51 protein-coding genes and 1 tRNA gene (1 of these 52 running past the window's edge) are annotated in these 57,671 nt (G+C 40.9%); 31 read left to right on the top strand and 21 right to left on the bottom strand.

Annotation, left to right across the window (positions count from 1 at the left end; all coding sequences use genetic code 11):
* Positions 1–97 precede the first annotated feature (97 nt).
* The gene (gene arsC / locus R2S08_RS21405) at positions 98–451 is read left to right on the top strand and encodes an arsenate reductase (glutaredoxin) (protein WP_316837057.1); all 354 of its coding nucleotides are present in this window, start codon (positions 98–100) and stop codon (positions 449–451) included.
* Positions 452–764: 313 nt separating this feature from the next.
* Here arsC and R2S08_RS21410 read toward each other — a convergent pair whose 3' ends face one another.
* Both R2S08_RS21410 and R2S08_RS21415 read right to left on the bottom strand, forming a co-directional pair.
* The gene (locus R2S08_RS21410; RefSeq protein WP_199077861.1) at positions 765–1,472 is read right to left on the bottom strand and encodes a TIGR00730 family Rossman fold protein; all 708 of its coding nucleotides are present in this window, start codon (positions 1,470–1,472) and stop codon (positions 765–767) included.
* Positions 1,473–1,490: 18 nt separating this feature from the next.
* The gene (locus tag R2S08_RS21415; RefSeq protein ID WP_316837058.1) at positions 1,491–2,996 is read right to left on the bottom strand and encodes a sodium:solute symporter; all 1,506 of its coding nucleotides are present in this window, start codon (positions 2,994–2,996) and stop codon (positions 1,491–1,493) included.
* A 187-nt stretch (positions 2,997–3,183) separates the two neighbouring features.
* Here R2S08_RS21415 and recR point away from each other — a divergent pair, with 187 nt between their 5' ends.
* Positions 3,184–3,798: a recombination mediator RecR gene (recR, locus tag R2S08_RS21420; RefSeq protein ID WP_316837059.1), complete on the top strand. Its 615-nt coding sequence runs from the start codon at positions 3,184–3,186 to the stop codon at positions 3,796–3,798.
* 21 nt (positions 3,799–3,819) lie between these two features.
* On the top strand, positions 3,820–4,635 hold the full coding sequence (locus tag R2S08_RS21425) for an SDR family oxidoreductase (RefSeq protein WP_316837060.1): 816 nt from the start codon (positions 3,820–3,822) through the stop codon (positions 4,633–4,635).
* A gap of 9 nt (positions 4,636–4,644) precedes the next feature.
* Here R2S08_RS21425 and R2S08_RS21430 read toward each other — a convergent pair whose 3' ends face one another.
* The gene (locus R2S08_RS21430; protein ID WP_316837061.1) at positions 4,645–5,595 is read right to left on the bottom strand and encodes an ion channel; all 951 of its coding nucleotides are present in this window, start codon (positions 5,593–5,595) and stop codon (positions 4,645–4,647) included.
* A 198-nt stretch (positions 5,596–5,793) separates the two neighbouring features.
* Between R2S08_RS21430 and trpD the strand changes: the two genes are divergently transcribed.
* Genes trpD through trpA form a run of 4 tightly spaced genes read left to right on the top strand, consistent with a single transcriptional unit; the run spans position 5,794 to position 9,408 of the window.
* Positions 5,794–6,783: an anthranilate phosphoribosyltransferase gene (gene trpD / locus R2S08_RS21435; protein ID WP_316837062.1), complete on the top strand. Its 990-nt coding sequence runs from the start codon at positions 5,794–5,796 to the stop codon at positions 6,781–6,783.
* Entirely contained in the window at positions 6,780–7,415 is a 636-nt protein-coding gene (locus tag R2S08_RS21440) for a phosphoribosylanthranilate isomerase (RefSeq protein ID WP_316837063.1), read from the top strand. Before trpD ends, R2S08_RS21440 begins: the two co-directional genes overlap by 4 nt.
* A gap of 29 nt (positions 7,416–7,444) precedes the next feature.
* Positions 7,445–8,626, top strand: coding sequence for a tryptophan synthase subunit beta (gene trpB, locus R2S08_RS21445; protein WP_316837064.1), 1,182 nt, complete (start codon positions 7,445–7,447; stop codon positions 8,624–8,626).
* 11 nt (positions 8,627–8,637) lie between these two features.
* Entirely contained in the window at positions 8,638–9,408 is a 771-nt protein-coding gene (gene trpA, locus R2S08_RS21450) for a tryptophan synthase subunit alpha (protein WP_316837065.1), read from the top strand.
* Positions 9,409–9,426: 18 nt separating this feature from the next.
* Here trpA and R2S08_RS21455 read toward each other — a convergent pair whose 3' ends face one another.
* Positions 9,427–10,047, bottom strand: a complete 621-nt coding sequence (locus R2S08_RS21455) for an L-threonylcarbamoyladenylate synthase (RefSeq protein ID WP_316837066.1) — start codon at positions 10,045–10,047, stop codon at positions 9,427–9,429.
* Between the two features lie 77 nt (positions 10,048–10,124).
* Here R2S08_RS21455 and R2S08_RS21460 point away from each other — a divergent pair, with 77 nt between their 5' ends.
* Complete coding sequence (locus R2S08_RS21460; RefSeq protein WP_316837067.1) at positions 10,125–11,783, top strand: FMN-binding glutamate synthase family protein; 1,659 nt, start codon at positions 10,125–10,127, stop codon at positions 11,781–11,783.
* Positions 11,784–11,849: 66 nt separating this feature from the next.
* Here the strand turns inward: R2S08_RS21460 and asnS are convergent, their stop codons facing one another.
* Together asnS and sucC are read right to left on the bottom strand one after the other, a co-directional pair.
* Positions 11,850–13,298, bottom strand: a complete 1,449-nt coding sequence (gene asnS / locus R2S08_RS21465; protein ID WP_108550772.1) for an asparagine--tRNA ligase — start codon at positions 13,296–13,298, stop codon at positions 11,850–11,852.
* Between the two features lie 540 nt (positions 13,299–13,838).
* Positions 13,839–15,029, bottom strand: coding sequence for an ADP-forming succinate--CoA ligase subunit beta (gene sucC, locus R2S08_RS21470; protein ID WP_316837068.1), 1,191 nt, complete (start codon positions 15,027–15,029; stop codon positions 13,839–13,841).
* Positions 15,030–15,094: 65 nt separating this feature from the next.
* Here sucC and R2S08_RS21475 point away from each other — a divergent pair, with 65 nt between their 5' ends.
* From R2S08_RS21475 to R2S08_RS21490, 4 genes are read left to right on the top strand one after another with little or no spacing between them, the layout of a single operon-like run.
* Positions 15,095–15,745 carry an ABC transporter ATP-binding protein gene (locus tag R2S08_RS21475; protein ID WP_316837069.1) on the top strand — a complete coding sequence of 217 codons (651 nt, stop codon included), beginning with the start codon at positions 15,095–15,097 and terminating at the stop codon, positions 15,743–15,745.
* A 5-nt stretch (positions 15,746–15,750) separates the two neighbouring features.
* Positions 15,751–16,254 carry a hypothetical protein gene (locus R2S08_RS21480; protein WP_316837070.1) on the top strand — a complete coding sequence of 168 codons (504 nt, stop codon included), beginning with the start codon at positions 15,751–15,753 and terminating at the stop codon, positions 16,252–16,254.
* The gene (locus R2S08_RS21485) at positions 16,254–16,868 is read left to right on the top strand and encodes a haloacid dehalogenase (RefSeq protein ID WP_316837071.1); all 615 of its coding nucleotides are present in this window, start codon (positions 16,254–16,256) and stop codon (positions 16,866–16,868) included. Before R2S08_RS21480 ends, R2S08_RS21485 begins: the two co-directional genes overlap by 1 nt.
* 38 nt (positions 16,869–16,906) lie before the next feature.
* Positions 16,907–18,553: a S41 family peptidase gene (locus R2S08_RS21490; protein WP_316837072.1), complete on the top strand. Its 1,647-nt coding sequence runs from the start codon at positions 16,907–16,909 to the stop codon at positions 18,551–18,553.
* Positions 18,554–18,562: 9 nt separating this feature from the next.
* On the opposite strand, the gene R2S08_RS21495 is transcribed toward R2S08_RS21490, so the two are convergent.
* On the bottom strand, positions 18,563–19,504 hold the full coding sequence (locus R2S08_RS21495) for a M28 family peptidase (protein ID WP_316837073.1): 942 nt from the start codon (positions 19,502–19,504) through the stop codon (positions 18,563–18,565).
* 169 nt (positions 19,505–19,673) lie between these two features.
* Here R2S08_RS21495 and R2S08_RS21500 point away from each other — a divergent pair, with 169 nt between their 5' ends.
* The gene (locus R2S08_RS21500; protein ID WP_316837074.1) at positions 19,674–20,657 is read left to right on the top strand and encodes an aldo/keto reductase; all 984 of its coding nucleotides are present in this window, start codon (positions 19,674–19,676) and stop codon (positions 20,655–20,657) included.
* A 46-nt stretch (positions 20,658–20,703) separates the two neighbouring features.
* Here the strand turns inward: R2S08_RS21500 and R2S08_RS21505 are convergent, their stop codons facing one another.
* Positions 20,704–22,152 carry a glyceraldehyde-3-phosphate dehydrogenase gene (locus R2S08_RS21505; protein ID WP_316837075.1) on the bottom strand — a complete coding sequence of 483 codons (1,449 nt, stop codon included), beginning with the start codon at positions 22,150–22,152 and terminating at the stop codon, positions 20,704–20,706.
* 98 nt (positions 22,153–22,250) lie between these two features.
* A complete protein-coding gene (locus tag R2S08_RS21510) occupies positions 22,251–23,111 on the bottom strand; it encodes an RNA polymerase sigma factor RpoD/SigA (protein WP_008242129.1) in 861 nt (286 codons plus the stop codon).
* Between the two features lie 387 nt (positions 23,112–23,498).
* On the opposite strand from R2S08_RS21510, the gene R2S08_RS21515 reads away from it, so the two are divergent.
* A complete protein-coding gene (locus tag R2S08_RS21515; protein WP_316837076.1) occupies positions 23,499–23,702 on the top strand; it encodes a helix-turn-helix transcriptional regulator in 204 nt (67 codons plus the stop codon).
* Here the strand turns inward: R2S08_RS21515 and R2S08_RS21520 are convergent.
* The 3 genes from R2S08_RS21520 to lpdA form a co-directional block, all read right to left on the bottom strand.
* Positions 23,699–24,028 (bottom strand): YegP family protein, encoded by a 330-nt coding sequence (locus R2S08_RS21520; RefSeq protein WP_316837077.1) that lies wholly within the window; start codon positions 24,026–24,028, stop codon positions 23,699–23,701. The genes R2S08_RS21515 and R2S08_RS21520 overlap by 4 nt on opposite strands.
* 103 nt (positions 24,029–24,131) lie before the next feature.
* A complete protein-coding gene (locus R2S08_RS21525) occupies positions 24,132–24,971 on the bottom strand; it encodes an MBL fold metallo-hydrolase (protein ID WP_316837078.1) in 840 nt (279 codons plus the stop codon).
* A 92-nt stretch (positions 24,972–25,063) separates the two neighbouring features.
* On the bottom strand, positions 25,064–26,452 hold the full coding sequence (lpdA, locus tag R2S08_RS21530) for a dihydrolipoyl dehydrogenase (RefSeq protein WP_199082531.1): 1,389 nt from the start codon (positions 26,450–26,452) through the stop codon (positions 25,064–25,066).
* A gap of 332 nt (positions 26,453–26,784) precedes the next feature.
* Here lpdA and R2S08_RS21535 point away from each other — a divergent pair, with 332 nt between their 5' ends.
* Positions 26,785–30,069 (top strand): carboxypeptidase regulatory-like domain-containing protein, encoded by a 3,285-nt coding sequence (locus tag R2S08_RS21535; protein ID WP_316837079.1) that lies wholly within the window; start codon positions 26,785–26,787, stop codon positions 30,067–30,069.
* 82 nt (positions 30,070–30,151) lie between these two features.
* On the opposite strand, the gene R2S08_RS21540 is transcribed toward R2S08_RS21535, so the two are convergent.
* Together R2S08_RS21540 and R2S08_RS21545 are read right to left on the bottom strand one after the other, a co-directional pair.
* A complete protein-coding gene (locus R2S08_RS21540; protein WP_316837080.1) occupies positions 30,152–30,664 on the bottom strand; it encodes a hypothetical protein in 513 nt (170 codons plus the stop codon).
* 32 nt (positions 30,665–30,696) lie between these two features.
* A complete protein-coding gene (locus R2S08_RS21545) occupies positions 30,697–34,011 on the bottom strand; it encodes a TonB-dependent receptor (RefSeq protein WP_316837081.1) in 3,315 nt (1,104 codons plus the stop codon).
* 325 nt (positions 34,012–34,336) lie between these two features.
* On the opposite strand from R2S08_RS21545, the gene R2S08_RS21550 reads away from it, so the two are divergent.
* Positions 34,337–34,555 (top strand): hypothetical protein, encoded by a 219-nt coding sequence (locus R2S08_RS21550; RefSeq protein ID WP_316837082.1) that lies wholly within the window; start codon positions 34,337–34,339, stop codon positions 34,553–34,555.
* A gap of 75 nt (positions 34,556–34,630) precedes the next feature.
* Here R2S08_RS21550 and R2S08_RS21555 read toward each other — a convergent pair whose 3' ends face one another.
* From R2S08_RS21555 to R2S08_RS21570, 4 genes are all read right to left on the bottom strand, one after another.
* A complete protein-coding gene (locus R2S08_RS21555; RefSeq protein ID WP_316837083.1) occupies positions 34,631–35,266 on the bottom strand; it encodes a DUF6266 family protein in 636 nt (211 codons plus the stop codon).
* A 26-nt stretch (positions 35,267–35,292) separates the two neighbouring features.
* Entirely contained in the window at positions 35,293–35,940 is a 648-nt protein-coding gene (locus R2S08_RS21560; RefSeq protein WP_316837084.1) for a DUF6266 family protein, read from the bottom strand.
* A gap of 396 nt (positions 35,941–36,336) precedes the next feature.
* A complete protein-coding gene (locus R2S08_RS21565) occupies positions 36,337–37,518 on the bottom strand; it encodes an AIR synthase related protein (RefSeq protein WP_316837085.1) in 1,182 nt (393 codons plus the stop codon).
* Positions 37,519–37,621: 103 nt separating this feature from the next.
* Positions 37,622–39,808: a glutamine synthetase III gene (locus R2S08_RS21570; RefSeq protein WP_316837086.1), complete on the bottom strand. Its 2,187-nt coding sequence runs from the start codon at positions 39,806–39,808 to the stop codon at positions 37,622–37,624.
* A 249-nt stretch (positions 39,809–40,057) separates the two neighbouring features.
* Between R2S08_RS21570 and R2S08_RS21575 the strand changes: the two genes are divergently transcribed.
* Both R2S08_RS21575 and R2S08_RS21580 read left to right on the top strand, forming a co-directional pair.
* Positions 40,058–40,900 (top strand): TonB family protein, encoded by an 843-nt coding sequence (locus tag R2S08_RS21575; protein ID WP_316837087.1) that lies wholly within the window; start codon positions 40,058–40,060, stop codon positions 40,898–40,900.
* A 558-nt stretch (positions 40,901–41,458) separates the two neighbouring features.
* Entirely contained in the window at positions 41,459–42,679 is a 1,221-nt protein-coding gene (locus R2S08_RS21580) for a BamA/TamA family outer membrane protein (RefSeq protein ID WP_316837088.1), read from the top strand.
* Positions 42,680–42,698: 19 nt separating this feature from the next.
* On the opposite strand, the gene R2S08_RS21585 is transcribed toward R2S08_RS21580, so the two are convergent.
* Positions 42,699–45,272, bottom strand: coding sequence for a DUF5686 and carboxypeptidase-like regulatory domain-containing protein (locus tag R2S08_RS21585; protein ID WP_316837089.1), 2,574 nt, complete (start codon positions 45,270–45,272; stop codon positions 42,699–42,701).
* A gap of 194 nt (positions 45,273–45,466) precedes the next feature.
* On the opposite strand from R2S08_RS21585, the gene R2S08_RS21590 reads away from it, so the two are divergent.
* The 6 genes from R2S08_RS21590 (at position 45,467) to fbp (ending at position 49,510) form a co-directional block, all read left to right on the top strand.
* Positions 45,467–45,820: a hypothetical protein gene (locus tag R2S08_RS21590; protein ID WP_316837090.1), complete on the top strand. Its 354-nt coding sequence runs from the start codon at positions 45,467–45,469 to the stop codon at positions 45,818–45,820.
* Positions 45,821–45,985: 165 nt separating this feature from the next.
* Positions 45,986–46,417 carry a tail fiber domain-containing protein gene (locus R2S08_RS21595; protein ID WP_316837091.1) on the top strand — a complete coding sequence of 144 codons (432 nt, stop codon included), beginning with the start codon at positions 45,986–45,988 and terminating at the stop codon, positions 46,415–46,417.
* 360 nt (positions 46,418–46,777) lie between these two features.
* On the top strand, positions 46,778–47,161 hold the full coding sequence (locus R2S08_RS21600) for a VOC family protein (protein ID WP_316837092.1): 384 nt from the start codon (positions 46,778–46,780) through the stop codon (positions 47,159–47,161).
* A gap of 57 nt (positions 47,162–47,218) precedes the next feature.
* On the top strand, positions 47,219–47,869 hold the full coding sequence (locus R2S08_RS21605; RefSeq protein ID WP_316837093.1) for a tRNA1(Val) (adenine(37)-N6)-methyltransferase: 651 nt from the start codon (positions 47,219–47,221) through the stop codon (positions 47,867–47,869).
* Positions 47,870–47,947: 78 nt separating this feature from the next.
* Positions 47,948–48,439 carry a metallophosphoesterase family protein gene (locus R2S08_RS21610; RefSeq protein ID WP_108553726.1) on the top strand — a complete coding sequence of 164 codons (492 nt, stop codon included), beginning with the start codon at positions 47,948–47,950 and terminating at the stop codon, positions 48,437–48,439.
* A 21-nt stretch (positions 48,440–48,460) separates the two neighbouring features.
* On the top strand, positions 48,461–49,510 hold the full coding sequence (gene fbp / locus R2S08_RS21615) for a class 1 fructose-bisphosphatase (protein ID WP_316837094.1): 1,050 nt from the start codon (positions 48,461–48,463) through the stop codon (positions 49,508–49,510).
* Positions 49,511–49,571: 61 nt separating this feature from the next.
* On the opposite strand, the gene rnhA is transcribed toward fbp, so the two are convergent.
* Positions 49,572–50,045 carry a ribonuclease HI gene (gene rnhA / locus R2S08_RS21620; RefSeq protein WP_133780378.1) on the bottom strand — a complete coding sequence of 158 codons (474 nt, stop codon included), beginning with the start codon at positions 50,043–50,045 and terminating at the stop codon, positions 49,572–49,574.
* A 357-nt stretch (positions 50,046–50,402) separates the two neighbouring features.
* On the opposite strand from rnhA, the gene R2S08_RS21625 reads away from it, so the two are divergent.
* The 3 genes from R2S08_RS21625 (at position 50,403) to R2S08_RS21635 (ending at position 53,415) form a co-directional block, all read left to right on the top strand.
* Positions 50,403–52,349, top strand: a complete 1,947-nt coding sequence (locus tag R2S08_RS21625; protein ID WP_316837095.1) for an SPFH domain-containing protein — start codon at positions 50,403–50,405, stop codon at positions 52,347–52,349.
* 309 nt (positions 52,350–52,658) lie between these two features.
* On the top strand, positions 52,659–52,967 hold the full coding sequence (locus R2S08_RS21630) for a UPF0175 family protein (RefSeq protein ID WP_316837096.1): 309 nt from the start codon (positions 52,659–52,661) through the stop codon (positions 52,965–52,967).
* Positions 52,951–53,415 carry a DUF3368 domain-containing protein gene (locus tag R2S08_RS21635; protein ID WP_316837097.1) on the top strand — a complete coding sequence of 155 codons (465 nt, stop codon included), beginning with the start codon at positions 52,951–52,953 and terminating at the stop codon, positions 53,413–53,415. Before R2S08_RS21630 ends, R2S08_RS21635 begins: the two co-directional genes overlap by 17 nt.
* 187 nt (positions 53,416–53,602) lie before the next feature.
* Here the strand turns inward: R2S08_RS21635 and R2S08_RS21640 are convergent.
* Positions 53,603–53,679: transfer RNA gene (locus R2S08_RS21640), tRNA-His, on the bottom strand.
* Positions 53,680–53,985: 306 nt separating this feature from the next.
* Here R2S08_RS21640 and R2S08_RS21645 point away from each other — a divergent pair.
* The 4 genes from R2S08_RS21645 to R2S08_RS21660 all read left to right on the top strand — a co-directional run.
* Positions 53,986–54,549: a UbiX family flavin prenyltransferase gene (locus R2S08_RS21645; protein ID WP_316837098.1), complete on the top strand. Its 564-nt coding sequence runs from the start codon at positions 53,986–53,988 to the stop codon at positions 54,547–54,549.
* Positions 54,550–54,663: 114 nt separating this feature from the next.
* Positions 54,664–55,983: a tRNA (N(6)-L-threonylcarbamoyladenosine(37)-C(2))-methylthiotransferase MtaB gene (gene mtaB, locus R2S08_RS21650; RefSeq protein ID WP_316837099.1), complete on the top strand. Its 1,320-nt coding sequence runs from the start codon at positions 54,664–54,666 to the stop codon at positions 55,981–55,983.
* 32 nt (positions 55,984–56,015) lie between these two features.
* Positions 56,016–57,170, top strand: a complete 1,155-nt coding sequence (locus tag R2S08_RS21655) for a prolipoprotein diacylglyceryl transferase (RefSeq protein ID WP_316837100.1) — start codon at positions 56,016–56,018, stop codon at positions 57,168–57,170.
* Positions 57,171–57,181: 11 nt separating this feature from the next.
* On the top strand, positions 57,182–57,671 hold the 5' portion of the coding sequence (locus tag R2S08_RS21660) for an inositol monophosphatase family protein (protein WP_316837101.1). 305 nt of this gene lie beyond the right edge of the window; only the first 490 of its 795 coding nucleotides appear in the window; it begins with the start codon at positions 57,182–57,184; its stop codon lies off the right edge, out of view.

Consider the following 57,671-nt stretch of genomic DNA (forward strand, 5'->3'; position numbering starts at 1 on the left):
AACAGAAGGGGTAAGGGAGACCGATAGAGAGCAGATAAGGAGCAGAAAAAGGTAAAGCTTAAAGTAAGTGGATAGCAGAAAAATAATTTGAATAGCGATGATTACAATATATCACAACAACAGATGCAGCAAGAGCAGGACTGCTTTGGGAATTTTGGAGGATAGTGGAAAAGACTTTGAAGTGGTGAATTATTTGCAAAATACACCTTCGGTGGAAGAACTTAGGGCAATTGTTGAAAAGCTGGGTATTAAAGCACAAGAACTTGTTCGGAAAACGGAGTCTGTTTACACAGAAAAATATAAAGGAAAGGATCTTTCTGAAGAAGAATGGATCTCCGCAATGGTTGAAAATCCTATTTTGATAGAGCGGCCAATCGTTGTGTCTGGTGATAAGGCTGTTATTGGCCGGCCAACGGAGAACATCTACATTATCCTGTCTGATCAAGATTAGTCATTGAGCAGCTTTGATTCCTATGTATTAAATGAACTGTTCTATGTATCCGGTTCTGCGCCCTGCCCGGATATCCCCCATGCTTATGGCGCAAACAAAATCTTAATATATCTGCGGAAAGGCCTTGACGGGTTTGCGCCCCCTTCAGGGCGCCTAAGCCGGCGCTAGCCTTGGAGTAGATGTATTAAGATTTTGTGGTACAATAACACCCCTTCTCAAACCTTGAAGTATTAAGATTTTGTGCTACAATAACACCCTCTTCTTAAACCTTGAAGTAGATATATTAAGATTTTGTGGTACAATAACACCGCCTTTAAAAGTTCGGTTTCAATACATACTTGTCATAGAACCTGAAAATATGCTCAGCAGCTTCCTCTGCAGTATCTACCAAACGGAACAGGTTCAAATCCTCGGCATGAATATTATGTTCTTTCTGAAGCATGGTGGTTGTGATCCAGTCTACCAGACCGCTCCAGTAAGACTTACCCACTAAAACAATCGGGAAACGAGCCACCTTACCAGTTTGGATCAAAGTGATCGCCTCAAACAACTCATCCATAGTTCCCATACCACCAGGCAATACAATAAAACCCTGAGAATATTTCATAAACATGACCTTACGAATAAAGAAATAATCAAATTCCAGGAGCTTATTGTGGTCAATATACTTATTATGGAACTGCTCAAAAGGCAAGTCAATATTTAAACCCACAGACTTACCACCATTCATATGCGCGCCCTTATTACCCGCTTCCATGATACCCGGACCACCGCCCGTAATCACACCATACCCACGTTCAGTCAACAACCTTCCACATTCCACAGCGATCTCATAATAAGGATTCGTTTCCGCAGTCCTGGCAGATCCGAAGATCGATACACAAGGACCAATTTTAGCCAGTTTCTCAAAGCCGTCTACAAATTCAGCCATGATTTTGAAGATTTGCCAGGAGTCAGTTACCTTAATCTCCTGCCAGTTTTTATTTTCAAACGCACTTCTTATTTTCTCTTCACTTGTCATTCTAAATAGATTAATGTTCTAAAATTTTGTTTGCAGATCTGTTTTTTTACTGATCAGTAATAACCCGATAAAGGTGATCAAACCATTCACCAGGATCAACTCTACACTAAAGACATAGCCACCCAGCAACTCAGCAGAATATGCATTTAACAAATAACATACAGCAGGAGAGAGGATGCAGACTAAAGGTACTAATTTATCATGTAAACCCTTTTTTACAAAAAGGCCAAAACTATATAAGCCCAGAAGCGGACCATAAGTGTAAGAAGCCACCTTAAAGATCCCTTTCACCACAGACTCATCGTTTACCGCATTGAATATGATAATCACCAGAAAAAGAACGATAGAAAAGCCGATATGTACCGTATGACGCTTTTTTACCGCCTCCTTTGAATTGGAATCCTCCCGCTTATCCATGTGCAGAAAATCCACACAGAAAGACGTTGTCAAAGCCGTTAAAGCAGAATCCGTTGTGGCAAAAGTAGCCGCCGTTAGACCCAGCATAAAAACAATAGCCGGAATCACACTCAGGTGATTTAAAGCGATTTCCGGAAAAAGAAAATCTGTTCTCGGTTTACCCGTAATGTGGTCTAAAGGAATTGCAATCCCATTCTTTGTTGCATAGATGTATAACAGGGCTCCAACACTTAAAAAGAAAATATTCAGAACCACAAATACACCTGTAAAAGTGAACATGTTCTTCTGAGCCTCTTTGATCGTTTTCATACTCAGATTCTTCTGCATCAGATCCTGATCGAGACCAGTCATTGCTATGGTCACAAAAATCCCGCCCAGTAACTGCTTACTAAAGTGGAAATTACTCGTCAGGAAATCCTCATAGAAAAATATCTTGGAATAGCCACTGTTCTTAACGGTTTCAAACGCCTTTGGAATATCCAGGTCCAGGCTGCTGCAGATAAAATACAAAGTCAGGAAAACAGAAAGCACCAGGAAGAAAGTCTGTAAGGTATCTGTAATGATGATGGTTTTTAACCCGCCTTTAAACGTGTAAGACCAGATTAAACCAAGAGAGATCAATACCGTGGCCCAGAAAGGAACACCATAACTGTCAAATATAAAACGCTGTAATACAATGACCACCAGGTATAAACGGAAAGCAGAACCAATTGTCCGGCTAATCAGGAAGATAGAGGCAGCCGTTTTATAACTGTAATAACCCAGCCGTTGCTCAATATAACTATAAATAGAAGTCAGTTTCATCCTGTAATACAAAGGCAGTAATACAGTAGCAATAATAATAAAGCCGATCGCATTGCCCAGTACAAACTGAAAATACTGGAACTGATTACCCGAAGGTGCACCCACCTCTCCGGGAACAGAGATAAAGGTAACCCCAGACAAAGCCGTACCGATCATACCAAAAGCAACCAGGTACCATTTGGAGTTCCGGTTGGCAATAAAGAAAGTAGAGTTGTCAGACGATTTCTTTGAAGTAGCAAAGGCAATAACAATCAGGATCAGAAAATAACCGATTAAAAAAGACAAAAGTATCGCTGGACTCATAGTATGTTTTTAGGTTCTAAATGTAAGAAAATCATCTTCTAAAAATCAAATAAGAGCAGATAAATTTCCCTGCAGCCATTTTCAGGCAGATCAGAATGGAAGAACCAGCTGTTTAGAAATATTCACAAATCGTAAATATTTTTTGCAGTGCTCACAAATGCTAAATCAATTTATATAAGTTTGTAAAATGAATTTTTCTTCAAAATTACTGGAGGATGCTGTTAATGAATTTGCTAAACTACCAGGAATAGGACAAAAGACCGCACTTCGGCTGGTGTTACATTTATTAAACAGAGAAAAGGAAGAAGTAGAACATTTCGGTAGTTCTGTGATCAGACTCAGGAACGAAATCAAACATTGCAGCATTTGTCATAACATCTCCGATCAGGAGCTTTGCGAAATTTGTACTGCACCCAAAAGAGATAAAGAAGTGATCTGCGTGGTAGAAGATACCAGAGATGTAATGGCTGTAGAAAATACTTCCCAGTATTTTGGTGTATATCATGTCCTGGGTGGTTTAATCTCTCCAATGGATGGAATTGGCCCTTCAGATCTCTTTATTGATTCGCTGGTCCAGCGTGTGGCAACTACGCCTGTCAAAGAGATCATCCTGGCGCTTAGTGCCACGATGGAAGGAGATACCACGCTTTTCTATTTGTATAAAAAACTTAAGGATTTTCAAATCCCCATTACCACTATCGCCAGGGGAATTGCCTTTGGTGGAGAATTAGAATACGCCGATGAGATCACATTAGGACGTTCTATTGTAACCAGGGTACCTTACGAATCGAGTATCAGATGATCATCCAGTTAAATACATTCCATGGAATTTAAGAATAAAGTTGTAGTGATTACAGGCGCTTCTTCCGGCATAGGTAAGGCTTGTGCCGAAGAATTTGCAAAACGCGGGGCTAACCTCGTTCTGGCTGCAAGACAATATGTGCATCTGTGTGAAATCACGGCCGAGCTGGAAAAAAAATACAATATCAAAGCGGTTGCTGTACAGGCGGATGTGAGTAAAGAAGAAGATTGCAAAGGCATCGTCAAACAAGCTCTGCTTACCTTTAATCAGATAGATATACTGGTTAATAATGCCGGATTGTCTATGCGGGCCTTATTTAATGAACTGGATTTATCTGTTCTGAAAAACCTGATGGATGTGAACTTCTGGGGAACGGTTTACTGTACCAAATATGCCCTGGATGAAATTCTGAAAACCAAGGGCAGTATTATTGGCGTCTCTTCTATTGCAGGTTATCGCGGTTTGCCTGGCAGGACAGGATATTCTGCTTCGAAATTTGCGATGAATGGTTTTATGGAATCTTTACGTACAGAGCTTTTGCCTACAGGCGTCCATGTGATGGTGGCTTGTCCAGGGTTTACAACCTCCAATATCCGTGTTGCCGCTTTGTCAAAAGATGGTGCCTCCCATGGCGAAACCAGTATGGAAGAAGGGAAAATGATGTCAGCAGAAGAAGTTGCCCGCCGCATTGTTGATGGCATTTCAGCCCGCAAACGAACATTGGTGATGACTGCCCAGGGAAAATTGACCGTATGGATCAATAAATTGCTTCCTGCCCTGGCCGATAAGCTGGTCTATAATCATTTTACCAAAGAGAAAAAGGCACTGATCAAATAAATCTCCGTTTTATTCACTGGCCTCCAGTTTTTCAATATGCCCGATTTTGGACATATCCATTACCGTCTGGCCATTGCTGTCATTAGAGAAAATATTGGTAAACCTGGCCTGATGTAAAATATCTTCATCGCGGTAAGAGGTTCTGGTGTGTACCGTTTGTGAAAAGGTATCGTCAAAAGCCTTCACCATGATGAGCAATTCCACTTCTGCCTCTGCCAGGTCTGCAGCCGTTTTATCATAAATAGGGCTGTTCTCATCGATAGGGTGAACCACTGTCCAGCTCATGGTCAGTAAGCCGATCTTTGACCTTTCCAGTTCGAGAGGGTAAAACCGGCGTGTCTTCTTTCCATCAATCGTTTCATTATAAGACATTACGACCTGGACTTCCACTTCAATCAGCTGATTGTTTCTCAGGTTAGCCATTCTAAACATGAGGCCCTTGATGCCTTTGTAAGGAGCTATGACCATGTGCTCACTGTAAATGATCTTTGCATTCGGTCTGGAAAATCGTCCATAGAGTAAGCCCGTCGCCAAGGCAAAAGCCAGTAAGCCCAGCATAGACTCAAAGGCTGCTACAATACTCGTTAAAAAACCATCCGGACTGATATGTCCATAGCCCACAGTAGAAATGGTCTGGGCAGAGAAAAAGAAAGCATCAAAAAAATGATCCCTTTGTGTAAGTCCATCGGCGCCTTTCAGATGTTCAATCCCAATAGTGACATATAAAAAAGCGAACAGTATATTCACCACTATATAAGCAAGAAGGATCACCAGCAGGAATTTCTTCCAGGTCATAGAAATCAGCCAGTTATACGTATCAGAAGTTCTGAAAAATGGCAAGCCAATACGTTTCACATTGGAAGTACCATTGCTATTCATTAACCTTTGATTGGCACTTACCGGCCGGGTACCAAATCCAAGATCGTCATCCAGCTGCGATTTTCTTTTAAATAATGCCATAATTCTCAATAATTTTAAGAAATGTTTTGCAAATAATAAAAACTATTCCATCTTTGCCTTACGATGATATTAACAAACGGACTTAAACTTTGGTGGTGGCACAACGCAAGCGCGTAGTGTAACCCTGTTTTGTACGTTTTATTTTATATAAATAATTTGAGGGTTGCTATAAAAGGCAACCTTTTTTGTTTTACAGCCATGAAGAAAATATTAAACCACCTTTTCGAGAACAAAAGTTTCAGTCGTGCTGAAGCACAGAAGATTCTGACTTCTATCGCGCTGGGCGAATACAATACTTCTCAGATTGCCGCCTTCATTACTGCCTATGGTATGCGGAACATCACCGTGCAGGAATTACAAGGATTCCGGGATGCCATGCTGGACCTTTGTGTTAAAGTCAATCTCTCCGATTATGAGCTGATCGATCTTTGCGGTACAGGGGGAGACGGGAAAGATACCTTCAATATTTCTACCCTGGCCTCCTTTGTGGTTGCCGGTACAGGAAATAAAGTAGCCAAACATGGCAATTATGGAGTGTCTTCCGGTTGCGGTTCTTCCAATGTGATGGAATACCTTGGTTATCAGTTTACCAATGATCAGGATGTTTTGAAGAGAAGCCTGGACACAGCCGGAATCTGTTTTATCCATGCGCCATTGTTTAATCCAGCTATGAAAACAGTAGCCCCTATCCGGAGAGAGCTTGGCGTAAAGACCTTTTTTAATATGCTGGGGCCAATGTGTAATCCAGCGCAACCCAAGAATCAGCTGGTTGGCGTTTTTAGCCTTGAGCTGGCCCGCTTGTATGCCTATTTATACCAGGATACTGATAAAAACTACACCATTCTTCATGCCTTGGGTGGCTTTGATGAAATTTCGCTGACCTGCGATATTAAAACCTTCAGTCCAAAAGGAGAAGCCATGATCAAAGTCTCAGACCTTGGATTTGAAAAGATCAGCGAGCAGGAGATCAAGGGAGGAGACACTGTGGAATCTTCTGCCAGGATATTTACCGACATTCTGAATGGAAGAGGAACAGATGCACAGAACAATGTAGTGCTTTGCAATGCTGCGCTGGCCCTGCAGACCATAAAAAGTTCCAGGACCTTTGCCGACTGCTTTTACGAGGCCGAAGAATCGCTACTCAGTAAAAATGCCCTCAGCAGCTTTAAAAAACTTATCGGATCATGAAGCAGCCAAAATTAAAGATCTGCGGCATGCGTGAACCCACCAATATGCTGGCTGTCTCTGCCTTAATGCCGGATTATATGGGTTTTATATTCTATCCAAGATCCAAACGTTATGCAGCCCATTTATCTTCCGTATTTACAAGAAAACTCCCGAAAACAATAAAGAAAACAGGGGTTTTTGTAGATGAAGATATGGAAAAAGTACAGGAGCGCCTGGTGGAATTTGAGTTGTCTGCACTGCAGCTTCACGGAGAAGAAAGTCCGTCTTATTGTGCAGAATTAAAGGCGTTTAGCCCGGAAACAGAAATCATCAAAGCTTTTGGAGTTGATGAGTCTTTTGATTTTGAAAGCTTGATTCCCTACACCGGTATGGTAGATTACTTTCTTTTTGATACACAGACCCCAGATCATGGCGGTTCAGGAAAGCGTTTTAACTGGGCCCTTCTGGAAAACTACACCTTGAACGTTCCCTATTTTCTCAGTGGCGGGATTGGGCTGGACAGTGTAGCGGAGATCAGAACGATCAAAGACGAACGCCTGTATGCCATAGACATCAACAGTAAATTTGAACTGGAGCCAGGACTTAAAAACTTAGTACAATTAACAGAATTTAAAAATCAACTGTTCCGCTGAGCAGAAAGCGGAATGAAATCCATAAGACTATGAACTATTTTGTCAACGAAAAAGGCTATTACGGAGACTTCGGCGGCGCCTACATTCCCGAAATGCTGTACCCAAATGTAGAAGAACTCAGACAGAACTACCTGAAGATCATTAATGATGAGTCTTTTAAGAAAGAATTCCATCAGTTGCTAAAAGACTATGTAGGAAGGCCTTCGCCTTTGTACCTGGCCAAGCGTTTATCTGCAAAATACAATGCCAATATCTTTTTGAAAAGGGAAGACTTAAACCATACCGGTGCCCATAAGATCAACAATACCATTGGTCAGATCCTTTTGGCCGAACGTCTCGGTAAAAAACGCATTATCGCAGAAACCGGTGCCGGACAGCATGGCGTAGCCACAGCAACCGTATGCGCCCTTCGCGGTTTGGAATGTGTAGTGTATATGGGCGAAATTGATATCCAGCGTCAGGCACCGAATGTAGCCCGTATGAAAATGCTGGGGGCTAAAGTTGTTCCCGCTACTTCAGGCTCCAAAACATTGAAAGACGCGACCAATGAAGCCATGCGTGACTGGGTAAATAATCCCGTAGATACCCACTATATTATTGGTTCAGTAGTAGGGCCGCACCCTTATCCGGATATGGTGGCCATTTTTCAATCCATCATCTCTGAAGAAACCAAAAAACAATTGAAAGAACAGACCGGCAGCGACCAGCCTGATTATGTTCTGGCTTGTGTAGGTGGCGGAAGCAATGCTATGGGTATGTTCTACCACTTCATTAACGACGAAAACGTAAAACTGGTTGCTGTAGAAGCAGCCGGGCAAGGGGTAAGCAGCGGACATTCTGCAGCAACAACCGCATTGGGTAAAGAAGGCGTATTGCACGGAAGCAGAAGTATCCTGATGCAAACCGAAGACGGACAAGTTGTAGAACCCTTTTCAGTATCCGCAGGGCTGGATTATCCAGGCATTGGTCCACAGCATGCCCATTTGTTCAAAACAGGCAGGGGTAAATATGTGTCCATCACAGACGATGAATCCTTACAAGCCGGACTTCTTTGTACGCAACTGGAAGGTATTATTCCTGCTATAGAAAGCGCACATGCCTTGGCATATTTAGAAAAAATGAACTTTACAGGTCATGAAAATGTAGTGGTATGTCTTTCCGGAAGAGGAGACAAAGACATGGATACCTATATGAAATACTTTGGACTATAATCAGCAAGACGATGAACAGAATCAATAAATTATTCCAGGAAAAACCATCCAATATCCTTTCTATTTATTATACAGCAGGTTTTCCTGAGCTGGGTGATACCTTGCTGATTGCGGAAGAACTGGAGCGTGCAGGGGCCGATATGCTGGAAATCGGCTTTCCTTATTCCGATCCTGTAGCCGACGGACCAGTGATCCAGGCCAGCAGCAAACAGGCCCTGGAGAACGGAATGGATCTTAAAACCCTTTTCAGTCAGTTAAAAGACCTCCGTTCCAGGATCAATATTCCCATTCTCCTGATGGGCTATGTAAACCCAATGCTGCAGTTTGGTGTAGAAAATTTTTGCAAAGCTTGCGCAGAAGTGGGAGTGGATGGCTGTATTGTTCCCGATCTGCCCATGGCCGAATACGAAGAGCATTACCAGGAGATTTTTAAGCAATATAACCTGAGCAACATCTTCCTGGTTACACCGCAAACCTCCGAGGAACGCATCCGGAAAATAGATGAGCTCAGTACAGGTTTTGTCTACCTGATCTCTTCTTCAGCAACAACAGGGAAAAACCTGCAGGTCTCTCAAAATACAGAAGACTATTTCGCCAGGGTTGCTGGTATGAAGCTCAGGAACCCAACCATGATTGGATTTGGTATCAACAATAAAGCAACTTTCGATAAAGCCTGCCAGTTTGCCAATGGTGCCATTATAGGGACAGCCTTTGTGAATGTCCTTTCGGAAGGTACATCTGCGGCCGGCATTCAGAAATTCATGAAATCTATTTCCGAATAGAATACTGAGTTTGGGAGACTAGAATAAGTCTTCCAAACTTCCTTTTCCTTCCCTGATCACCTCGAAATCGCCCGAGGTACAGTCGATCACCGTAGAAGGCTCATTGTCTCCATATCCGCCATCAATCACCAGGTCAACCGTATCTTCATATTTCTCATGGATCAGTTCAGGATCTGTAGAATATTCGATCAATTCATCATCATCCTTGATGGAGGCAGAAATGATCGGATTGCCCAGTTGTCTTACAATTTCCTGTGCAATGGCATTGTCCGGTACCCTTATACCTACCGTTTTCTTTTTAGAGCTTAATAATTTTGGTACATTATTATTGGCATTCAGAATAAAGGTATAAGGACCAGGTAAGGCCTTTTTTAATACCCGGAAAGTGGTGGTGTCAATCGGTTTGATGTAATCAGAAATGTGCCGTAAATCAGAGCAGATGAAGGAGAAATTTGCCTTGTCTGGTTTTATGCCTCTTAAATGACAAATCCGTTCTATTGCCTTTTGGTTGGTGATGTCACATCCCAGTCCATACACTGTATCAGTAGGATAGATGATCAATCCGCCTTTTTTTAAAATTTCAACCGCTTGCTCTATAGCTTTAGGGTTCGGATTTTCCGGATAGATTTTGATTAGCATATGTAAAAATATGAAAAACTTTCGTCTGTATCTTGAGAAATCTCGTACTATTGGGGTTATTTTAGTATTTTGATAATATGAGAAAAGCATTTATCGCAATTGCTGCATTCCTGGTCACTGCTACAGTGATGACAGGTTTGGCCTGGCCTCCGTTTTTCTGGGCCTTTATTTTTGTAGGGCCAATTGTAATCCTCGGTGTGTATGATTTGTACCAGCCTAAACACAGTATCGTAAGGAACTATCCTGTATTGGGCCATTTAAGATATCTCATGGAGGATCTGCGGCCTAAAGTATACCAATATTTTGTAGAGAGTGATACCAATGGTAAGCCATTCAGCAGGTTAAACCGCTCTTTGATCTATCAGCGTGCAAAAAAAGAAAATGATACCATCCCATTTGGTACCCAGCTTGATGTGTATGAAAATGGTTATGAATGGTTAAGCCACAGCATAGCGGCCATCAGCCATCATGAATTGAATGAAGATCCGCGCGTATTGGTTGGTGGACCGGATTGTGCACAGCCTTATTCTGCCAGTATTTATAACGTTTCGGCAATGAGCTTCGGTTCCTTAAGCCAGAATGCTATTATGGCCCTCAATGGCGGCGCAAAAATGGGTAATTTTGCCCATAACACAGGCGAAGGAGGGATCAGTGATTATCACCTGAACCCTGGAGGCGATCTGATCTGGCAAATTGGAACAGGTTATTTTGGTTGCCGTCATCACGACGGAACGTTTAACTTTGATGCCTTTGCCGAGCGCTCTAAACTGGAGCAGGTCAAAATGATCGAAATAAAACTTTCCCAGGGTGCAAAACCCGGACATGGTGGTATCCTTCCGGCTAAAAAAGTAACACCGGAGATTTCCAGGATCAGGCTGGTGAAAGAAGGTTTCGATGTGATTTCTCCTCCGGGACACTCTGCATTTACCACGCCAATGGAAATGATTGCTTTTATTAAAAAGCTTCGTGACCTTTCCGGTGGTAAACCTGTAGGATTTAAACTGTGTATTGGCCGTAAGAGTGAATTCTTTGCCATTTGTAAAGCCATGATAGAAATGAATACCTATCCTGATTTTATCACAGTAGATGGGGGAGAGGGCGGTACAGGGGCTTCACCACAAGAGTTCTCTAATGCTGTGGGTATGCCATTGAGAGAAGGTGTTGCTTTTGTGCATGACGTGTTAACCGGTTTCGGAATTAAAAAACACATCAAGATCATTGCCTCAGGTAAAGTGGCTTCCGGCTTTGACCTGGTGAAGAATATTGCATTGGGCGCAGATATGTGTAATGCTGCAAGAGCCATGATGTTTGCATTAGGCTGTATCCAGGCATTGGAATGCAACAGTAATACCTGTCCTACCGGTGTCGCTACACAAGACCCAAGCCTGATGAAAGGTTTAGTGGTCGATGATAAAAAAGTACGTGTGTTTAATTTTCATCGTCTTACCGTGGCCAGTGCAGTTGAATTACTGGGGGCGGCTGGTTTACATCATCCATATCAGCTTACACGCGCTTATATCAACAGACGGATTGCACAGAACATGACACAGTCTTATATAGAGACTTTCCCTTATATCCCGGAAGGCAGTTTGTTGCAGACCCCGTATCCGCTTCGTTTTGAGTTGGGTATGGCGCTCAGTACAGCAGCAAGTTTTGCGCCTACAGATTATAAGGTGTCTTCTATAGATTATGCACATGCAAATTCTTATTCAGACAATCTGAATCACGGACATTAAAGAAATATTATTCCAAAGAAAAGCCCTGTTATTGATGAACAGGGCTTTTTTATTATAAAAGTTATCTTAGAATTCTGCGTTGTTCGGGAAACGAGGGAAAGCAATTACATCCCTGATATTGGTCATTCCGGTCACAAACAAAGTTAAACGCTCAAAGCCTAAACCAAAACCAGAGTGTGGAGCAGTACCAAAACGGCGCGTATCCAGGAACCACCAAAGTTCTTCCTGAGGGATATTTAAATCCTCCATACGCTGTGTTAACTTATCCAGGCGTTCTTCCCTTTGAGAACCACCAATAATCTCTCCAATGCCAGGGAACAAGATATCCATCGCAGCTACAGTCTTTCTTCCCTGCTCATCCGGCTCATTCTGACGCATGTAGAAGGATTTAATATCGGCTGGATAATCTGTCAGGATCACCGGTTTTTTAAAGTGCTTCTCTACCAGGTAACGTTCGTGCTCGGATTGTAAATCAGCACCCCATTCGTCAATCAGGTATTTAAACTGTTTCTTTTGGTTTGGTTTAGAAGATTTTAAAATAGCTATAGCTTGTGTATAGGTTAATCTTTCAAAATCATTTCCCAAACAGAAATTCAGTTTCTCCAGTAAAGACAATTCACTTCTTTCGTTCTGAGGTTTTGATTTTTCCTCTTCCAGTAAGCGGTTGTTCAGGAATTCCAGTTCATCTTTGCAGTTTTCCAAAGCATAGCTGATCACATATTTCAGCATATCCTCCGCCAGAGTCATATTGTCTTCCAGATCAGCAAAAGCCACTTCAGGCTCTACCATCCAGAATTCAGCAAGGTGGCGAGTCGTATTGGAGTTTTCAGCCCGGAAAGTAGGGCCAAAAGTATAGATCTGGCCAAAAGCCATCGCTGCAAGTTCACCTTCCAGTTGTCCGGAAACGGTTAAGTTGGTTGGACGCGCAAAGAAATCTTCAGAATAATCTACCTGGCCATCTTCTGTGCGAGGAGTATTGTCAAAATCAAGGGTAGTTACCTTAAACATTTCACCTGCACCTTCTGCATCAGAAGCTGTGATGATCGGCGTGTGCATGTACACAAACCCCCGCTCATTGTAAAACTGATGAATAGCAAAGGCTAAAGCATGACGTACTTTAAATACCGCATTAAACGTATTTGTTCTGAACCTTAAGTGGGCGATTTCGCGAAGGAACTCCAGGCTGTGTTTTTTAGGTTGTAAAGGGAATTTTTCAGGATCACTATCTCCTAATATCTCAATAGAGGATGCCTTAATATCAATCTTCTGACCTTTGCCCAGAGATTCAACAACAGTACCCTGAACTGCAATAGCTGCGCCGGTCGTAATCCTTTTCAAGAGTTCTTCCGGCGTATTATTAAAGTCTACTACAATTTGAACGTTGCCCATACATGAGCCATCATTCAGTGCAATAAACTGGTTGTTGCGAAACGTACGCACCCAACCCATAACAGTTACCTCTCTATTAAATTCGGTAGTGTCCAGCAGGTTTTTTATTTTTTCTCTTTTAATCATGGTCTTTTTTACAAGAGCGTCAAAATTACTGAATTAGTTCTAAAAATTACAGTGCTGAATTTTTAAAGTTAATTTTTAGTGTTTTTTGTGTTTTTGTATGTTTTTTATGGTTATTTATGATTTTGTGTTGGTGTTTTTTATTGAATATTATATTTTATTATAAATAATTGGTATTTATTTAGGTTGATTGTTGATTTTATATTGTTTTTGTTGGTTTATAGCGCTGTTTTTTGTTTAATTTTTGGTGGTTTGTTGTGTTTTTTGATATATTTATTGATTTTTTTAGGTTGATATATAGTATGTTGTGTGTGTTTTAGTGAAAATTTTATTTTTTATAGATATAAAATTAGAATTATTTGTTTTTTGTTGTATATTTGTAATGCTCGTTTAATTTATATTTGGTTTTAAGAAGCCTCCGGCAATTTGTTGGAGGCTTCTTTATTTTACCGGTACGCTATTTTTTTTACCATCATATTTTAAGCTATAAAAAAAGAGGCTGTCTTTTGGACAGCCTCTTTCAATTATGGAAATTAGAAATGTTTACGCTAATACTTTAGTCACAAGATCAGCTGCATCTTTTAATGCAATCGCTGAAAATACTTTCAAGCCAGAATCATCAATCAGTTGTTTAGCCTCTACAGCATTTGTACCCTGTAAACGGCAAATGATGGGAACAGGAACATTACCGATTTCTTTATAAGCATCGATAACACCCTGAGCAACACGGTCGCATCTTACAATACCACCAAAAATGTTGATCAAAATAGCTTTAACGTTAGGATCTTTAAGGATAATGTTAAAACCAGCTTTTACAGTTTGTGCATTAGCCGTTCCACCTACATCCAGGAAGTTAGCCGGCTCACCACCTGCAATTTTAATAATATCCATAGTTGCCATAGCCAAGCCAGCACCATTAACCATACAACCAACGTTTCCGTCTAGTTTTACATAGTTTAAGTTAGACTCGCTCGCTTCAACATCAGTTGGATCTTCTTCCAGCTTATCACGCATAGCTGCATAATCAGGATGACGGAACAAAGCATTCTCGTCTAAATCAACTTTAGCATCAACTGCGATGATCTTATCATCTGAAGTTTTCAATACCGGGTTGATTTCAAACATAGAAGAATCTGTATTGTCATAAGCTTTATAAAGTGCAGAAACGAATTTAACCATTTCTTTAAAAGCAGCACCGCTTAAACCCAGGTTAAAAGCAATCTTTCTTGCCTGGAAAGCCTGTAATCCAACTTTAGGATCAATCTCTTCTTTGAAAATCAGGTGAGGGGTATGCTCAGCAACCTCCTCAATATCCATACCGCCTTCAGTAGAATACATAATGATGTTTCTTCCGCTTGCACGGTTCAACAACACACTGATATAAAATTCTTTGGTCTCAGAAGCACCTGGATAATAAACATCCTGCGCAACTAAAATTTTATTCACTTTTTTACCTTCAGGACCAGTTTGAGGAGTAACCAGCTGCATGCCTAAAATTGCAGAAGCTCTTTCTTTAACCTCGTCAAGGTTCTTGGCCAATTTAACACCACCACCTTTTCCTCTTCCTCCTGCGTGGATCTGTGCTTTAATCACAACCCAGTCAGAATTGAAGTCAGTTTTCATTTTTTTAGCCGCTTCTACAGCCTGCTCAACCGTATCGGCAACAACGCCTTCTTGTACGGCTACACCAAAACTTTTAAGTATTTCTTTACCTTGATATTCGTGGATATTCATTTGCTGAAAAAATTTGCTCAAATCTACAATTTCAGATTGGTTTTAAAAACACTAAGTTTGCATTTATGCTAAAAGCCACTGGTATAAAAAAATCTTACGGAAACTTACCGATACTAAAAGGAGTAGATTTTGAAGTCAATAAAGGCGAAATTGTAAGTATTATTGGAGCCTCAGGAGCAGGTAAGAGCACCTTGCTGCATATTCTGGGAACATTGGACCAGCCTGATCAGGGAACAGTAGAATTAAAAGGCACTAAAGTTAACGGCCTTTCCGGAGAATTGCTGAGTATCTTCAGAAACCAGAACATTGGATTTGTTTTTCAGTTCCATCACTTGCTGCCTGAATTTACAGCTCTGGAAAACATTTGTATCCCGGCATTCATTGCTAAAAAAAGTAAAAAGGAAGCAGAAGCCAGGGCATTAGAACTTTTGGACCTTCTGGGCTTAAAAGACAGGGCAGATCATAAACCCAGTCAACTTTCGGGTGGAGAACAACAGCGTATTGCAGTAGCAAGAGCACTGATCAATAATCCTGCAATCATTCTGGCAGATGAGCCTTCCGGAAACCTGGATTCTGCAAATGCAGATGCACTGCACCAATTCTTTATCACCCTGAGGGATAGTTTCAATCAAACCTTTGTCATCGTTACACACAATGAAAGTCTGGCCAGGATCAGTGACCGGGTCGTAACCATGAAAGACGGATTAATCATATAGAACACGTGAAAGTATTAATTACCGGAGGCAAATCGTCTCCATCCTATAAAATTGTAAAAGCATTTCAGAACGATCAGGTTCTTTTGGCTGATTATGGCGATATCCCTGCCTTTTCAGCTGGCCAGTACCAGTTCATTACGCTTGGAGACAAGAACGAAGAAACCATTGCGCACAACTTGCTGAATGCCTGTCTGGATCATGGTGTTGAAATGATTCTGCCATTGCATGAGTTCGAAGTGGCGGCAGTAGCTAAAGCTTCGCTGTTGTTTTCCGAGTTCGGTATCCAGGTCTTGTTACCGGAACTTACCGAACTTCCTAAATATTTTCATAGCCAGCAAGATGTTGTGAAAGGGCAGAACTGGGCGCTGTTCATTAAAGGAGAACTCCTTTATTCTCCTGCTCCAGACACCTTGATTGAAGAAACCGGCAGGTCAAAAAATTTGAATGGCGTATTTTATATACCCGAAGATCTCCAAAGCCCTACAGCTATTTTATTTACCATATCTTAATGAAGTTTGAAAATTACATCAAAGCGCACGATGCCTTTGTTTTTGAGTTAGACAATGTACTCTATCCTGAAAAGGATTTTTTATTACAGGTCTATTATTTATTTGCCCAGTTTATAGAATATAGTGAACAGCAGCCCGCGGCTGATGTGGTACGGTTTATGCAGGAAACTTATAGTAAAGAGGGACATGAGGGAATTTTTGATCAAACGGCTGCCAGATTTTCCATACCAGAAACCTACAGGCTTAATTTTGATCTTTTACAAAGAAATGTACGCCTGCCTTTAAAACTGTTGCTGTTTGATGAATGCCTTGCATTTTTGCAAGCTATTGTTCTGGAGCGTAAACCCATATTTTTGTTGCTGTCCGGAAATCCGGAAGCCCAGCTCAACAAGATCCGGCAAATGGAATGGAACGGCCTGGAGCAATACCTAACTGTCTATTTTTCTGAAGAATTGGAAACGGCAAACTATGATCGCGGCCTGTCGTATCTGATCAGCCAGCATCAACTTAAAGATAAAAATATATTGTTCATCTTAAAAAAGGAAGATGCTCTGCTTCAGTACGATGGCGCAACTATAAATTTTTTGGAAGTTGAAAGACTATTCTTAACTTAATACCGTATTTATCTATATTCCAACTGATACCCCACAATATGAAAACAAATTTTGTTACCGGTCGTTTAACGCTCTTTGGTCTGTTTCTTCTTTGCCTGGCAGCAAGTTCCTGTAAGAAGAACCATGCAACAGATACGCCGGATCAAACCGGTAATACTACTGTTCCTGCAAATGGAACACGGACACAGCTTACCTTGGATTCCTTGTTTTTATATGCTAAACAAATCTATTACTGGAATGATGCCATCCCTGATTATGCAACTTTTCAACCCAGGAACTACATTAGTAAATCCCTGGCCCTGGATAATTATGACGATGAATTATTTGCCATTACCCAGCTAAAGATCAATCCCTCTACGGGAAAACCCTATGAGTTCAGGGCTTCAGACCCAACTATTCCTAAATACTCCTATATAGACGACATTACGACGCATAATGCACAGCAGGCTTTTGTTCCTAACGCAACTGCAGATGTAGAACTGGACGGCACAGGCTATGATGTCGGTTTTCTAACCTTTCAGGGTTATGGCACCAATACCAGTTATGATCTGTATGTTACCGCGGTGTTCCCAAATTCTCCGGCAGCTAAAGCAGGTTTAACCCGTGGTAGCATCATTAAAAAAATAAATGGCACCGCGATAGGCACCAATTTTAATACAGAAAAGACCATCATTTACGCCATTCCTGAGTCTACCACCGCATCAGTTACACTTTCTGGTACAAAAGCCGATGGAACTGTATTTAATGACCTGGTGCTCACCCGTACAAAATATGCCAGCAGTCCGGTGTATAAAACAACGACCATTACCTCCGGTGCTAAGAAAATTGGCTACCTGGCTCTTGCCAGATTTTCCGATCTGGAAACTACAGCGAAGAAAGACCTGGATAATGCCTTCAGTAAATTTGTTTCTGACGGTGTGACAGATCTGATCATCGATTTGCGTTATAATGGTGGAGGGTATGTAAATACGGCCGAATATCTGGTTAACCTCATTGCGCCTTCTTCTGCAAAAGGCAAAATGTTCACAGAATATTATAATTCTAACATGCAGTCGGGAAAGGCGACCATTTTATCTAATCAGCCTTTATTGGATGCTAATGATAAAGTACAAACCCAAAATGGAAAAATCGTTACCTATGCGGATCTGGATTATACGGCGGCCGGAAATGTAACCTCATTTGCTAAAGCAGGTTCCCTGAATAATGTGACCAATGTCGTTTTTATAGTTTCGGGAAATACAGCTTCAGCCAGTGAATTGGTGATCAATAGTTTAAAACCGGTATCGACGGTTAAACTGGTGGGTACACAAACCTACGGTAAACCGGTAGGCTTCTTCCCGGTAAGACTGGAGAATAAATATGATGTGTACATGTCCTTATTTGAAACCAAGAATGCTCTTGATCAGGGCGGATATTTCAGTGGCTTTACCCCCGATATCGTTGACGTAGGTAACAAAACGGTATTTGATGATTCCACACATGACTTTGGCGATGTGAATGAGAGCTATACCAAAAATGCCATTAGTTTATTGGTTCCGGCAGCTCCGGTCACCACAGCAAATGCTGTGATGAGTATCCGTGGAAAAAGCGTAGCTGTTTCTTCGGCCTTAGGTTTGCCAGGTGGTTCGAAAGAAATCCGCCATTTTATGGGAATGATTGAAACCAAACATAAACGGAAGAACTAGCGGTGCCTGCTATTTTTTCATGAGCAGCTTTTCGCGGTAGATTGATTTCAAATCCCTTTGTTTGTCAATATTATCCGTAATTGCCAGGATTGCATTCGCTGCATTCAGGAAAAAGATTTGATTGATATTCTCAAATTTATCAGTAGGCTTATGATAATCTTTATGGTCCTCCACACCAAAGTAAATGAAAGGAATATGTGCCGCTGCAAAAGCACTCTGATCACTTTGATTAGTCCAGTCATCTACTTTCTGCTTTGGATTGTCATGCCCAAAAAGAATTTTCAGATCAGGATTTGTGCTGGTGATATAGCCTCTGAGCTCGGGATGACTAAATGTTCCGGCAGCATACAATATTCCCTGGTCATTATGACTGATCATATCCAGGTTAAGATTTAGAATGATTTTGGAAAGCGGGACAGGAGAATTGGCAACAAAGGCTTTAGACCCTTTCCATTCCTGTTCACCGGCATCAAAAGCAGCGAAAACCAAGGTGTGGTTGGGCTTTACCTTGGTGTAGTAATCCGCAATTCTAAGGATACCTGCAATGCCTGAAGCATTATCATCTGCACCATTATAGATTTCATTGTTAATAATGCCCAGATGATCGTAATGCGCAGAAATTACAATCACTTCATCTGTTTTTCCAGGGATATAGCCAATAACATTTTTGCCTGTTGCATTTTTATTGTTGTTGTCTGTAAAACTGAAGCTCTGTTCATATTTTTCCAGGTTTGGAAAAGGAAGCAGCCTGATCCTCTTAAATCGGCTTTCAATATATTTTCTGGCCTTCTCCGCACCAGCGGTTCCAGTTTTCCGTCCTTCATAGGAGTCTGACGAAAGTACTTCTACATCTTTAAGCAATTGCTTCCCGTTCTGCACATTGTTGTTGTAACTTTTAACGCATCTGCAACCAAACAGTAAAGCCAGGGGTAACAAAAAATAGATCTTCATAGCGGTTGAAAATTTAGTAATTTAGGTTTGATCGTCAATTATGACATTTCAATGATCTAATATATCATTAATTTATGACACCTCAACATGCTATTGTAAAAACTTAACCAGCTTTTGTCTGTTATTTCTCTAATGATTTAACTTGTAAGGGCATAAAAAAAGAATTTATATGGAATATAGACGTTTAGGTAAATCCGGATTACAACTCAGTGCTTTATCATTGGGCAGCTGGTTAACCTTTGGACAACAAATCAGTGATAAAACAGCCGACGAACTCATGGGCATCGCGTACGATGCAGGCGTCAACTTCTTTGATAATGCCGAGGGCTATGCCGCAGGCAAATCTGAAGAAGTGATGGGTAAGATCCTGAAAACACATCAATGGGAGCGGGAATCTTTTGTCGTTTCCAGCAAAGTGTTTTTCGGTACAGAGAACAAAGGACCAAACCGGGTCGGTTTGTCCAGAAAACATGTCATTGAGGCCTGTCATGGTGCATTGAAAAGACTTCAGGTAGATTATCTTGACCTCTATTTTTGTCACCGGCCAGATAAAAACACGCCAATAGAAGAAACTGTCTGGGCGATGAATACCCTGCTTCAGCAAGGAAAGATCCTTTATTGGGGAACCTCAGAATGGAGCGCTGCAGAAATTATGGAAGCGATAGGGGTGGCCAGGCAATACAATCTGATTGGCCCAACCATGGAGCAACCTCAATACAACCTCATTGAAAGGCATAAACTCGAAAATGAATACCTGCTGCTCTTTAAAGAGTACGGATTGGGTACAACGATCTGGTCTCCCTTGGCTTCCGGATTATTGTCTGGTAAATATACCTCTGGTAAAACCAAGGACACCCGTCTCGATTTAAAAGGAATGGAATGGTTAAAGGAATCTGTGCTGAACGAAGAAAAACTGAAGAAAGCCACCGCACTGCAAAGTCTGGCCGATGAATTGAATGTTCCGCTGGCCAAATTATCATTGGCCTGGTGCCTTAAAAATCCCCATGTAAGTACAGTGATTCTTGGCGCTTCCAAAACAGCCCAGCTTAAAGAGAACCTGACCACACTGGAAGTCGTTCCTTTGCTTACCGCTGAAGTGATGGAGAAGATTGAAGGGATTATGAAGACCAAACCAGTCTTGCCCCAATTTTAGAAAATTCGATAAAAAAGGCCGGCAATTTTGCCGGCCTTTTTGTGCTTTAATAATAAGTTAAGCGCACCACGCCAGCCAGTTTTTTGGCCAGCCTGATCACCTGACGGGTATAGCCATATTCATTGTCGTACCATGCATACAATACCACAGACTTCTGATCTTTAGAAATGATGGTTGCCGGGCCATCGATGATCGAGGCATGGCTGTTTCCAATCAAGTCTGTACTCACCAGTTCGTTGGAAGTAGAATATTCTATCTGTTCAGACAAGTCGCCAAATAAAGAAGCCTGCCTCAGCAGTTCCTTCACTTCATCCAAAGAAGTCACCTTATTCAATGACAAATTTAAGATGGCCAGCGAAACATTGGGCGTAGGGACACGGACTGCATTGCCCGTTAACTTCCCACCCAGATGCGGAATGACTTTGGCCACGGCTTTATCTGCGCCTGTCTCGGTAATCACCAGATTCAAAGCAGCAGAGCGGCCCCTGCGGTATTTTTTATGATAATTGTCCAGCAGGTTCTGGTCATTGGTATAAGAATGGATGGTTTCAATATGTCCTTTTTCAATGCCAAAAGCCTCATCAATAAGTTTTAAAACAGGAACAATCGCATTGGTTGTACAAGAAGCATTGGAAAGGATGCTTTCTGCCGCAAAATCGATATCTGTATCATTGACACCAGTAACCACATTCGGGATATCTCCCTTGGCAGGTGCTGTCAATAAAACCTTTGTGATACCTTTGGCGCTCAGGTGTCTGCTTAAACCTTCGCGGTCCCTGTAAACACCCGTATTGTCAATGAGTAAAGCATCTTCAATATCATAAGCGGTATAGTCTATATTTTCCGGTTCCTTCGCTACAATAAAACTAACGGTCTGACCATTAATGATCAGAGCCTTGCTTTCAAAATCTTCTGTAATGGTTCCCGTAAAAGGGCCATGGATAGAATCCGTACGAAGCAGCTCTGCTCTTTTGATTAATTCCTCATCCGTGCAGCTGCGGGTAACGATTGCCCTTAAACGCAATTGCTCGCCTTTTCCAGCTTGCAAGATCAATTCTCTTGCAGCAATTCTTCCAATCCTTCCAAAACCATACAAAACCACATCTTTAGGTTTAAGACTGATCTTATCCTTACCGATGTGTTTGCTGAGTCTGCCGATGATGAAATCGTGAACGGAAGGATAGTTGCGGTTGTCTTCCAGCCATTCTGAAGCCAATCTTCCAAGATCAATACGGGAAGGGGCAAGGCTGGAATTTGAAATGGCGGTAGCCAGTTCCAGTGTTTCATAAATACTGATGTCTTTTCCGCTGACTTCTTTTGCATACTGATGGTGCGCCAGGATTTCGCTGCTGCCAACATCAAATAAGGGTTTACGGAACAAGACCAGTTCGATAGATCTGTCGAACCACAATTGACCTACTATTTTAATCAGTTCAATTGCTTTCTTTTCTTTTTCAATCCAGTTTTGAAACTCTGATTGGTACTTCTTTAGCATTTCTAGAATTTTTGGTTAGAATGCCACAAAAGTAAAAAAGATTGAGCGAGTACCCAATCTTTTTTACTTTATAATTTGTTGATCTGATGACGATCAGCTTATCCTAAATAAGACTTCAGAATTTTACTTCTCGAAGTATGACGCAAACGTTGCAGTGCTTTATCCTTGATTTGACGTACACGTTCCCTGGTCAGGTTAAACTTCTCACCGATTTCTTCCAGAGAAAGCGGATGATTGGTACTCAATCCAAAGAAAAGAACAATGATCTCACGTTCACGTTCTGTAAGCGTAGACAAAGATCTTTTGATCTCTTCCGATAAAGATTCGTTGATCAGACTGCTGTCTGTATTTGGTTCATGATTCTCCAGTACATCCAGTAAGGTATTTTCCTCACCCTGAACAAAAGGCGCATCCATGGAAACATGGCGTCCTGAGTTGCTGAGCGTATCAGAAATTTTATCTACTGTGGTTTCCAGAATGTCAGCCAGTTCTTCCGGAGAAGGCTCGCGTTCATATTCCTGCTCCAGTTTAGAGAAAGCTTTACTGATTTTGCTCAAAGAACCAACCTGGTTTAAAGGCAAACGAACAATACGGCTTTGTTCAGCGATCGCCTGCAAAATAGACTGACGAATCCACCATACCGCGTAAGATATAAATTTGAAACCTTTTGTCTCATCAAAACGCTTGGCAGCTTTAATTAAGCCCAGATTACCCTCGTTAATTAAATCACCTAAGGTTAAGCCCTGATTCTGGTATTGTTTCGCTACAGAAACAACGAAACGTAAATTGGTCTTAGTTAAGCGCTCAAGTGCAGCCTGATCTCCTTCGCGTATCTTCCTTGCTAGTATTACTTCTTCTTCGGCGGTTATTAAATCTACTTTACCAATCTCGTGCAGGTATTTGTCCAATGACTGACTTTCGCGATTGGTAATGGATTGCGTGATTTTGAGTTGTCTCATTTATATGCTTTGGTACTCGTTATATGTTTGAACGTGCAAAAGTAAGAATTTAAAAGGTAATATTTCACATAAAATCCTGAAAACGTTACACTTTACACCATTTATTTGTATATAGTTCTTCTAACAAAAATTATTCCAAAATTGTTTTGGTCCATTTTGTCATAAAATATATATGACAATAAATAATTATTGATAATCAATAATAATATTTTGATATACAATAATTAATAATGTATGTTTGCTTCAGAAATAAATGAAAACCTCATCATTTTATAATCTGATGACATATGTGGGTTTCAGGCTGTTAAAGGCGAATTACCTGATGTCATGCTTTTTTAAAAATACTACTTTTCCCTATAAACCTTAAAAATAAAAATCCATTATTCTATGCCAATTATTATCAATTTAGACGTTATGCTGGCCAGAAGAAAAATGTCCCTTAAGGAATTAAGTGGAAAGGTCGGCATTACGATGTCTAACCTTTCCATTCTCAAAACAGGCAAGGCTAAGGCTGTACGCCTGGAAACCTTAGAGGTCATTTGCAGGGTACTGGAATGCCAGCCTGGAGATATTTTAGAATACAGGGATTAAGTCAGATCAGAAATCTCCGCTGCAGGAGCATTCTTTTTGACCGATTCAATACCATTTTCCCTGCTGGATACAGATTCGTACATTTCACTTGACCCGATAATCTGTCCGTTAGTTGCTTTTAAATTAAAGAAAGGTTTTCCGTTGGTAGAAGTCTTTCTGTCATATTTGCTGTCATCCGGCGAATTTTTCTTAACAGATTCTACACCATTCAGACAATTCGCTTTACTGGAATAGCCTTCACTGGTCAGAATAACCTGTCCGTTCCCTGCTTTAAGATTGAATTGAAACTCTCCGTTTTTTCTTGTTGTGATTTCAAATTTGCCCATAATCGATTTTTTAGGTTGATATAGATGGATGTTATTTATACCAATTTATAAAAACTGAGGCAGTTAACCTAAAAAATCAATTATTTTAATTCACAAATGTGAATTAAATCTCACTGAGTTTAAACGTGCGGTCCAACCGGATTCCTTTTTCTGTTTGCTGCAACGTACAGCATTCATTAACAGGATCATGTTCCAGATACAGAATATAGTTCCGGTCTGTAGCTTCCTGCAGAAAGGCTTTTTTTTCTGTTAAGGTTTGCAATGGGAACATATCATAAGCCATCACATAGGGCAGGGGAATGTGTCCTACAGAAGGCAGAAGATCTGCCATGTATACAATTGTCTGATCTTTGTACTGAATTTGAGGCAGCATCATTGCATCAGTATGTCCATAGGCAAAACGGATGTTGATGCCCTGATGAAACTCTATGCCATCCTGATCTTCAATAAAGCGCAACTGACCGCTATCCTGAATAGGCAATATGTTTTCTTTTAAAAAAGAAGCCTTTTCCCGATCATTCGGTTCCACTGCCCAGTTCCAGTGTTTCTTATTGCTCCAGTAGAATGCATTTTTGAACGCCGGACGTAATTTGTCACCTTCTCTTACAATAGAACCTCCGCAATGGTCAAAATGCAGATGGGTCAAAAACACATCTGTAATGTCGGCACGGCTAAAGCCTTTTGCAGCAAGAGACTTGTCTAATGTGTCGTCCCCATGAAGATAATAATGGCCAAGGAACTTCGCATCCTGCTTGTCGCCAATACCGTTGTCTACCAGGATCAGCCGGTTTCCATCTTCAATCAGTAAACACCGCATCGCCCAGCTGCACATATTGTTTTCATCAGCCGGATTGCTCTTTTGCCAGATAGATTTCGGCACAACACCAAACATGGCGCCACCATCCAATTTGAATAAGCCTGTATCAATCGTATGTAAGTTCATCTTCAGAATAAGTTAATGCTGTAAATATAAACATAAAAAAAGAGGTAGCTCATCGCTACCTCTCTAAGTTTTATTGCGGTTTTTTTAATCCACTACAAGTGGATCACTTCGCCATATGCGTCAGCTGTAGCTTCCATAATCGCTTCACTCATGGTTGGGTGAGGGTGGATGGACTTCAGCATCTCGTGACCTGTAGTTTCCAGTTTACGGGCAACAACGATCTCTGCGATCATTTCCGTAACATTCGCTCCAATCATGTGTGCACCCAGCAATTCACCATATTTAGCATCGTAAATGACTTTTACAAAGCCATCTTTAGCTCCGGCAGCACTTGCTTTACCAGAAGCAGAGAATGGGAATTTACCAATTTTCAGTTCATAACCCGCTGCTTTGGCTGCTTTTTCAGTATAACCTACAGAAGCAATCTCAGGGGTAGTGTACGTACATCCAGGGATGTTGTTGTAATCAATAGGCTCAGGATGATGACCTGCAATTTTCTCTACGCAAGTAATTCCCTCAGCAGAAGCAACGTGCGCCAGTGCCTGTCCGGAAACGATATCTCCGATCGCATAATAACCCTTAACAGAAGTGTTGTAGAATTCATCCACAACCACTTTGCCTTTTTCAGTTTTAATACCTGTTTCTTCCAGACCCAGGTTTTCAATATTGGCCACCACTCCGGCAGCAGAAAGTACGATATCACATTCTAAAGTCTGCATACCCGCCGCAGTTTTCACCTGTACTTTACATCCGGCACCGCTGGTGTCTACAGATTCTACGCTGGAAGAAGTCATTACATCGATGCCTACTTTTTTAAAGCTGCGCAGCAATTGTTTAGAAACATCCTCATCCTCTACAGGAACAATATTATCCATAAATTCTACAATGGTTACTTTAGTGCCCATAGTTGCATAGAAATAAGCAAACTCAGAACCTATAGCACCAGAACCTACAATAACCATAGATTTTGGCTGTTCGGGTAACACCATTGCCTGTCTGTAGCCAATCACTTTTTTGCCGTCCTGTTTCAGGTTAGGCAATTCTCTGGATCTGCCTCCAGTAGCAATAATAATATGTTTAGCCGTGATTTCTTTTTGTGAACCATCCGGAGACTTTACATCTACCTTATTCCCTGGTTTCACTTTGGCCGTGCCCATGATCACTTCAATTTTGTTCTTTTTCATTAAGAACTGAACACCTTTGCTCATGCCTTCGGCAACACCGCGGCTGCGTTTAACTACAGCAGCAAAATCCGCTTCAGCCTCAGCGGTTTTAATTCCGTATTCTGATGCATGATTAATATATTCAAATACCTGGGCACTTTTTAGCAAGGCTTTGGTTGGTATACATCCCCAGTTCAGGCAGATTCCGCCTAAAGATTCTCGCTCCACTATTGCAGTTTTTAAACCCAACTGGGAAGCTCTGATTGCAGCTACATATCCACCAGGACCGCTGCCTATTACAATTACATCGTAGTTCATATCTTATAAAAGGAAAAACTTAAGTACTTGCCAAAATTAAAAAAAATGTTGGTTATATCCGGGCCTGTAAGATTTTTGTGCTTCACATTTGGGTAAATTAATTTAACATAGCCTTAGTGTTAACAAATCCTGCCCCTTATCGCGCGTAAGAACAAATTTCTGCTACCCTGTTGTTTAGGTAATCTAAAATTTATGTTAATTGTTGAAAAATATCTAAATTGTTAATGATTATTTAACATTGAATATTAAAATCTGTGGTCAACGAATATTTATCTTTGCTGCAGATATATTATTCATTATCAGAACAAAAATTATTCACTCATCTAAAAAGTATGAACAAATCTTTACTATTTAAAATCGTAGTAATCGTTGTTGCTTTTGTTGGTTTCCTTTCCGGTGCAAATGCGCAGGTAACCACATCTGCGATGAACGGTATTGTTACTGATGCCAAAGGCCCAATGCCGGGAGCAACAGTTGTGGCCGTTCATGGTCCTACAGGAACAACTTACAAAACAATTACAAGAGGTGATGGCCGCTACAATTTCACTAACATCAATGTTGGCGGTCCTTACACGGTAACAGCCAGCATGGTTGGTTACAATGCTGCAAAGAGTGCAAACATTAACCTGGGATTAGGACAAAATTTTAAGGTAGACTTAAAATTGCAGGAATCCTCGCAATCTCTTGCCGAGGTTTCTATTGTATCCAAACAAAACAAAACCATCAACAGTTCACGTACAGGCGCTCAGACAAGTGTTTCCCGTGAACAAATGGAAAAACTACCAACGTTTAACCGAAGTGTGACCGATTTAACGAAATTAACTCCACAATCCAACTCACAAGGAAATGGTTTTTCATTTGCTGGTCGTAACAATTTATTCAACTCTTTTACCATCGACGGATCACAGTTCAATAACTCTTTCGGTCTTACAGCCCTTCCGGGCGGTGGTACAGGCGCTCAGCCCATCTCTTTGGATGCACTTGATCAGTTGACCATTAATATTGCCCCTTACGATGTAAAACAAGGTGGTTTTACAGGCGGTAGTGTAAATGCGGTTACAAAAAGCGGAACCAACAAATATTCCGGATCTATTTATACGCTTTATAAAGATCAAAATCTTCAGGGCTATAAAGTTGGTGATTATACCGTACCTAAAAACGCAGGTACTACTTTTACCAATAAGATTTTTGGCGCACGTTTAGGTGGTCCAATCGTAAAAGATAAACTCTTTTTCTTTGTAAACGGAGAGATCACCAGAAGAGCGTTCCCAGGATCTAACTGGACAGCAAACAGAGGACAAAATAACAGTGGAAGTTCCCTGGTAAAAGCATCAGATCTGGATGCTGTAAAAAGCCTGTTGATTTCTAAATACGGATATGATCCAGGTGTTTACGAAGGCTACACAGATGATCAGCAAGCAGACAATTTAACTGCACGTATCGACTGGAACATCAACTCTACCAACAAGCTGACCGTTCGTTACAACTACCTGAAGTCGTTCAAAGATCTTGATCCAAGTGGTTCAAACTCAAACACCGGCCGTGGACCAAGCGCAACCTCTTTAGATTTCTCTAATATGCGTTACCGCTTTTTCAACAATACGAAATCTATTGCAGCAGAGTTGAACTCAAGATTTGGAAATAAATTCTCTAACAACTTACAGGTAAGTTATTCCGCATTCCGCGATTTCCGTAACATCTACGGAAATCCATTTCCTGTTGTAGATATTGAAAATGGAGCAGGTGCAAATTACATCTCTCTGGGATCTGAACCTTTCAGTGGTTTTAACACATTGAACCAGGATATTTACTCTTTCACAGATAACTTTAATATTTATGCAGGAAGTCACAACATCACGATCGGTGCTACTGCTCAATATTTAAAATATGCCAATGGATTTGCGCAATTTGTGTATGGTCAGTACAGGTATAAATCGGTATCTGATTTCTTAGCTGCTGCTGGTGACCCTACAAACCCTAATGCTCCTCTTCCTTCTTTATACCAATTAACTTATTCAGCCGTAAGTGGCGATTCAAGACCATTGGCTAAATTGTCGATGGCTCCAATTGGAGCTTATGTACAGGATGAGTGGATGGTTAGAGATAACTTCAAATTGACCTACGGAGTACGTGCAGATATGCCAATTTATACTTCAAAGATCACCTCAAATCCTGCCGTTACAGCAGCAACTTTCCGTGATGGAGAGAAACTGGATGTAGGTAAATTACCAAAGAACCAAATTCTGATCTCACCTAGAGTAGGTTTTAACTGGGATGTAAACGGAAATCAGTCCCTACAGGTTCGTGGTGGATCGGGTATCTTTACGGGTGGTATGCCAGGTGTATATCTGGTTAACCAGGCAGGTAATACAGGTTTATTGTTTGGAAATGAAAATTCTACTTCTGCAGCTGACCTGAAAAAACGTCCTTTTAGTGGTAACCCTAATCAGTACGTTCCATCAGCGGGTGGTATCCCTGCTACTTATGCAATCAACGCAACTTCAAATAATTTCAAAATTCCTCAGATCTGGCGTTCCAACTTAGCAGCAGATTTTAACCTTCCAGGAGGTATTATTGCTACAGTTGAAGGTATTTATACCAAATCTATTAATGAGATCTATCACCGTGATGCCAACCTGAAAAACCCTTCGGGACAGTTAACCGGTACTGGTGATAACCGTGATGTTTTTCCAGGTGGTTCAAATAACCGTATCAACAGCTTTATTACCAATGCAATTGTATTGGATAATACCAATAAAGGATACGCTTATAACATTACCGGTCAGTTACAAAAACACTTTGGTAAATATGTTGATGCGATGGTGGCTTATACTTATAGTGATGCCCGCGATGTTACTTCAACTCCAGGGTCGCAAGCCAACTCTGCCTTCACCGGAAACCAGGTTGTGAATGACCCTGATAAACCTGTATTGGCTTACAGCAACTACGTCGTTAAAAACCGTGTTATTGCATCGGTTAACTTTAACTTCTCTTTAGCACGTGAATTACCTACTTCAATCGGTTTGATTTATGAAGGTTCTCCTTACGGCGATACTTTTGGAGATACCCGTTTCTCTTATATCACTTCCGGAAACTTGAATAATGATAATGCAACAGCTAACGATTTAATGTACGTTCCAAAAGATAAAAATGATATTCATTTTGTAACGAGCGATATTAAAGACAGTAAAGGTAATATTACTTTTGCTGCAGAAAGCGCAGATTCTCAATGGGCAAGACTTGATGCTTACATTAGCCAGGATAAATACCTGAGCAAGAAAAGAGGTCAGTACACAGAGCGTAATGGAGCGGAATATCCTTGGTCAAACCGTTTTGATATCAGGATTACTCAAGATATCTTCACTAAATTCGGGCAGGATAACAAAAGCCGTTTCCAGCTCTCGGTTGATATCGTCAATTTCGGAAACCTGCTGAACAAAAACTGGGGAACAACTCAGTTGCCTGCAATGACTAACTTTATGCAATATCGTTCTGTTGCCAGTGGTGTACCTCAGTATACTATTGATAAAAACCTTCCTGCTTCAACATTTAAAGATAATGTTGGTTTAGGTTCAAGGTATCAAATTCAGGTGGGTGCACGTTATTCATTTAACTAACAGCTTACCATCTTAAAAGCAAAAAGGGCCGGAGATTCATCTCCGGCCCTTTTTGCATAATTATATTTCTCAGTTGCAGATCTTAGTTAGTAGGAGGTGCAATTGTTTTAAAGAACCCGCTTTGGGTCATTGTAGAAACCGTAGTTCCATCTGCTGCATAAGCAGAAGCTCTAAGTGCATAGGTCTTATCAACAGATAAACCCAGTGCACTAAACTTCAGCAGAATACTTCCTGCATATACCTTCGTGTTTGGATAGGTTGTATCCTGCAAAGTATAACTGATGGTATGATTGGTTACCTTATCGGTTGAAGTTGCGTCATTTCCATTCCAGGAAGGAAATGTTACTGTTTTAACCACAGTACTGCCTTCTAGAATATCAACCACAAACTTTCCTGTAGGCACTTTGGCTGTAGCGCCAAAATAGACCTGTAAAATAGTAGTCAGTGTAAAAGGGCTGCTTTGCTGATAACCTAAGCTGCTCAGCTGCAGGTTAGGCAATTTTGGCTCTATACCTGCAATATCTGCTTTCTTGCTGCAAGACGATAGGGTTAAGGCCAGAAGTGCAGTTAAAGCGATACTTATATATTTTTTCATTATATGTAATTTAAATATGAATCCTTGTCTGATTAGAAAATGTATTTAGCGCCAATTAACAAGCTCCATGTGGTAGAAGCTGTAGCTACATTTTGGAACGGCTGGGTAACCAATTGTCCGTTAAACTGACGCAGTGTATAAGTAGGAACACCGTTTGCATCAATAGAACCATAAGTAAGCGGACTGTTTGTTACAAGCGTTTTTTGGATACCCCAATACTTGCTCAGTAAGTTAGGAAGGTTGAGCACTACGGCACTCAACTGCAGTGTATGTTTTTTTCCATTTGCATTGATGTAGAAATCCTGCAGGATATTTGCATCAACACGGTTGTACCAAGGTAAAAATGCAGCATTTCTCTCCGCATACTGGCCTCTGTGGCTATTCAGGTATGGTGTGTTTTTGATAAATTGCTCAAAAGCAGCAGCTTGTTGTTGTGGCGTATAAGTGTAAGCTACGCCGTTAACTGTAGCAGTAAACTGCGTAAACTTAATTTCTGATGCTCTTTTTGGAATGTACATCAAATCACCGCTGTTGCCGTCACCGTTAAGATCTCCGTTAACAATATAGCTGATTGGAGAAAATCCGCCTGCCTGTCCCTGATAAAAGATACCGATAGTTGTTGCTGCATACTTCGAATAATTAAATTTATAAGATGCATTGGCAACAATACGATGAGGTACATAGTTCGCTGAATTACCCAATTCAACATCATTGGCTGTTCCAACGTTGGCGGTAGCTCCCCAAACTCCAGCAGCATTAGTACCTGCAGTAGCAAATGCTTCTTTTGATTTGGTATAGGTATAGGCGATGGACGCATTAAATCCATTATAGAAATTTTTACTCAATTGAGCCGTTAATGCAGAGGAATAACCTTTGCTTGTATTTTCAAGGACAATTGCATTGGTTATGCTTGGGTAAATTGCTCTGTCTACTGCTTGAACAGCACCATTATTTCCAGTACCTATATAACGTACTCTGGAGAAATCACCTTCATTAATAAGTCCTGTCGGAGTTTTAAGATTGGCATTTCTCATCCTTGTAGCATTAATATCCTTGGTGTAAATCGCTTCTAAACTAGCCGTAAAACCATTGCCAAGATTTTTTTCCAGGGCTAAATCTGCTCTGAATACCTGTGGGAATTTATAGTTCTGATCTATCAGTACCGTTGAACCTTGAACTGCAGTTCCAGCTACCTGAGGGAATAAATTAGCATATACAGAAGGATCAGCACTTAACTTAATGTTTTGCAACTGAGCAGCGGTAGCCACACCATTATAGTTATACATGGCACTGTTGCTTGGCATATTGGTCAAGAAGATGTATGGCATCCTTCCTGTGAATATACCTAAACCTCCACGTAATACCAATGACTTGTCTTCCAGTAAGCTGGCTCTGAAACCTGCTCTTGGAGATAATAGAATTCTTGATTTTGGCCATTTGCCAGTATTGTAGCTGGTGATGTTTCCATCTGCATCAGGTAATTGTAAAGCCGTAATTTGAGGATTCTCTACAGGATCTTGTAAATAAAGACTTTTATCTGCACGCAATCCGTAAGTAATTTTGAAGTTATCGCTCACATTGAATTCATCCTGAGCATATAAACTTACAGTTCCTACTTTTAAGTTTGCAGAATACACCTGATCCACTCCTGGAATCAGAGAATAGTTATAGGTAAACTGGATAGGTGCCCTGTCATTTAAAAAGTCGTCAAGGGAGTTGTAAATATAAGAACCTGCTGCGCCTGGCATATAAGAGTTGCCAATCTTTTGAAATTCATAATTGATACCTCCTGTGATCGTATGTTTACCCGCATAATAAGTGATGTTATCATATAAACTAATGGTATTGTCAATCACATTATTATATTTTGTGTTCGGGTCTGAACCTGCAGAAATGTAGTTGTTTCCTGCACCGTTAAAAATATCAATCGTTGGGAAAAAATCTCCTTTAGTGGTACGCGGACTACCATAATCTTTAAAGGTCAATAACAACTGATTGGTTAATTTCGGGGTGATCGTACTGTTCAACTCTGCTGTACCTGTACTTACTTTATTTAAATACCCAAAATTAGAATTCTCGAAAGCGATAGAATTTACACTGTAACGTGCATTAGGTAAAGTGTTACGCGTTTGAGGAGAACCATTAACCCCTGTAAAAGTAAAAGAAGCTCCACCCGGTACACCAGTTGCATTAACGGATAGATCGGCTGTGGCATGTAAATAACTGTATTTTACTTTCAGTTTGTTTTTATCGTTGATGTTCCAGTCTAATTTTACCAGGAATTTAGTGTTTTCAGGCTTAAATGCCGGAAAGTTGTCATAAGCTCCGGTTTTATAGCCAAATTTAGAATCCAGGTAATCAGAAACTTTTTGAAGATCTCCAACCGTGGTTGCTGCAGTTTGACCGATACCTGAACCACCTGTAGGAGAGAAAGCAATACCAGGAGTAGTTGAAATCTCTCTTTCAAAGTTGGCAAAAAAGAACAATTTGTTTTTAATGATCGGGCCGCCTAAAGTAAAACCATAAGTTTTTGTACTTGCTTTAGCTGTTGCTGCACTGATGTCTTTATCGCCAATCATTGTACCATTAAAAGACTGGTTTTTATAGTAACCATAAACCGAACCATGAACGGTATTGGTACCACTTTTTGTAGTTGCATAGATACCTGCTCCGGTAAAACCAGATTGTCTGACATCAAATGGACTTACATTGATGGAAAGCTCGTCATAAGCTTCAATAGAAATTGGCTGCGCGCCTCCTCCAGGCAATAAATCTGATGAGGTACCGAAAGTATTGTTTAAATTGGCTCCGTCAACCGTTACACTGTTTGATCTGCTGTCGCGACCGGCAAAACTTGTTCCGGTAGACTGTGGAGTTAAACGGGTGAAATCAGTTACACTTCTTGAAAAAGTAGGTAAAGTAGCCAAGGCATTGGCACTGATATTGGTTGTTGCACCTGATTTTGCGGATACAATACGTTTTGTTCCGGTAATCGATACTGCGTTCAATTGTACACCACTATCAGATAGTATAGCATTCAATACAAATGGCTGTCCCAATAGAAGGGTGATGTCTGTATAAGTACTCTTATTGAAGCCGATATAGGTCACTTCAATTTTGTAAGGACCGCCGGTACGCATGCCTGGAATGCTAAACAATCCGTCTTTGTTGGCAGCAGCTGCATAGGAAGTTCCGGATGGAATATGCGTCGCTCTAACAGAAGCACCTGGCAGGGCACCTCCTTTAGCGTCTTTTACGCTCCCGGATACACTACTCGACGTTACCTGAGAAAAGGCAACAGAAGCAGTAAAAAGGAAAAATAAGAAAATGAGTAAAGAGTTTCTCATACTTGATCGTTTTTTTACGTGAATTTGTGTGTGTTATTTTGGCCGCAAAGATAGGGAATCGGCCTAAGAATTGTTAACTTAATGTTAATAAATTGAGACTTAACATATTGTGTACTATAACTATATGTTAAGAGCTTTTTTTTACTCGGTAAGTTTCTGTAAATCAGATTGTTTTATTTATTAACGTTTCTTTAGGCCTTTAAACGAGTTGTGTGTTTATCCCTTCTGTGTCAATAATTTCCCCTATAAGTCATCCTGTCAACTTTAATATTCGGCGTAAACACGAGTTTACACATGTAAACTTTTGGTTTTTTTGTCTATGTAAATGTTGTGTTTAGTTCATGATTTCTTAAAGCTAAACTGGACGGATGCTGAGATTAATGATGCTATAATTGCGGTCTTGAACGTGAAATATCCAAATGCACCGGTAGATCCGACTATTTTCTATAACATAACTTTTGCTTATTACAAAGGGCCTAAACCTACAGGTTTGAAGACATTTGTTAAATCCAGTACCGGATTTGTATTGTCAAATCCTCAGTAAGCGAGATATCTTTTAATTAAAAGCCCCGTTTCAGCATTTGCTGAAGCGGGGCTTTTTTTAGGAGGTAAAACAGGACTAGCACTGCGCCTCGCCAATATAAATACTGTCACCAGTTAGTTTCCCATCTGCAGAACTAAAACTCATGTAGCAATGAACAAGTTCCCCCGCAAAATCACTGGGCATTTTCATCGTATAGTTTAAGGTATGCCGCTCCGTTACTCCAATGAACTTAGCCGCCTTTTCTTTAGCCGGACAATAGGCCAAAAAAGTGGCCAGGTCTGTATACAGGCAATAAGTAGATTGTGGTTGTGCCAGACAGGTCACTGTAATCTCCAGATCATTAGCTGCTGCGGCCGGGCTTTCGGGCGTAGAAACAGGCCCTTTGCTGTAGCAGATCTGGGGGTAATTCAATAAGATTCCTTCATCGGTTTGGACAAAAGCATGAGGATAGTTATAAGAAAAAGCAGCATTGACCGGACTCTGCTTCTTTGCAAGTTGTTTAAAGCCTATCGTAACCAATTTATCAATGTTTGACAAAAAGACATTTAGCAAAGCAAACTTCTCTTGCGCTTCCAGCAATTTTTTACTGTTGGACTTCCTGCGCTTTTCATATAATCCGGTCATGACGTTCTGACCTCGGTGGCGACGGCCGATTACAGCTCCCACTTTATTCCGGAAAGGACCAAGGAGCCCTGATTCTAATATGCCCATATTTAAGGATTTTTGTGTGAAACTTCTTAAGGATTAGGGGAATTAAAGCATCCGGCATATGTGCTGTCAGACAGTTGCCTGCGGTCTGCAGAAATAAAGGATATATAACTTTCCATATATTTTCCTTTCAGGCTGGCCGGAAATGCTTGTTCCATACTTCCTGATAACCTGCTGCTACCAAATAGAGTGTAAAAAACCTTTTTCTGCTCAGGAAAACAAACCAAAACCATGGCCTGGTCTGTAGATTCCTGCCAGGCCATTTGTGGATTTGTGTCCCAGTTAAAACACAATCCTGCCGGGCATTCTTCCGTATGCAAGTTAACGACCGGCTTTAGTGAACCTTTACTGAGCAGTACCTTGTCATAAGCAATTTCCAGGTTGGGATAAGTACCTTTAACCACCTGAGGTTTGTTGTATTCAACAGCCAGGTTAAAGGCGTTTTTATCTGTTCCCAAATGTTCTATACTAAAGCCGACATGGATAAATTCTTTTAAAGGACTAAGAAACTGGCTGACCAGTTTGGTAATCAACCTTACTTTAAGTTGTGCCAGGCTAGGCGGCTTGGTTGTTTTACCAATTTTCCGCGCTACGTTTTTTCCATTAAGCACATAATACACAATATTACCTATTCTGCCTGTATGGGGTCCATGTAGGCCGTTGTTTGCAATTCCCATTATACAATTTCTATTTGGTTAAATATTGCCCTTTTGAAAGGGGTGTAAGTATAAAGATAAGTTATAACTGGCTTATAAACAAGAGCTAATGAATATATAATGAAACGCTATATATTATTGATAAAATACAGAGTTGAATTATCCTTGATTTATCCTTCGCTTATCCTTAACTTATCATTAACTTATCTAATTTGATAAAGCAAAGATAAGTCAAGGATAAGCGAAAGATATGTTGAAGATAAATTTGTATAGTATTTTATCTGTTATTTATCAATTTTTTAACTGTTATTATTATAATCTAATTATAAACCGTTTATAATCCTGCCAACTACCAAACGACAAAAGCACCCTCAGGGGGTGCTTTTGTCATAATTTTAAAGAAGGGTATTTGCCAGTTTAATTGTAAACGAACTCGCCTTTATCGCTCTTAATCGTCACTTGTTTGGTTGCAGAAGTTTCTACATGACCAATAATCTGAGCATCTATATTAAAGCTTTTAGAAATTTCAATAATCGCCTGGGCAATTTCCTGTGGAACATACAATTCCATTCTATGGCCCATATTGAATACTTTGTACATTTCTTTCCAGTCTGTTCCGGATTGTTCCTGTATCAGTTCAAATAAAGGCGGAACAGGGAAGAGGTTGTCTTTAACCACATGTACATCATCATTAATGAAATGAAGTACTTTAGTTTGGGCACCACCACTGCAATGTACAATACCATTGATCTGGCTGCGGTAGCTTTCCAGTATTTTTTTGATCACTGGTGCATAGGTACGTGTTGGCGATAAAACCAGTTTACCTGCAGTGATTTCAGTTTGATCGTCTATTTTAACCAGGTCTGTTAAACCTTTGCCACCTGAAAATACCAGGTCAAAAGGAACAGCCGGATCAAAGCTTTCAGGATAATTGGTGGCCACGTACTTGTTGAAAACGTCATGTCTGGCAGAAGTCAGTCCGTTGGAACCCATGCCACCATTGTATTCTTTTTCATAACTGGCCTGTCCTGAAGAAGAAAGACCCACAATCACATCACCCGCCTGGATTTTGTGGTTGCTGATCACTTCATCACGTTTTAAGCGGCAGGTTACGGTAGAATCCACGATAATGGTCCGAACCAGGTCACCTACATCAGCGGTTTCTCCGCCAGTAGAATAGATGGAAATTCCCTGTTCACGAAGCTCTGCAAGAATCTCTTCTGTACCATTGATAATGGCCGCAATCACTTCACCGGGAATCAGGTTTTTATTTCTGCCAATGGTAGAAGACAACAGAATATTTTCTGTAGCACCTACGCAGATCAGGTCGTCAATATTCATGATAATGGCATCCTGGGCAATTCCTTTCCAAACAGAAATATCGCCGGTTTCTTTCCAGTATACATAGGCCAGGGAAGATTTGGTGCCTGCACCATCTGCATGCATAATGTTGCACCATTCCTGGTCATTACCTAATATATCCGGGATGATTTTGCAGAAAGCTTGCGGGAAAATACCCTTGTCAATGTTTTTGATGGCCTGGTGCACATCTTCTTTAGAGGCAGAAACGCCACGTTGGTTGTACCTGTTATCACTCATGTTGCTGCAAAGATAGGGAAACGCGGCAATCTTGACACGATTTCCGGGCAAAAAAATAACCTCTGCTTTTTTAGGGCAGAGGTTATGAAATCAAAACAAAGTATTATTTTAAAAACAACAGTTCTCTGAATTTTGGTAAAGGCCAAACACTGTCATCAACAATCTGCTCCAGTTTATCTGTATGGTAGCGGATGGTGTCGAAATAGCTTTTCACTTTCTCGTCGTAAGCAATCGCTTTTTCGCGTGTATCTTCAATCGCATTAGTTACTTTACGTTCTTCCAGCATGGCATCGATATTGGTTTTCAGAACACCCAGGTGCTCAGAAACTTTATTGATGATGGCCAATGGAGCTTCTAAAGTTTCTTTCGCTAAACCAAGATCTTTTAAGCCTTTTGCATTTTCAAGCAAGGTATTTTGGTAAGCAATAGCTGCAGGAATGATCATGCTGTTGGTTACTTCGCCCATTACCCTGGCTTCGATCTGTAGTTTTTTGTAATAGCTTTCTAACAAGATCTCATGACGTGCATGCAATTCGCGCTCGTTGAAGATGTTGTTTTTGGTGAAAACTTCAGTCGATTTTTCGCTGATGTAAGCATCCAGAGCAACCGGAGTAGTTTTGATGTTGGCTAAACCACGTTTAGCTGCCTCATCTGCCCATTCCTGGCTGTAGCCATTTCCTTCAAAACGGATGTCTTTAGATTCTTTGATGTATTTTTTGATGATCGTTAACAAGGCAACGTCTTTTTTCTCGCCTTTTTTGATCAATTTATCTACTTCTACTTTGAATTTAGTCAACTGATCTGCCACGATGGTGTTTAATACAGTCATTGGTGCAGAAGAGTTTGCAGAAGAACCTACAGCTCTCAATTCAAATTTATTACCGGTGAAAGCAAATGGTGAAGTACGGTTACGGTCGGTGTTGTCTAACAAGATCTGAGGGATCTTAGGAATACCTAACCATAAAGAATCTTCATTTTTTACTTTTTTCAGAATGCTGCGTGAGCTTTCGATCTCGTCAAGTACATCAGCAAGCTGAGAACCTAAGAAGATGGAAATGATTGCTGGCGGCGCTTCGTTTGCACCTAAACGGTGATCGTTGCTTACAGAAGCAATACTTGCTCTTAACAGGTCTGCATGTTCGTGTACTGCTTTGATGGTATTTACAAAGAAAGTAAGGAACATCAGGTTGTTTTTAGGTGTTTTACCTGGAGACAACAAGTTTTTACCTGTATCAGTAATCAATGACCAGTTGTTGTGCTTACCTGAACCGTTGATACCTGCATATGGTTTTTCGTGTAACAAGACTTTGAAGTTGTGTCTTAAAGCCACTTTCTCCATTAAGTCCATTAACAATTGATTGTGGTCAATCGCTAAGTTGATTTCTTCATAGATTGGCGCACACTCAAATTGAGAAGGAGCCACCTCGTTGTGACGGGTTTTCAAAGGAATACCTAATTTTAAGGCTTCATTTTCAAAATCTACCATATAAGTAAATACACGCTCAGGGATAGATCCGAAATAGTGATCTTCCAGTTGCTGTCCTTTTGCAGACATGTGACCAAATAAAGTACGGCCGGTTAAAGCAAGGTCAGGACGTGCATTATATAAGGCAAGGTCTACCAGGAAATATTCCTGCTCGATACCTAAAGATGCATTTACTTTAGTGATGCTTTTATCAAAATACTGGCAAACATCTACTGCGGCTTTATCTAAAGCATTTAACGCTTTCAATAAAGGTGCTTTATAATCTAGAGCCTCACCAGTGTAAGAAACAAATACAGTTGGGATACAAAGGGTTTTACCAGCTTTGCTTTCCATAATGAAGGCAGGAGAAGAAGGATCCCATGCTGTATAACCGCGCGCTTCGAAAGTGTTGCGGATACCACCGTTGGGGAAACTTGACGCATCTGGCTCTTGTTGTACCAATGCACTTCCTGCAAATTTTTCAATCGCGCCATCTGCACTTGGCTCGAAGAACGAATCATGTTTTTCAGCAGTTGTACCAGTTAGGGGCTGAAACCAATGAGTATAGTGTGTTGCACCTTTAGACATTGCCCATGTTTTCATTGCTGTTGCAATGTGATTGGCTTCGTCCTGGTTAATTAACACGCCCTGATCAATAGCAGAAATTAATTTTTCATAAACTTCCTTTGATAAGAGATCTTTCATTTTTTTCTTATCAAATACATTAGAGCCAAAAAACTCCGAAATTTTGGTTGATGGCGACTTAACCTCGGGTGAAATTCTAGATTGTGCCTCTTTTAATGCAATTGTTCTTAAACTTTTCATTGATTTCTTTAAAATTTGAACCAAAAATATAATATTATCTCAATAATTCGTAAAAAATTGATAAAAAATATGTTGTTAATAACTTCCGAAGGTTAAGATTTTGTTAAATTTTCATTTTTAGTTGTCTTTTGAGTCCTGTTCTTTGGTTTTTGATGCATTTGAATGCCTTAAATTATGATAATATTAATATTTCGGCTTTTATGGAAAATGCAAGAAATAGACATCTTATTTTAAAATAACCTAAGAACTATGATAAATTCATCAAACCTGTACAAGAAAGAGTGGCTCAATCTTGTATTTAAGAACAGAAATCAGAATTATGGTGCTTATACGCTTCGTCAGCAATCCTCAAAGATCACTTTTCGGGCTTTATTGATCAGTTCTTCTGCTTTTATCCTTCTTTTTGCTGTACCTGCTGTGTTACGACATATGAAACCCGCAGAAATTGTAGTTCCGGACAAAATTATAGAGGTAAATACACTTGCACTTCCTGATCAGGTGAAGCCGGAAGAGAAAAAGAAGGAAATGCCAGCCGAACCGATGAAGGAAAAGATCAAAACAGTGAGTTTACCTTCCAGACCAGTAGTGGTGAGTGATCCGGTACTGAAAGATCCGCCAACACTTAAGGAAATAGAACATGCAGCTATAGGCCCGGTTACACAGGCCGGAGTGGAAACCAATATGGCTACTGTGCCGGAAGCAGGTACCGGAAACGGAGTGGGTACAGGCAAGGGCAGCGGTGAAGGTGAGGCTGTAGATAATACTATATATGAAAACGGAACGGGCGGTCTGGAAGCCTATCCTGAATTTGAAGGTGGAATGAAGGGCTGGGCTAAATTTCTTCAGCGCAACCTGAGGTATCCAAGTATGGCCTCAGAACAAGATATACAGGGAAAAGTATTTGTAAGTTTCGTAGTGGAAAAAGATGGTTCGGTTTCAGATGTGACACTGGTTAAAGGAATTGGAGGAGGCTGCGATGAAGAGGCTCTGCGAGTGATTAAAAAATCTCCAAGATGGAAACCTGGCCAGCAAAATGGAAGGAGTGTACGTGTAAGGTATAACATGCCGCTGTCATTTACCATCAATCAATAATTTAGGAGGAAAGCAGGCTAAACTCAAAAAAAATGAGACAGATAAAAATCGGCTGCATAATTGCCCTGAAGGGGGCAACCACGCTGAGGCCGATTTTTATCTGTCTCATTTTTTTTGCAAGACGCCTACTTGTATGGGGGTGATCCAGGGAAGGAGCAGACTGGTTTGGAGCAGGCTGGTTTGGAATGGATTAGGTTTGGAGAAAGAGCAGAGCTGGAAATAGGCTATCTGTTTTTCTGCACCCTCTCTCTGCAATTTGCTAAGAAAAAGGTATATGCTGGTGAGAGGCCTCAGAGATCTGCGGGCTTTTTCAGCCCGCCTGATATCGTTAGCCTCGAAGCAGCATATACCTTTTTCTATATAAATTTCACTTCCTCTTATTTGTTTTTAGTTATACACAGACCTAAATGAACCGCTTACAAACAGCAATGAATATGCTTATGATAGCTTCATAACCTTTAAAATTAATTATATACTTATGAAAATATAAATTGTAATTTTATCTTTTCATAACAACACAAATGAAGATTCCTGTTACGGAAGCATAGGCGAAGCAGTATGATTATAAAACGTTTTCTTTTTTTCACTGCGAGCCTGCTTTTAATTTTTAATCATCTACATGCGCAAGAAAAGCCGCAAAAGGATTCTATTGCCCAAACAGATGTGGGCGATTTGTATAAACTGTACTTTAAAAAGCACGCCGGGCCAGATACATCGCATAAAAAAAATGGAAGTCTGGTGCTCCTGCCAACCTTTGGTTATACACCCAGTATAGGATTTCAGCTCGGAGCAGACGTATTGGGAACCAGATATTTTGGAGATCCGACAACAACAACATTATCTGTTTTTGAAGCTTATACTGCAATATCAACCAAGAAAACGGCATTGCTGCAGCTCAAACATAATATTTATCTTCAGGATAACGACTGGAACCTCCAGGGAAGCTGGGAAGTAGGGAAAAACCAAGTATTAGACCATGGAATAGGAACAGGGCACGATGATCCCGGAATCTTTCCGATCAAATTTACCTATCTGCGGCTGAACGAAAACATTTACCGGGAAATATTTGACCACTTTTACGCAGGAGCAGGTTTAGCCTTCAACTTTTATGGTAATATCGATGATGAAAAGGAAAACCCAGGCGTATCCAAAACCTTTAATCACTTTTACAGCATCAAGAACGGTTTCTCGCCCGGACGATATTTTGCCAACGGTGTACTCGTGAACCTGCAATACAATACACGCGACCAGCCCTACAGACCTTACAAAGGAATATACGCAAATGTAATCTTCAGGGTAAACACCAAATTGCTCGGCAGTGAACAGGAAGCCACACAGCTAAAAACAGAGCTCAGGAAATATTGGAGCCTTTCGCATAAAAATCCGGAACATGTACTCGCTTACTGGATGTGGGGATCATATCTGATCAATGGCACTATTCCATATCTGGAATTACCAGGAACCGGCAGTGATGTAGACCAGCGCAGTGGCAGAGGCTATACGATGAGCCGTTTCAAAGGCCCGTCTTATTTCTATAACGAACTGGAATACCGGTTTCCAATCACTAAAGATAAACTCCTTAGCGGGGTTACTTTTATCAACGCACAAACCGCAAGCAACCAGCGCAAAACAAAACTCTTTCAATACTGGGAGCCAGGAGGAGGGGCAGGGTTGAGGATCTTGTTTAATAAACATACCCGTTCCAATCTCTGTATTGATTATGGCTTTGGAAGCTCAGGTTCCAGCGGTCTGTTTCTTGGCCTGAATGAAACATTTTAAATTGGCCTGACCTCAAAATTTAGAATTCAAACTGCAATTTTGCCCTTATCCCATATTTAGAAATACCCGGATGATCGAGGTAATTAAAGCGGCGAACCAGATCCAGGCGCATGACCCTGAAAATATTTCCTATACCCACACTGCCTTCCATATAAGGTAATTTACCCAGTACATACGTAGTTGGGATACCTGCGGCATTCAGGGGGAATTGAGGAAGATCAGGATGCAGGTCTGGATTGTTCTCTGCTCTCAAGCCACCATAAAGCCCCTTAAAAGTAAGGTATTCCCGTAGTTTGAGGTGTTTGATGAGTGGGATCCGGTTGACAAACAAACCGTTGAAATTATGGTCAATATTTAAACTCACATAATGGTCACTTACAAATTCCATGAAGTTCATCATATTGTACGCATAGGTCTGATAAGCATAAGATTGGTTAGCGCGATGGATGTCGAGCAATGCAAAAGGCACGTTTCCGAAAATATACCCACCCTCCAGGCGCACATCCGAACGGCCAAACTGCGACATATAAAAGCGCTTGTCTATATAACCCATTAAGTTCTTGTAATTGTATTCTCCGTCAAACAAGCCTTTTATACCCTGTGAATAATTCAGGTAGAAGACCGGATATTTTTCAATCAATCTTTCTCTGAAAACTTTACCCTGATAAAACCGCTCATGAGGTGCATAGCGCAATTGCAAGCTGAGCTCCGAGCTGGTGATCTGATCGATATGTACAGGAAGGTTGTTTTCGGCAGTAGTGAAAGTAAGTGATCCTGCAGGCCGTTGTGTCCATTTGGTAAAGCCCAGATTAAAGGAAAAATGATTGGCATATTCCTGCATGTACTCTGCTTTGTACAGATCGCTGTATAAAAACTGTGAAGTTTCTCCATGTTTAAAGGAGGCGAGAAAGTTGTCTTCGAACACAATGTTTTTAGACATATCACCAGGAACATTTACGTCGCGCTGGAAACTGGCGCGTACAAAGCTCTGTGGAAAGGTATAAATCGATTTGTTATTGAAGGCATAGGCACCACTTAAGAAATATTTCCATTTTTCATCTTTAACCCCATAAGCAGCATAAGTATCGAAATAAAAGCGGGTACTGAAATCTGTTGTGGTCCGGCCGCCGATGCGGGGTTTGAAACCTTCCAGGCTGTTAAAGGTATAAAAGGTATAGAAGGGACCTATTTCAACCGGGCCATATTGTTTATAGCCCACAAAGAAGAAAGCCGCAAGGTTCATCATTCTCTTGAAGGATTTCATTTTACCCAGGCTATCTATATTTCCGTAAATTTTCAGTTTTTCTGCGGAAATGGTATCCAGACGATTGCTGGCCCAGTAAGCTGCGGAGCGTTTTTCAGCATCAGGAACAACGTCCAGATCAAGACCACGGTATACACTGTCTGGCCGGATGATATTGGTTTTATAATCTTTAATCGTAACGGTCCGTTCTCCTTTAAATCCTTTGCCTCCATCTTTACCCAGTCCAAAATCCATCACCAGGTGGCTTTTGCTCATATGATATTTTCCGGTAGTATCTTTTTCAAAATCAAGCTTAACTTCTAAGGCCCTTACAAAATTGACGTTTACATTTTTTCCTGTTTTCAGGAAAGCGTCTTGTACGGCATATTTTCCGTCCATCGTAATATAGATCTGTCCTTCAAAGAGCAGGGCGTTCTGGTTTCTTGGAACGAATGAAAGCTCAATGAGGTTGGGTGTTTGATTTTTTACGGTATCGGTAATAAAGAATTTGTAAAAAAGAGGAGCACTTTCAGCAATTGGGCTCAGGAACTGGCTATTGGTAAAAACGATATTGTTTTTGTAGATGTCCACATCGGCATACATTCTTTCAAAATAATTGCCCAATGCATTGTTGTCTACCATGCTTTCGTCAAACTTGACATGTTTGTCGGCCAGCATAATGGTTTTGTTCTTTTTGGGGTCCTTGCGAAAGTAGTTTTGGGACAGGCGTTCGCGCAAATAAATAGGCATGATGTTCTTGCCTCCGATTTCAGTGGAGTCCTGTTTGTCGAACAGGAACTGATAATGCTTGAAGATCTTTTTGTTTTTGAACTGATCAGAAAGATTGCTCATGGAAAACTGCATCCAGTCGTATTGTTTGTATTCGACAGCATCCTGGCTTTCCAGACGGTTTATGGACTTATTTTCGATCACTTTACGGATCAGCTCGACAGCAGGATTGCCTTTATTGCGGTACGGTGCTTTTTTTGCTTTGCTGCTGATGGTGACTTCATGCAGGTTTTGCGATTCTTCCTGCAGCACAATATTAATGGTTTGTGTAGTGGAGGGGACGATATGAACGAATTTCGTTTTATAGCCCATGTAGAGGACCTGCAATTGGGTGTATGGAGCACTACCACTTATAGTGAATTTTCCATCGGCATCGGTTCTGACGGCTATTTTAGTGTCTTTAAATAATATCGTCACCGACGGCAGCGGGCTTTTGTCTTTGCTGTCGGTGACGGTTCCGGAAACTACAGTGCTCTGGGCAAAAGTTCGGGAACCTATACATAGAATCAGGACCAGGAAACTATAAAAAATATAAAAAGACTTTTTTGTATTGCTGTTCATAGGTAGGCTTGGGCGGGGCTAAGTCTTTTTTTTACAGTAATAATACAAATAATGTGCCCGGATACAAGTTAAAAAATGTTAAAGTGGAAAAAAACGCCATCCAACATTTTTTCTCCAGGAGGAAGAAGAGGTAAGGAGTTGGAAATGATTATATTTGTGCCTTACAAGAATGTGTACTATAATAAGGTAACGCTATGTATCGGAAATTGGTTGGTCTACTCGTTTTGATTTCATTTTTTGGACTGAAGTGCAGTAAAGTCTATGCTGCTGCAGGCCATGAAATGAACACATCTGTGGAGTCTTTCTGTTTTGAAGCAGGCTCTGATGGGGGAGTTACATTCGGTACTGGAGATCAGCAAGGCCCTTGTTCCGGTGATCAGGAGAAAGATTTGAAGTCATTTGAATTTATGGACGACGACTTCGTTCCTGCTGCCGACATAAAGGTGTTCTACACTGCGCTTTCCAGAAAGCTGCTGATTTGTTATCATATGACCTGCCCTGATCCATCGATCCCGCCATTCTATTCTCCTCCCGAATCATTTTCTTAAACAGATTTCTGAATAGGAATTAACAGACATCCGAAGAAGAGAAGCTGTTTAAACATCCAGGGCATTCTAAATAACTAAGGTAATATTCTATTGTATGGTCTCCTCTGGTTATTATTAATAATTACGTTCCCATAATCCATTATATACTATTTAAAATACATCATTATGAAATATCCATCTATAATTAAAGGAGCAATACTTTCACTTTTGCTAACGAGCACAGCAATCGCCGTAAAGGCACAAAAAATTGAAGAACAGGATCTGAAAATTAACATCAATAAAATTGCTGATCCGGCCGCACACCTGCAAAACCTGCAGCCCGTGGCTTTTCAGTACAATACAGCACAGTTTAAGCATCTTAAATTCCCTGCCGGAACACAATACGGGTTTTTGGCCAGTAATGTAAAAACTGAGTTCCCTGAATTGGTTTACGAGACCTCTCAGATCTATACCTCGGGTAAAAACAATACCAAAACAGCAAAGTATCAAAAAGTAGAAACAGAAAGTTTGATCCCGGTACTGGTTGCAGCAATCAAAGAGCAACAAGCGCAAATTGATCAGTTGAAAAAAGAAGTAGAGCAACTCAAAAGCAAGTAATCCTTATTATAAGCCATATAGTGTCAATCTCTATAACGCATATTATATATATAATACAATGTATATCTGGCCTGCCCGTAAATTAAAAAAAAACAGGTAGGCCAGTCTGTTCGTATACTGCTGTGCCAGTTGTGGAATATGCCCGGATGACCACCCTCATTCGGTCTCTTTGCCTATGCGTTATGCCAAAGTATAAAAAATGACAAGTTATGCGCCCAGCAAATCCGGGATTGCTCAGAGCGGACCTCAGGGGGCTTTGCCACAAGAGCGAAGCGAGGCAAAGACTCCAGTCCGCGAAGAGCATCCCGGATTTGTCTTCATTTTTTTTACCTTTGGCATAACTCATCAGAAAAGACGACAATGTTTAATAGAATTCATCATATAGCCATTATCTGCACCGATTATGAAAAGAGCAAAGACTTCTACGTCCGTATCCTCGGATTAACCGTAGTCCAGGAAGTCTACAGAGCCGAGCGTAAATCCTACAAACTCGACCTGGCCATAAACGACCACTACCAAATCGAACTGTTCTCTTTCGAGAACCCGCCAGAAAGACCTTCCCGGCCAGAAGCCGCAGGTTTAAGGCATCTGGCCTTTGAAGTAGATGATGTAGATACCACTGTAAACCTTTTGCAATTAATGGGTGTCGTAACCGAACCCGTACGCATCGACGAGTACACAGGCAAGCGTTTTACTTTCTTTAGCGATCCCGACGGCTTACCCCTGGAAATCTACGAACGTTAGTCCATGGGCAGTATTTTCCGGTTTAAGCAATTTGAAGTTGAACAACAAGATTGCGCAATGAAAATCAATACAGACGGAATTTTGCTGGGCACCTTATCCGGGCAAAATGCGCCCTCATCCATTCTTGATATCGGTACAGGTACAGGTGTGATCGCCATGATGCTGGCGCAGCGCTTTGATCAGGCTCATGTTGATGCCGTAGAAATTGACGAAGCAGCAGCAAAAAGGGCAGAATATAATTTCTCCAGATCTCCTTTTGCCAACCGTCTTTCTGTTTTTCATCAGGATATTGCTCTGTTTGAACCATCGGTACGCTATGATCTAATGGTTTCTAACCCACCATATTTTGTAAACGATCTCAAAAGCCAGGAAGCCAGAAAAGGAATTGCCCGGCATGCAGATGAAGCTTTTTTTGAACTGCTGATCAGAAAAGTAGCTACGCTCCTTACTGCTGAAGGGCTATTCTGGGTCATTCTACCTGTAAAACAAGCTGCCGATTTGATGTTGAATGCGGTTTTATACCGTTTGTTCCCTCACAAGATTATTCATCTGTATTCCGATGAAAACAAAGAAGAATTCAGGCAAATCGTTTGCTTTGGTTTCGGAGATCGGCCGGTACAGCATGAAAAATTCTATATTTATGCAGAGAGAGGCGTATATACCGATGCTTACAAACATTTGCTGAAAGACTTCTTTCTCGCTTTTTAGCTCTACAGGTTCGGGCAGGTGCCCTGAAGACGACTTCGGGGTATATAGTTTAAAATACTTTCAAATCATATATACATAATGAAAACAATAGGTCTTTTGTCTGATACGCATAGTTTTTTAGACGATGCGGTATTTAAATATTTCGATAAATGCGATGAAATATGGCACGCAGGAGATTTTGGTGTGGGCGTTGCGGAACCGCTTGCCGCGTTTAAACCGCTTAAAGGCGTTTATGGGAATATTGATGATCAGGAGATTCGTGCGGAGTTTCCCGAACACCTTCGTTTCAATTGTGAACAGGTAGATGTTTGGATGACCCATATTGGTGGTTATCCGGGGAGATATTCTCAGAACGTAAAACCAGATATCTACACTAAGCCTCCGATGCTCTTTATCACGGGTCATTCTCATATCCTGAAGGTGATGTACGATGAAAAAATCAAAAGTCTGCATATAAATCCCGGTGCAGCAGGAAAATCGGGCTGGCATAAAGTAAGAACTTTAATTCGATTTTGTATTTCAGAAGAAAAAATACATACCTTAGAGGCCATAGAATTAGGCAATAGATAACGTATTAATTACACTAAGTACATGTCGGGTATAAAAACATTAGGACAGTTCATTATTGAAAAACAGGCAGATTTTCCCTATGCAAAAGGAGAGCTTTCAAGGTTATTGAGAGATATAGGGATTGCCGCAAAAATTGTAAACCGGGAGGTGAACAAAGCAGGTCTGGTTGACATTCTGGGGGCAGCCGGCACCATTAACATCCAGGGGGAAGGGCAGCAGAAGCTGGATGTGTTTGCAAATGTGCAGTTCATTTCTGCTTTAACGAGTGGAGGAGAATGCTGTATTGTAGCAACAGAGGAAGAAGAAGAATTTGTGCCGATTGATTCGCCGGTGTCTAAGAATGCCAAATATATTGTATGTATCGATCCTTTGGACGGTTCTTCCAATATTGATTGTAATGTTGCTGTAGGGACTATTTTTTCTATTTACAGGAGGAAATCGGTTACAGGTATGGCAACTATTGATGATGTTCTTCAAAAAGGAACGCAACAAGTGGCGGCTGGCTATGTGATCTATGGTTCTTCTACCATGATGGTGTATACAACTGGTAAAGGAGTAAACGGATTTACACTGGATCCTTCCATCGGGGAGTTTTGCTTGTCGCATCCGAACATGAAGGTGCCTGCGGATGGAAAGATTTATTCCATTAATGAAGGAAATTATGTGCATTTCCCGGAAGGGGTGAAGAAATATTTGAAATATGCACAGGTGGAGGATGAATCTACAGGAAGGCCTTATACGTCAAGGTATATTGGGTCTATGGTAGGAGATATTCACCGGAACCTGATCAAAGGGGGGATTTATATGTATCCGACGACTTCAAGTTCTCCTAATGGAAAATTGAGGTTGTTGTATGAATGTAACCCGATGGCCTTTATCATTGAACAGGCGGGAGGGAAGGCTTCTGATGGTTTTAACCGGATCCTGGATATTCAGCCTACGGCTTTGCATCAAAGGGTGTCTATATTTATTGGTTCGGAGAAAATGGTAGATATGGCGGAACAATTGATGCTGGAGCATTCTCCGGAGACGCGGCGGGAAGTCAACAGTGCGGTGGCAGTAAAGGTATAGTTAAATAAGGTATGGAAATAAAAAAGCGGAACTTAGTTCCGCTTTTTTATTTTGTGACCTGCTATAAAAATGAGGGTTTGTTTCTTTCTGCCTCAAAGCCCACATCAGGAGGTAAGGTATTGCCTTTTCTGGATTCGGCTACTGCCAGTTGGTCACAGCGTTCGTTTTCAGGGTGGCTGTTGTGCCCCTTGATCCAGACAAATTTTACATGATGTTGTTTGTATATATTGAGGAAGCGCATCCAAAGGTCACTGTTCTTTTTGCCTTTGAAGCTTGTTTTTACCCATCCGAATACCCATTTCTTTTCTACTGAATCTACTACGTATTTGGAGTCTGAGTATACGGTTACTTGTTGTCCGGGGCTTTTGATGGTTTGCAAGCCTACAATGACAGCAAGAAGTTCCATTCTGTTGTTGGTGGTGAGGCGAAAACCGCCGCTGAGTTCTTTGTAATGAGCTCCGGAACGTAAAATTACGCCGTAACCTCCGGGACCTGGATTTCCGCTTGCTGCTCCGTCTGTGTAAATGTCTATCATAAATCTATCCCTGTCTCTGTTTTCTTTTCTGGTATATGGCGAAATTAAACAATATGATTTGCTTCTGAAAGCTAAAACGGGCCGGCCGATGCTTATCGGCTGAGTTGTAATGATGTCTTTGGTGTGTAATTTGAATTTTGCCTGTTTTTCCGGCGTTTAATAAGCGATCTGCCGAAGTGTCAAGTGCAGGTGGTACTTTCATTAAAATCTGCCTTGAATCGTCTTTCAGGCCTTAGAATCGATTGAAATATATCTTTAAAATAAGTGAAAAATGTGGTAACAATGTGTTTATTTTGGCCTCTATATGGAGCCTGATAAATGGTTTATCAGGCTAAAAAACAAAAAATAAATAGGCTTATGGAAGCGCTCATTTTTAAGTTCTGGTGGATTTTAGTGGCACTGTTATGTGCAGTTTTATACAAATATATTTTGCGGTTTTTATTTGGGATGGTGATTGTTCCTGAAGACAAAATTGGGTTAATTACTAAAAAGTTTGTGCTCTTTGGGGCGGATAAGGAATTGCCGGATGGAAGGATTATTGCCATTAAGGGGGAAGCTGGTTTTCAAGGGAAGACTCTGGCGCCAGGACTCTATTTTGGAATGTGGTTTTGGCAGTACAGTGTAACGATGGAGCAGTTTACCATTATTCCTGAGGGTAAAATCGGGTTGATTATGGCCAAGGATGGTTCAGAAATACCAACGGGTAATATCCTGGGCAAAAGAGTGGATTCGGATAATTTCCAGGATGCAGTCAAGTTTTTGGAAAATGGTGGGCAGCGTGGCCGGCAGGCATCTTATATTACGTCGGGTTCTTACCGTATTAATACGATGTTGTTCCAGATTTCGATTACCGATATGATCCGTATCCAGGAAAGCATGGTGGGGATTGTAACTACGCTTGACGGATTGCCGATTGAAGCGAACCAGATTGCAGGTAAACTGATTGAGGGGCATAATAATTTTCAGGATTTTGATGTGTTTATTAAACAGGGAGGTAACAGGGGGCTGCAGCCGCAAGTGATTCTGGCAGGTTCTTATAATTTAAACCCCTGGGCTATTCAATTGGAAGAGATCCCGATGACGGAAATTGCTATTGGTTATGTTGGTGTGGTGATTTCCTTTGTTGGACAGGATGGTAATGATTTAACCGGGGCTGATTTTAAACATGGTAATATTGTGGGTAAAGGTTCTAAAGGCGTTTGGCTGGAGCCGCTTGGTCCGGGTAAATATCCGATCAACAAGTATATTATGAAGGTGGAACTGGTGCCGACAACCAATTTGGTTTTGAACTGGGCATCGGCGCGCAGTGAAGCGCATAATCTGGATAAAAATTTATCTACGATCACTGTTCGTTCAAAAGATGGTTTCCCTTTTAATTTAGATGTGGCGCAAATTATTCATGTTCCAACAACAGAGGCGCCGAAGGTGATTGCCCGTTTTGGTAATATGGTGAACCTGGTTTCACAGGTACTGGAGCCAACGATTGGTAACTATTTCCGTAACTCGGCGCAGGACAGTGATGTGATTGCTTTCCTGAGTACACGTAAGGAACGTCAGGAATCGGCTAAAGAGCACATCCGAAAAGTGCTGGATGAGTATAATGTGAATGCGGTTGATACGTTGATCGGGGATATTGTTCCGCCGGAATCCTTAATGAAGACCTTGACTGATCGTAAAATAGCGGAAGAGCAAAAGGTGACGTATAATACGCAGAAGCAGGCGCAGGAAACACGTCAGGGGATGGAAAAAGAAACGGCGATTGCGGATATGCAAAAGGATATTGTTAAAGCGCAGCAAAGTGTAGAGATTGCAGAACGGACGGCAAGTGCTACAGTGAAAAAGTCGGAAGGTGACGCGGCAGGTGTAAAACTGGCGGTTGGTGCAGAAGCAGAAGCGACTAAAATGAGGGCACATGCGGAGGCTGAAGCGACTAAAGCAAGGGCACAGGCAGATTCTGAGGCGATTAAACTGAGGGCTTCAGCAGAGGCTGAGCAGATTTCTTTAACAGGTAGTGCTGAGGCGGGTAAAATTCTGGCTGTGGGTAAGTCTACTGCCGAGGCTTATGAGCTTGCAGTGAAGGCGTTGGGTGGTGAAAACTTTACGCGATATAAAATTACAGAAGAGCTGTCTAAAGGAAATGTTAAATTAATTCCTGATGTGCTGATTGGTGGAAACGGGAATAATGGGGGGTCGGCAATGGATGGTTTGCTGGGTTTGAGACTGATGGAGTTGATGGATCCGGAGAAACGTAAGGATTTGCTTACGGTAACGGAGGTTGTGGAAATAAAACCTAAAAAGGATTAGTGCTGTTTTTTATTGTAGTTGAAAATGAAAAGCCCCGATTTTTTCGGGGCTTTTTTTAGAATATTGATGATTTTTCATAGAATTGTACAATTCCAAGATTTATTTTGCCAAACAACTCAATGTGCTTTCATTCTAATTAAGACTCTTACACCACACTTTATGTTTAAAAACCCTTTTTCTTTTGACGGCAGGATACGTAGGCTCGAATATGGGCTGAGCTATTTGTTAGACCTGTATAATAGTAGATTGTCCACTGTTGAAATTCTGAGATAGCAAATTAAACAAAAAATAGAATAATTATCCCTTGTAATGTATCAAAAAAACCATTCTATCACCAGCAGACATTTTGGTTTAAATTTTAATAATACGTATCTTTATGATATGACTACAATGACCATACAAGTTCCTGATGCCCTTGAGAAAGAGCATGAGGAAACGATACGCCTTATTGCAGCCAAGCTCTATGAAGCAGGTAAGCTTACCTTAAGACAAGCTGCTGAAATGTGCCAGATGAAGAAGTGGGATTTTGCTGAAATCCTGATAAAGTACGATGTTCATTATTTGGATCAAAGTGTGGTCGAAGATCTTGAAATGTTCAGGCATGCCCATACAGAATAAAATTGTCATTACCGATGCCAGCTGTTTCATTACGCTGGACAAAATAGGTGGTATGCACTTGATTCAATCCTTATACAAACAAGTAATAACAACTCCTGAGATAGCTGCTGAATTTGGCAAAAGGTTACCTGATTGGGTTGCTGTTATTGCTGTGCAGAATCGTGATTTATTATATGATTATGCTGAAACTGTAGATATCGGTGAGGCCAGTGCTATGGCGCTTGCATCAGAAATCCATGCTGACCTACTCATTATAGATGATGCAGGCGGCAGGAGATTTGCAAAAAAACTTGAACTTAACATTATAGGAACCGTTGGTGTGATACTTAATGCAAAGCTTAACGGCATCATTCCTTCAGTTAAACCATACATTATCAAAATACAACAAACTAATTTTCGGATTTCTGAGTGGTTGACTACCCAGATTATCAAAGATGCTGGGGAATAATGGATCTTCTATTAAATTGATCATATAAAGATAGTTTGATTTTTTACACATGACAACTTAATCATGCAAAGACTTTATACATGATGTTTTAAAGATACCGATCGAATTGTCGTTTGTATGCGGAAGAAGGGACTTGAACCGTTCAGAAACAAAAAAAGCAGTCTTTTCAGACTGCTTTTCAAAAACTTGGGGTGGAATATGGGGCTCGAACCCACGACCCTCGGTACCACAAACCGATGCTCTAACCAACTGAGCTAAAACCACCATGTTTTTTTCAGTGTGACAAAAGTACGAACATTTACTGATTATTCAAATTTTTCGAAGAATAAATGGCGTTTTTTTACTAATTAATTCTGATTCAGGGAGATTAATTTTTTCGTCCGAAATTCCGTAACGAAAAGAATTATGAAAAATTATAAAAAAAGAATGTTTAAACTTTCTTTATTCAAGAAAAGATAATTACATTTGGGCTTACCCTTTCGAGGGTATGTTTTTCATAGGTAGATGTAGGGTCGGATATTAATTTATTCGACCCTTTTTTATTTTTAAGCTCGTATCTTTATCGGGTCCATGAAAAAGAAAAAAATCATTGTTGCAATTACTGGGGCCAGCGGTTCCATCTATGCCAGGCTTTTATTAGAGAATCTTAAACTTTTATCCGATCAGGTAGAGAAGGTGGGGGTGGTCATGTCTGACAATGCAAAAGAGGTTTGGCGTTTTGAGCTGGGAAATGAAGATTATGACCATTATCCTTTTGATTTCTATTCGAAAATGGATTTTAATGCCCCTTTTGCTTCCGGATCTGCAAAATATGATACGATGATCATTGTTCCTTGCTCTATGGGTACGTTGGGACGGATCGCGCAAGGAATTTCTAATGATTTGATTACCCGTGCGGCAGACGTGGTTTTAAAGGAACGAAGAAAACTCATCGCTGTGGTGCGGGACACGCCTTTCAGTCTGATCCATATTAATAACATGAAAACGGTTACTGAAGCAGGTGGGATCATCTGTCCGGCCAATCCTTCTTATTATAGTATACCTCAGACAATGGAAGAGGTTGCACAGACGGTGGTGAGCCGCGTGGTGGATCTGGCTGGCCTGGAGCAGGACAGTTACCGCTGGAACGATTGATTTTTATATAAAGTTTACAATCCTCCAAAGCTTTGGTTCTGTATAAGTCATTCGAAACCCGTATCTTTGCAGGCTTTGAAAGCCTGGTCTTTTAATGGCCAATAATAATAACTAATGAAGAAAGTTGCATTTTATACTTTAGGCTGCAAGTTGAATTTTTCTGAAACTTCAACAATCGGGCGTTTATTTACCGATGCCGGTTATGCTGTCGTAGATTTTACTGCGGGCGCAGATGTTTATGTGATCAATACCTGTTCGGTAACCGATCATGCAGATAAGAAGTGCCGGAAGGTGGTAAAGGAAGCCTTAAAGTATTCTCCAAATGCATACATAACTATAGTAGGCTGTTATGCACAGTTGAAACCTACAGAGATTGCGGAGATCGAGGGGGTGGATATGGTATTGGGCGCAGCAGAGAAATTCAGGATTGTAGAGTTTATTTCCGACCTGACCAAAGCACCAAAAGCGGTTGTTCATCAGCAAAGCATAGAAAAAGTTAATCATAATTTTATAGCAGCCTATTCCATTGGCGACCGGACCCGTACTTTTTTGAAGGTTCAGGATGGTTGTGATTATCCTTGCACGTATTGTACAATTCCTCTGGCCAGAGGAGGCAGCAGGAGTGATACCATCGAAAATGTGGTGAACCGGGCGCAGCAGATTGCGGCAAGCGGGGTGAAAGAGATTGTACTTACTGGTGTTAACCTGGGCGATTTTGGGATCAGGAACGGGCAGCGGGAAGATAAATTCTTTGACCTGGTGAAAGCCCTGGATGAGGTGGAAGGTATTGAAAGGATCCGGATTTCTTCTATTGAGCCTAACCTTTTAAGTGACGAGATCATTCGTTTTGTAGGGGGGTCAAAGCGGTTTGTTCCGCATTTTCATATTCCCTTGCAGTCAGGTTCCAATAAAATATTGGGTTTGATGCGCAGGCGTTATCAGCGGGAATTGTATACGGAACGGGTGGCTACCATTAAAGCACTGATCCCGAACTGCTGTATCGGCGTGGATGTGATTGTTGGTTTTCCAGGAGAAACCCATGAAGATTTTTTAGATACTTACCAGTTTTTGAATGAACTGGATATTTCTTATCTGCATGTGTTTACCTATTCTGAGCGGGAACAGACAGCGGCTGCAGAAATGAAGGGCCGTGTTGCCGGAAGTACGCGCGCAGACCGCAACAAAATGTTACACATCCTGTCGGAAAAGAAAAGAAGGGCTTTCTATGAATCCCAGCTTGGAACTGTAGGAGAAGTGCTTTTTGAAGATGATCAGAAAAGCGGTTTTATGCATGGCTTTACCAAAAACTATGTAAAGGTAAGGGCAAAGTATGATCCGGTAATGGTTAATGAAATCAAATCTGTTAATCTGGTGGCTATAACAGCCGAGGGCGAGGTAGAAGTTACAGAAACCGAACAAGTTTTAGCGCATTAATCCTATATTCGCATAAAACTTTTTTTATACGTATGTTTCCTACTGTATCGCATTTTATAGAATACCTTTTTGGTATTCAGGTTCCTTTGCCTTTTAATACTTTTGGTGTTTTTGTTGCCCTGGCTTTTGTAGCCGGATATTGGGCTTTTACAAAGGAATTGCAGCGAAAAGAGGCTTTAGGGATTTTACACGCAAGAATTAAAGATGTAGTGATTGGTAAACCTGCAACAACACAGGAGCTGATCTACAACGGAATATTCGGTTTCCTGATTGGTTACAAACTGGTGTACGCCTTATTAAATTACCATCTTTTTGTAAGTGATGCCCAAACGGTGCTCCTGTCGACAAAAGGAAATATCCTGGGTGGTTTGTTTTTTGCTGGTCTGTTTGCCTATTGGGATCACCAGGAAAAAGGTAAACATAAACTGCCTCAGCCTAAAACGATACAGGTAACAGAGCATCCTTACCAGTTGATGGGCCATATGATTGTATGGGCAGCCATATGGGGTTTTTTGGGCGCCAAGATTTTTGATAACCTGGAGCACTGGGATACTTTTATCCAGGACCCTATTGGTGGTTTGCTGTCTTTTAGTGGTTTAACCTTTTATGGCGGATTGATCTGCGGTGGTGCTGCAGTTATTTATATTGCCAATAAGAATGGCATTAAACCTTTGCATATGCTGGATGTAGGCGGGCCCGGTATGATGCTGGCTTACAGTGTTGGCCGGATTGGTTGTCATATGTCTGGTGACGGGGACTGGGGAATTGTAAATACGCATCCTAAGCCTTTTGGTTGGCTTCCGGACTGGCTTTGGGCTTATACTTATCCAAACAATGTGGCTATGGAAGGTGTTCCTATACCGGGCTGTACAGGGAAATTCTGTAATGTATTGCCTTTGCCGGTGTATCCTACGCCTATATATGAGGTCATTGTCTGTTTTATTCTGTTCCTGATCCTTTGGAAACTTCGGGACCGGATTAAATTCCCGGGAATGATGTTTGGTATTTACATGATGATGAACGGGGTAGAGCGTTTCTTTGTAGAACTGATCCGGGTAAATTCGAAATATCATGTGGCCGGAATTTCTTTTACACAGGCGGAACTGATTTCGTCCCTGTTGTTTATTGGTGGTTTGGCGCTGGTGATCTTTTCGATTAAAAATAAAGAGAAAGACGCAGCCCTTTAAATAGAAAGCGATTGAATTACGAATTGTTATGTACCAAGGTGATCGCGATAGCGCGTTTGACTGGTAATTTTATACGAAAAGAGTCTATGAACTTTGATGCGAAGAGCGTTGAGTTTAAAGGATTGAACGATATGGTTTCTTATGTAGACAAGACTGCTGAACAGCAACTGGTGTACAATTTGTCTAAACTGTTGCCAGGAGCTGGTTTTACAACAGAAGAAGAAACGGTAAACAGTAAAGGGGAGGTGTTCAACTGGATCATTGATCCTCTGGATGGGACAACGAACTTTATCCATGGTATTCCTGCTTATTCGATCAGTATTGCTTTGTATGAGGAGGATCAGCCCGTAATTGGGGTGGTTTATGAGATCAACCGTGGGGAAATGTTTTACAGCTATAAAGGTGGTGAAGCTTATTTGAACAATAAAGTGATCCGGGTTTCTTCCAGGCCTTCGTTGTCTGAATGTTTGCTGGCAACAGGCTTTCCTTATTATCAGTTTG

The organism is Pedobacter nutrimenti, assembly GCF_032678445.1.
Taxonomy (GTDB): domain Bacteria; phylum Bacteroidota; class Bacteroidia; order Sphingobacteriales; family Sphingobacteriaceae; genus Pedobacter; species Pedobacter nutrimenti_A.

Coding starts and splice junctions, on each gene's coding strand:
- arsC (WP_316837057.1), top strand. CDS start 98: ATGATTACAATATATCACAACAACAGATGCAGCAAGAGCAGGACTGCT.
- R2S08_RS21410 (WP_199077861.1), bottom strand. CDS start 1,472: ATGACAAGTGAAGAGAAAATAAGAAGTGCGTTTGAAAATAAAAACTGG.
- R2S08_RS21415 (WP_316837058.1), bottom strand. CDS start 2,996: ATGAGTCCAGCGATACTTTTGTCTTTTTTAATCGGTTATTTTCTGATC.
- recR (WP_316837059.1), top strand. CDS start 3,184: ATGAATTTTTCTTCAAAATTACTGGAGGATGCTGTTAATGAATTTGCT.
- R2S08_RS21425 (WP_316837060.1), top strand. CDS start 3,820: ATGGAATTTAAGAATAAAGTTGTAGTGATTACAGGCGCTTCTTCCGGC.
- R2S08_RS21430 (WP_316837061.1), bottom strand. CDS start 5,595: ATGGCATTATTTAAAAGAAAATCGCAGCTGGATGACGATCTTGGATTT.
- trpD (WP_316837062.1), top strand. CDS start 5,794: ATGAAGAAAATATTAAACCACCTTTTCGAGAACAAAAGTTTCAGTCGT.
- R2S08_RS21440 (WP_316837063.1), top strand. CDS start 6,780: ATGAAGCAGCCAAAATTAAAGATCTGCGGCATGCGTGAACCCACCAAT.
- trpB (WP_316837064.1), top strand. CDS start 7,445: ATGAACTATTTTGTCAACGAAAAAGGCTATTACGGAGACTTCGGCGGC.
- trpA (WP_316837065.1), top strand. CDS start 8,638: ATGAACAGAATCAATAAATTATTCCAGGAAAAACCATCCAATATCCTT.
- R2S08_RS21455 (WP_316837066.1), bottom strand. CDS start 10,047: ATGCTAATCAAAATCTATCCGGAAAATCCGAACCCTAAAGCTATAGAG.
- R2S08_RS21460 (WP_316837067.1), top strand. CDS start 10,125: ATGAGAAAAGCATTTATCGCAATTGCTGCATTCCTGGTCACTGCTACA.
- asnS (WP_108550772.1), bottom strand. CDS start 13,298: ATGATTAAAAGAGAAAAAATAAAAAACCTGCTGGACACTACCGAATTT.
- sucC (WP_316837068.1), bottom strand. CDS start 15,029: ATGAATATCCACGAATATCAAGGTAAAGAAATACTTAAAAGTTTTGGT.
- R2S08_RS21475 (WP_316837069.1), top strand. CDS start 15,095: ATGCTAAAAGCCACTGGTATAAAAAAATCTTACGGAAACTTACCGATA.
- R2S08_RS21485 (WP_316837071.1), top strand. CDS start 16,254: ATGAAGTTTGAAAATTACATCAAAGCGCACGATGCCTTTGTTTTTGAG.
- R2S08_RS21490 (WP_316837072.1), top strand. CDS start 16,907: ATGAAAACAAATTTTGTTACCGGTCGTTTAACGCTCTTTGGTCTGTTT.
- R2S08_RS21495 (WP_316837073.1), bottom strand. CDS start 19,504: ATGAAGATCTATTTTTTGTTACCCCTGGCTTTACTGTTTGGTTGCAGA.
- R2S08_RS21500 (WP_316837074.1), top strand. CDS start 19,674: ATGGAATATAGACGTTTAGGTAAATCCGGATTACAACTCAGTGCTTTA.
- R2S08_RS21505 (WP_316837075.1), bottom strand. CDS start 22,152: ATGCTAAAGAAGTACCAATCAGAGTTTCAAAACTGGATTGAAAAAGAA.
- R2S08_RS21510 (WP_008242129.1), bottom strand. CDS start 23,111: ATGAGACAACTCAAAATCACGCAATCCATTACCAATCGCGAAAGTCAG.
- R2S08_RS21515 (WP_316837076.1), top strand. CDS start 23,499: ATGCCAATTATTATCAATTTAGACGTTATGCTGGCCAGAAGAAAAATG.
- R2S08_RS21520 (WP_316837077.1), bottom strand. CDS start 24,028: ATGGGCAAATTTGAAATCACAACAAGAAAAAACGGAGAGTTTCAATTC.
- R2S08_RS21525 (WP_316837078.1), bottom strand. CDS start 24,971: ATGAACTTACATACGATTGATACAGGCTTATTCAAATTGGATGGTGGC.
- lpdA (WP_199082531.1), bottom strand. CDS start 26,452: ATGAACTACGATGTAATTGTAATAGGCAGCGGTCCTGGTGGATATGTA.
- R2S08_RS21535 (WP_316837079.1), top strand. CDS start 26,785: ATGAACAAATCTTTACTATTTAAAATCGTAGTAATCGTTGTTGCTTTT.
- R2S08_RS21540 (WP_316837080.1), bottom strand. CDS start 30,664: ATGAAAAAATATATAAGTATCGCTTTAACTGCACTTCTGGCCTTAACC.
- R2S08_RS21545 (WP_316837081.1), bottom strand. CDS start 34,011: ATGAGAAACTCTTTACTCATTTTCTTATTTTTCCTTTTTACTGCTTCT.
- R2S08_RS21550 (WP_316837082.1), top strand. CDS start 34,337: ATGTTGTGTTTAGTTCATGATTTCTTAAAGCTAAACTGGACGGATGCT.
- R2S08_RS21555 (WP_316837083.1), bottom strand. CDS start 35,266: ATGGGCATATTAGAATCAGGGCTCCTTGGTCCTTTCCGGAATAAAGTG.
- R2S08_RS21560 (WP_316837084.1), bottom strand. CDS start 35,940: ATGGGAATTGCAAACAACGGCCTACATGGACCCCATACAGGCAGAATA.
- R2S08_RS21565 (WP_316837085.1), bottom strand. CDS start 37,518: ATGAGTGATAACAGGTACAACCAACGTGGCGTTTCTGCCTCTAAAGAA.
- R2S08_RS21570 (WP_316837086.1), bottom strand. CDS start 39,808: ATGAAAAGTTTAAGAACAATTGCATTAAAAGAGGCACAATCTAGAATT.
- R2S08_RS21575 (WP_316837087.1), top strand. CDS start 40,058: ATGATAAATTCATCAAACCTGTACAAGAAAGAGTGGCTCAATCTTGTA.
- R2S08_RS21580 (WP_316837088.1), top strand. CDS start 41,459: ATGATTATAAAACGTTTTCTTTTTTTCACTGCGAGCCTGCTTTTAATT.
- R2S08_RS21585 (WP_316837089.1), bottom strand. CDS start 45,272: ATGAACAGCAATACAAAAAAGTCTTTTTATATTTTTTATAGTTTCCTG.
- R2S08_RS21590 (WP_316837090.1), top strand. CDS start 45,467: ATGTATCGGAAATTGGTTGGTCTACTCGTTTTGATTTCATTTTTTGGA.
- R2S08_RS21595 (WP_316837091.1), top strand. CDS start 45,986: ATGAAATATCCATCTATAATTAAAGGAGCAATACTTTCACTTTTGCTA.
- R2S08_RS21600 (WP_316837092.1), top strand. CDS start 46,778: ATGTTTAATAGAATTCATCATATAGCCATTATCTGCACCGATTATGAA.
- R2S08_RS21605 (WP_316837093.1), top strand. CDS start 47,219: ATGAAAATCAATACAGACGGAATTTTGCTGGGCACCTTATCCGGGCAA.
- R2S08_RS21610 (WP_108553726.1), top strand. CDS start 47,948: ATGAAAACAATAGGTCTTTTGTCTGATACGCATAGTTTTTTAGACGAT.
- fbp (WP_316837094.1), top strand. CDS start 48,461: ATGTCGGGTATAAAAACATTAGGACAGTTCATTATTGAAAAACAGGCA.
- rnhA (WP_133780378.1), bottom strand. CDS start 50,045: ATGATAGACATTTACACAGACGGAGCAGCAAGCGGAAATCCAGGTCCC.
- R2S08_RS21625 (WP_316837095.1), top strand. CDS start 50,403: ATGGAAGCGCTCATTTTTAAGTTCTGGTGGATTTTAGTGGCACTGTTA.
- R2S08_RS21630 (WP_316837096.1), top strand. CDS start 52,659: ATGTATCAAAAAAACCATTCTATCACCAGCAGACATTTTGGTTTAAAT.
- R2S08_RS21635 (WP_316837097.1), top strand. CDS start 52,951: ATGCCCATACAGAATAAAATTGTCATTACCGATGCCAGCTGTTTCATT.
- R2S08_RS21645 (WP_316837098.1), top strand. CDS start 53,986: ATGAAAAAGAAAAAAATCATTGTTGCAATTACTGGGGCCAGCGGTTCC.
- mtaB (WP_316837099.1), top strand. CDS start 54,664: ATGAAGAAAGTTGCATTTTATACTTTAGGCTGCAAGTTGAATTTTTCT.
- R2S08_RS21655 (WP_316837100.1), top strand. CDS start 56,016: ATGTTTCCTACTGTATCGCATTTTATAGAATACCTTTTTGGTATTCAG.